General features: G+C 71.5%; 50 protein-coding genes (2 of these 50 only partly in view). 20 read left to right on the plus strand and 30 right to left on the minus strand.

Annotated features, from left to right (window positions below; genetic code table 11):
• Together ACZ7KF_RS33300 and ACZ7KF_RS33305 are read left to right on the plus strand one after the other, a co-directional pair.
• Positions 1–125, plus strand: partial view of a VldE C-terminal domain-containing protein gene (locus ACZ7KF_RS33300; protein WP_471083514.1) — the 3' portion only. It extends 865 nt beyond the left edge of the window; only the last 125 of its 990 coding nucleotides appear in the window; its start codon lies off the left edge, out of view; its stop codon occupies positions 123–125.
• A gap of 284 nt (positions 126–409) precedes the next feature.
• On the plus strand, positions 410–829 hold the full coding sequence (locus ACZ7KF_RS33305; RefSeq protein ID WP_471083517.1) for an ATP-binding protein: 420 nt from the start codon (positions 410–412) through the stop codon (positions 827–829).
• Between the two features lie 159 nt (positions 830–988).
• Here ACZ7KF_RS33305 and ACZ7KF_RS33310 read toward each other — a convergent pair whose 3' ends face one another.
• A complete protein-coding gene (locus tag ACZ7KF_RS33310) occupies positions 989–2,086 on the minus strand; it encodes a bifunctional succinyldiaminopimelate transaminase/glutamate-prephenate aminotransferase (RefSeq protein ID WP_471083520.1) in 1,098 nt (365 codons plus the stop codon).
• Between the two features lie 155 nt (positions 2,087–2,241).
• Complete coding sequence (gene fdxA, locus ACZ7KF_RS33315) at positions 2,242–2,562, minus strand: ferredoxin (RefSeq protein WP_014674796.1); 321 nt, start codon at positions 2,560–2,562, stop codon at positions 2,242–2,244.
• Positions 2,563–2,702: 140 nt separating this feature from the next.
• Between fdxA and ACZ7KF_RS33320 the strand changes: the two genes are divergently transcribed.
• Positions 2,703–3,842, plus strand: a complete 1,140-nt coding sequence (locus tag ACZ7KF_RS33320) for a GNAT family N-acetyltransferase (RefSeq protein WP_471083523.1) — start codon at positions 2,703–2,705, stop codon at positions 3,840–3,842.
• An 8-nt stretch (positions 3,843–3,850) separates the two neighbouring features.
• The gene (locus ACZ7KF_RS33325; RefSeq protein WP_471083526.1) at positions 3,851–4,738 is read left to right on the plus strand and encodes a transglutaminase family protein; all 888 of its coding nucleotides are present in this window, start codon (positions 3,851–3,853) and stop codon (positions 4,736–4,738) included.
• 7 nt (positions 4,739–4,745) lie between these two features.
• Here the strand turns inward: ACZ7KF_RS33325 and ACZ7KF_RS33330 are convergent, their stop codons facing one another.
• The 7 genes from ACZ7KF_RS33330 to mshB all read right to left on the minus strand — a co-directional run bounded on the left by ACZ7KF_RS33330 (position 4,746) and on the right by mshB (position 12,131).
• Entirely contained in the window at positions 4,746–5,360 is a 615-nt protein-coding gene (locus tag ACZ7KF_RS33330) for a response regulator (protein WP_471083529.1), read from the minus strand.
• Complete coding sequence (locus tag ACZ7KF_RS33335) at positions 5,357–6,550, minus strand: sensor histidine kinase (protein WP_471083532.1); 1,194 nt, start codon at positions 6,548–6,550, stop codon at positions 5,357–5,359. Before ACZ7KF_RS33335 ends, ACZ7KF_RS33330 begins: the two co-directional genes overlap by 4 nt.
• Positions 6,547–7,287 carry an ABC transporter permease gene (locus ACZ7KF_RS33340; protein WP_471083535.1) on the minus strand — a complete coding sequence of 247 codons (741 nt, stop codon included), beginning with the start codon at positions 7,285–7,287 and terminating at the stop codon, positions 6,547–6,549. The genes ACZ7KF_RS33335 and ACZ7KF_RS33340 overlap by 4 nt, the downstream gene beginning before the upstream one ends.
• Positions 7,284–8,210 (minus strand): ABC transporter ATP-binding protein, encoded by a 927-nt coding sequence (locus ACZ7KF_RS33345; RefSeq protein WP_471083538.1) that lies wholly within the window; start codon positions 8,208–8,210, stop codon positions 7,284–7,286. Before ACZ7KF_RS33345 ends, ACZ7KF_RS33340 begins: the two co-directional genes overlap by 4 nt.
• Before the next feature lie 145 nt (positions 8,211–8,355).
• A complete protein-coding gene (locus tag ACZ7KF_RS33350; protein WP_471083541.1) occupies positions 8,356–10,710 on the minus strand; it encodes a hypothetical protein in 2,355 nt (784 codons plus the stop codon).
• Positions 10,711–10,863: 153 nt separating this feature from the next.
• The gene (locus tag ACZ7KF_RS33355) at positions 10,864–11,280 is read right to left on the minus strand and encodes a DUF6113 family protein (protein ID WP_471083544.1); all 417 of its coding nucleotides are present in this window, start codon (positions 11,278–11,280) and stop codon (positions 10,864–10,866) included.
• Entirely contained in the window at positions 11,277–12,131 is an 855-nt protein-coding gene (gene mshB, locus ACZ7KF_RS33360) for an N-acetyl-1-D-myo-inositol-2-amino-2-deoxy-alpha-D-glucopyranoside deacetylase (RefSeq protein WP_471083547.1), read from the minus strand. The genes ACZ7KF_RS33355 and mshB overlap by 4 nt, the downstream gene beginning before the upstream one ends.
• Between mshB and ACZ7KF_RS33365 the strand changes: the two genes are divergently transcribed.
• Positions 12,130–12,288 (plus strand): hypothetical protein, encoded by a 159-nt coding sequence (locus tag ACZ7KF_RS33365; RefSeq protein ID WP_471083550.1) that lies wholly within the window; start codon positions 12,130–12,132, stop codon positions 12,286–12,288. The genes mshB and ACZ7KF_RS33365 overlap by 2 nt on opposite strands.
• 181 nt (positions 12,289–12,469) lie before the next feature.
• Here the strand turns inward: ACZ7KF_RS33365 and ACZ7KF_RS33370 are convergent, their stop codons facing one another.
• Positions 12,470–12,664, minus strand: a complete 195-nt coding sequence (locus ACZ7KF_RS33370; RefSeq protein ID WP_132853188.1) for a hypothetical protein — start codon at positions 12,662–12,664, stop codon at positions 12,470–12,472.
• Between the two features lie 171 nt (positions 12,665–12,835).
• Between ACZ7KF_RS33370 and ACZ7KF_RS33375 the strand changes: the two genes are divergently transcribed.
• Positions 12,836–14,968, plus strand: coding sequence for a S9 family peptidase (locus tag ACZ7KF_RS33375; RefSeq protein ID WP_471083553.1), 2,133 nt, complete (start codon positions 12,836–12,838; stop codon positions 14,966–14,968).
• A 110-nt stretch (positions 14,969–15,078) separates the two neighbouring features.
• Here the strand turns inward: ACZ7KF_RS33375 and ACZ7KF_RS33380 are convergent, their stop codons facing one another.
• From ACZ7KF_RS33380 to ACZ7KF_RS33400, 5 genes are read right to left on the minus strand one after another with little or no spacing between them, the layout of a single operon-like run.
• Positions 15,079–16,170, minus strand: a complete 1,092-nt coding sequence (locus tag ACZ7KF_RS33380; RefSeq protein ID WP_471083556.1) for an ABC transporter ATP-binding protein — start codon at positions 16,168–16,170, stop codon at positions 15,079–15,081.
• The gene (locus tag ACZ7KF_RS33385) at positions 16,154–17,137 is read right to left on the minus strand and encodes an ABC transporter ATP-binding protein (RefSeq protein ID WP_471083559.1); all 984 of its coding nucleotides are present in this window, start codon (positions 17,135–17,137) and stop codon (positions 16,154–16,156) included. Before ACZ7KF_RS33385 ends, ACZ7KF_RS33380 begins: the two co-directional genes overlap by 17 nt.
• 7 nt (positions 17,138–17,144) lie before the next feature.
• Positions 17,145–18,125, minus strand: a complete 981-nt coding sequence (locus ACZ7KF_RS33390; protein ID WP_471083562.1) for an ABC transporter permease — start codon at positions 18,123–18,125, stop codon at positions 17,145–17,147.
• Positions 18,118–19,038: an ABC transporter permease gene (locus tag ACZ7KF_RS33395; RefSeq protein ID WP_471083565.1), complete on the minus strand. Its 921-nt coding sequence runs from the start codon at positions 19,036–19,038 to the stop codon at positions 18,118–18,120. Before ACZ7KF_RS33395 ends, ACZ7KF_RS33390 begins: the two co-directional genes overlap by 8 nt.
• A 6-nt stretch (positions 19,039–19,044) precedes the next feature.
• A complete protein-coding gene (locus ACZ7KF_RS33400) occupies positions 19,045–20,679 on the minus strand; it encodes a peptide ABC transporter substrate-binding protein (RefSeq protein WP_471083568.1) in 1,635 nt (544 codons plus the stop codon).
• 511 nt (positions 20,680–21,190) lie between these two features.
• Between ACZ7KF_RS33400 and ACZ7KF_RS33405 the strand changes: the two genes are divergently transcribed.
• The 7 genes from ACZ7KF_RS33405 (at position 21,191) to ACZ7KF_RS33435 (ending at position 29,928) form a co-directional block, all read left to right on the plus strand.
• Positions 21,191–22,180, plus strand: a complete 990-nt coding sequence (locus ACZ7KF_RS33405; RefSeq protein WP_471083571.1) for an ABC transporter permease — start codon at positions 21,191–21,193, stop codon at positions 22,178–22,180.
• A 79-nt stretch (positions 22,181–22,259) separates the two neighbouring features.
• Entirely contained in the window at positions 22,260–24,023 is a 1,764-nt protein-coding gene (locus ACZ7KF_RS33410) for an ABC transporter substrate-binding protein (RefSeq protein WP_471083574.1), read from the plus strand.
• A 118-nt stretch (positions 24,024–24,141) separates the two neighbouring features.
• Positions 24,142–25,122, plus strand: coding sequence for an ABC transporter permease (locus ACZ7KF_RS33415; RefSeq protein ID WP_471083577.1), 981 nt, complete (start codon positions 24,142–24,144; stop codon positions 25,120–25,122).
• A 52-nt stretch (positions 25,123–25,174) separates the two neighbouring features.
• Complete coding sequence (locus ACZ7KF_RS33420) at positions 25,175–26,206, plus strand: ABC transporter ATP-binding protein (protein ID WP_471083580.1); 1,032 nt, start codon at positions 25,175–25,177, stop codon at positions 26,204–26,206.
• Between the two features lie 24 nt (positions 26,207–26,230).
• A complete protein-coding gene (locus ACZ7KF_RS33425; RefSeq protein WP_471083583.1) occupies positions 26,231–27,274 on the plus strand; it encodes an ABC transporter ATP-binding protein in 1,044 nt (347 codons plus the stop codon).
• A gap of 221 nt (positions 27,275–27,495) precedes the next feature.
• Positions 27,496–28,260 carry a class I SAM-dependent methyltransferase gene (locus tag ACZ7KF_RS33430; RefSeq protein WP_471083586.1) on the plus strand — a complete coding sequence of 255 codons (765 nt, stop codon included), beginning with the start codon at positions 27,496–27,498 and terminating at the stop codon, positions 28,258–28,260.
• A gap of 219 nt (positions 28,261–28,479) precedes the next feature.
• Entirely contained in the window at positions 28,480–29,928 is a 1,449-nt protein-coding gene (locus ACZ7KF_RS33435) for a glycosyltransferase family 39 protein (protein ID WP_471083589.1), read from the plus strand.
• Positions 29,929–30,046: 118 nt separating this feature from the next.
• Here ACZ7KF_RS33435 and ACZ7KF_RS33440 read toward each other — a convergent pair whose 3' ends face one another.
• The 7 genes from ACZ7KF_RS33440 to ACZ7KF_RS33470 form a co-directional block, all read right to left on the minus strand.
• On the minus strand, positions 30,047–31,198 hold the full coding sequence (locus tag ACZ7KF_RS33440; protein ID WP_471083592.1) for an ABC transporter ATP-binding protein: 1,152 nt from the start codon (positions 31,196–31,198) through the stop codon (positions 30,047–30,049).
• Positions 31,199–31,211: 13 nt separating this feature from the next.
• Positions 31,212–32,273, minus strand: coding sequence for an ABC transporter ATP-binding protein (locus tag ACZ7KF_RS33445; RefSeq protein WP_471083595.1), 1,062 nt, complete (start codon positions 32,271–32,273; stop codon positions 31,212–31,214).
• Between the two features lie 15 nt (positions 32,274–32,288).
• A complete protein-coding gene (locus ACZ7KF_RS33450; protein WP_471083598.1) occupies positions 32,289–33,266 on the minus strand; it encodes an ABC transporter permease in 978 nt (325 codons plus the stop codon).
• Positions 33,267–33,362: 96 nt separating this feature from the next.
• Positions 33,363–35,156 carry an ABC transporter substrate-binding protein gene (locus ACZ7KF_RS33455; RefSeq protein WP_471083601.1) on the minus strand — a complete coding sequence of 598 codons (1,794 nt, stop codon included), beginning with the start codon at positions 35,154–35,156 and terminating at the stop codon, positions 33,363–33,365.
• A 102-nt stretch (positions 35,157–35,258) separates the two neighbouring features.
• A complete protein-coding gene (locus ACZ7KF_RS33460; RefSeq protein WP_471083604.1) occupies positions 35,259–36,299 on the minus strand; it encodes an ABC transporter permease in 1,041 nt (346 codons plus the stop codon).
• A gap of 481 nt (positions 36,300–36,780) precedes the next feature.
• Positions 36,781–38,688, minus strand: a complete 1,908-nt coding sequence (typA, locus tag ACZ7KF_RS33465; RefSeq protein WP_471083607.1) for a translational GTPase TypA — start codon at positions 38,686–38,688, stop codon at positions 36,781–36,783.
• A 133-nt stretch (positions 38,689–38,821) separates the two neighbouring features.
• The gene (locus ACZ7KF_RS33470) at positions 38,822–41,083 is read right to left on the minus strand and encodes an ABC transporter family substrate-binding protein (RefSeq protein ID WP_471083610.1); all 2,262 of its coding nucleotides are present in this window, start codon (positions 41,081–41,083) and stop codon (positions 38,822–38,824) included.
• Positions 41,084–41,397: 314 nt separating this feature from the next.
• On the opposite strand from ACZ7KF_RS33470, the gene ACZ7KF_RS33475 reads away from it, so the two are divergent.
• Genes ACZ7KF_RS33475 through ACZ7KF_RS33490 form a run of 4 tightly spaced genes read left to right on the plus strand, consistent with a single transcriptional unit; the run spans position 41,398 to position 45,261 of the window.
• A complete protein-coding gene (locus ACZ7KF_RS33475; protein WP_471083613.1) occupies positions 41,398–41,688 on the plus strand; it encodes a hypothetical protein in 291 nt (96 codons plus the stop codon).
• A 25-nt stretch (positions 41,689–41,713) separates the two neighbouring features.
• On the plus strand, positions 41,714–42,535 hold the full coding sequence (locus tag ACZ7KF_RS33480) for a hypothetical protein (protein WP_471083616.1): 822 nt from the start codon (positions 41,714–41,716) through the stop codon (positions 42,533–42,535).
• Between the two features lie 24 nt (positions 42,536–42,559).
• Entirely contained in the window at positions 42,560–44,491 is a 1,932-nt protein-coding gene (locus tag ACZ7KF_RS33485) for a fumarate reductase/succinate dehydrogenase flavoprotein subunit (RefSeq protein WP_471083619.1), read from the plus strand.
• Complete coding sequence (locus ACZ7KF_RS33490) at positions 44,488–45,261, plus strand: succinate dehydrogenase/fumarate reductase iron-sulfur subunit (RefSeq protein WP_471083622.1); 774 nt, start codon at positions 44,488–44,490, stop codon at positions 45,259–45,261. The genes ACZ7KF_RS33485 and ACZ7KF_RS33490 overlap by 4 nt, the downstream gene beginning before the upstream one ends.
• On the opposite strand, the gene ACZ7KF_RS33495 is transcribed toward ACZ7KF_RS33490, so the two are convergent.
• Entirely contained in the window at positions 45,239–46,624 is a 1,386-nt protein-coding gene (locus tag ACZ7KF_RS33495; RefSeq protein WP_471083625.1) for a glycoside hydrolase family 18 protein, read from the minus strand. The two genes, ACZ7KF_RS33490 and ACZ7KF_RS33495, sit on opposite strands and share 23 nt — an antisense overlap.
• A gap of 80 nt (positions 46,625–46,704) precedes the next feature.
• Here ACZ7KF_RS33495 and ACZ7KF_RS33500 point away from each other — a divergent pair, with 80 nt between their 5' ends.
• Complete coding sequence (locus ACZ7KF_RS33500; protein WP_471083628.1) at positions 46,705–48,297, plus strand: hypothetical protein; 1,593 nt, start codon at positions 46,705–46,707, stop codon at positions 48,295–48,297.
• Between the two features lie 132 nt (positions 48,298–48,429).
• On the opposite strand, the gene ACZ7KF_RS33505 is transcribed toward ACZ7KF_RS33500, so the two are convergent.
• From ACZ7KF_RS33505 to ACZ7KF_RS33530, 6 genes are all read right to left on the minus strand, one after another.
• Entirely contained in the window at positions 48,430–51,018 is a 2,589-nt protein-coding gene (locus tag ACZ7KF_RS33505) for a SpoIIE family protein phosphatase (protein ID WP_471083631.1), read from the minus strand.
• Positions 51,019–51,291: 273 nt separating this feature from the next.
• Complete coding sequence (locus ACZ7KF_RS33510) at positions 51,292–51,720, minus strand: ATP-binding protein (protein ID WP_471083670.1); 429 nt, start codon at positions 51,718–51,720, stop codon at positions 51,292–51,294.
• 212 nt (positions 51,721–51,932) lie between these two features.
• Entirely contained in the window at positions 51,933–52,352 is a 420-nt protein-coding gene (locus ACZ7KF_RS33515) for a (deoxy)nucleoside triphosphate pyrophosphohydrolase (protein ID WP_471083634.1), read from the minus strand.
• A gap of 30 nt (positions 52,353–52,382) precedes the next feature.
• Positions 52,383–52,574 carry an SPOR domain-containing protein gene (locus ACZ7KF_RS33520; protein WP_471083637.1) on the minus strand — a complete coding sequence of 64 codons (192 nt, stop codon included), beginning with the start codon at positions 52,572–52,574 and terminating at the stop codon, positions 52,383–52,385.
• A 406-nt stretch (positions 52,575–52,980) separates the two neighbouring features.
• Complete coding sequence (locus tag ACZ7KF_RS33525; protein ID WP_471083640.1) at positions 52,981–53,733, minus strand: GntR family transcriptional regulator; 753 nt, start codon at positions 53,731–53,733, stop codon at positions 52,981–52,983.
• Positions 53,734–53,895: 162 nt separating this feature from the next.
• Positions 53,896–54,054, minus strand: coding sequence for a hypothetical protein (locus ACZ7KF_RS33530; protein WP_471083643.1), 159 nt, complete (start codon positions 54,052–54,054; stop codon positions 53,896–53,898).
• A 250-nt stretch (positions 54,055–54,304) separates the two neighbouring features.
• Between ACZ7KF_RS33530 and ACZ7KF_RS33535 the strand changes: the two genes are divergently transcribed.
• Complete coding sequence (locus ACZ7KF_RS33535) at positions 54,305–55,564, plus strand: serpin family protein (protein WP_471083646.1); 1,260 nt, start codon at positions 54,305–54,307, stop codon at positions 55,562–55,564.
• Positions 55,561–56,778: a serpin family protein gene (locus ACZ7KF_RS33540; RefSeq protein ID WP_471083649.1), complete on the plus strand. Its 1,218-nt coding sequence runs from the start codon at positions 55,561–55,563 to the stop codon at positions 56,776–56,778. The genes ACZ7KF_RS33535 and ACZ7KF_RS33540 overlap by 4 nt, the downstream gene beginning before the upstream one ends.
• Before the next feature lie 25 nt (positions 56,779–56,803).
• Here ACZ7KF_RS33540 and ACZ7KF_RS33545 read toward each other — a convergent pair whose 3' ends face one another.
• On the minus strand, positions 56,804–57,529 hold the 3' portion of the coding sequence (locus tag ACZ7KF_RS33545; protein WP_471083652.1) for a DUF1266 domain-containing protein. Its footprint extends 681 nt past the window's final position; 726 of the gene's 1,407 nt are visible here — the last part of the coding sequence; the start codon falls outside the window, past its right edge; it ends in the stop codon at positions 56,804–56,806.

A 57,529-nucleotide genomic window follows, 5' to 3' on the forward strand; every position in this document is an offset into this window, starting at 1 on the left:
TGTCGTACGCGGGGCGGGAGTGGACCGCGGGGAGCGGCGGCAGCGTGTGGAAGGCCGTTTCCTCGGCGGGGGCGGGCGGGGCGGAGAGGTCCGTGGGCACGGTCCGGATCGTGACCGGACAGTAGTACGGCGGATCACTCCCACGGGTTGTGCGGCCCCGGGTCGCGGGGCCGTCGGGGTGAGGTGTGGGCCGGACGCGGATTCTCTTGGAAATCAAGGGCTGGAAGGATTCTGCGCAGGTAGCGGCAGACGGTCTTTGCCCATTTTTATCCACACCTGATAATGCGATGCGTTATCCATTCTTTACCTGGGGCGTCCGCAACCTTCGCGGGCTTCGAGCGGTAGTCACGGCGTCCGGGCCGGACCCGAGCTTGGACGCACACCGTTCTCTCCCGTCGAATGGAGCATCATGTCCCTCCCTCTGACCCGCCGGATCGCCCGTGCCGCGCTGCTCGTCGCAGCGGGAGCGGCTGCCGGGGTCGGTGCGGCCGGCTCCGCCGGTGCGGCCACGACCCTGCCGGCGGCCACCCCGAACCTGAGCGGTATGGCCACGCCGGACGCGGCGCACGTCGCCACCACCGTCGACGGTGCCGCGCAGAACGTCACCGCGCTCGCGGGCCGCGCCGGCGGCAAGGCGGTGGAGCAGGCGCTGCCGGCCGCCGGCAAGGCCGGCGGCGGTGTCGTGAAGAAGGCGGCGCCCGCGGCGCAGCAGGCCGCGGGGGACGCGGCCGCGACCGCGGGCGGTGTCCTCGGGGACGCTGCCGTGGGCACGGCGAAGGGCGGCCTGCCGACGTCCAACCTGCCGGTCAAGGGCCTGCCGATCGGCTGATCACACGGCTGCCACCGCCGGCGGGGTCCCGGGTTCACCCGGGGCCCCGCCGGTCTCTTGTGCCCGCGTCGGCGGGAACGGGCGGGCGCGCCACACCGTCGGGCCCGCCACACCGCCGGACGGGCCGGGCTGCGGCCCGTGTCCGCGGGGACGGGCGGGTTACGCCGTCAGGCGGGCCACCGCCGCCTGTACGCGTTCGTCCGTCGCCGTGACGGCCACCCGGACGTGGTTCCTGCCCGCCTCGCCGTAGAAGTCGCCCGGGGCCACCAGGATGCCCAGGGCGGCCAGCTGGGCGACCGTCTCCCAGCAGGACTCGTCCCGGGTGGCCCAGAGGTAGAGGCTCGCCTCGCTGTGCTCGATGCGGAAGCCCTTGGCGAGGAGGGCCGCCCGGAGGGCCTCGCGGCGGGCCGCGTAGCGCTCGCGCTGCTCCTGGACGTGGGCGTCGTCGCCGAGGGCGGCCACGACCGCGGCCTGCGTGGGCGCGGCGGTCATCAGGCCGCCGTGCTTGCGGATCTCCAGCAGCGGGCCCAGGACGGCCGGGTCGCCGGCGATGAAGGCCGCGCGGTAGCCCGCCAGGTTGGAGCGCTTGGAGAGGGAGTGGACGGCGACGATGCCGTCGTAGGAGCCGCCGTTGACGTCCGGGTGCAGGACCGAGACCGGGTCGGCCTCCCAGCCCAGCTCCAGGTAGCACTCGTCGGAGAACACCAGGACACCGTGGGCGCGGGCCCAGGCGACGATGTCCGCCAGCTCCTGCCGGGACAGCACCCTGCCCGTCGGGTTGGACGGGGAGTTCAGCCAGAGGAGCTTCAGGTTCGCCGGGTCCAGCTCGCGCGGGTCGTCGTAGACCTCGTACTCGGCGCGGGCGAGGCGGGCACCGACCTCGTAGGTGGGGTAGGCCAGGCGGGGGTAGGCGACCTTGTCGCCGGGGCCGAGACCGAGCTGGGTGGGCAGCCAGGCCACCAGTTCCTTGGAGCCGACCACGGGCAGGACATGGCGGTGGGTGACACCGCGGGCGCCCAGACGGCGCTCCAGCCACCCGGTGATCGCGTCGCGCAGCGCGGGGGTGCCCCAGACGGTCGGGTAGCCCGGCGAGTCGGCCGCGTCGATCAGGGCCTTCTGGATCAGCTCGGGGACCGGGTCGACCGGGGTGCCGACGGAGAGGTCGACGATGCCGTCCGGGTGGGCCGAGGCCGTTTCCTTGTACGGGGCCAGCTTGTCCCAGGGGAAGTCGGGAAGGCGGGCGGTGACAGCGGACACGGGAATCAGGCTCTCTTTCGTACGGTGCGGCAAACGCCTCGGTCCCGTACGGCGGTGATCGGGACGATCGGGCCGTACGGGACCGAGGCGGCGCGGGTGCCCCGGTTCGGGGTCGAGCCGGGAACCGGGGAGCGGGCCGCTTGGCGCTTAGACGGTCACTCGCCCTGCGGCGGCAGCGCGGCGACGAAGGGGTGGTCGCGCTCGATCAGCCCCAGCTTGCTGGCACCGCCGGGCGAGCCCAGCTCGTCGAAGAACTCGACGTTCGCCTTGTAGTAGTCCTTCCACTCCTCCGGGACGTCGTCCTCGTAGAAGATCGCCTCGACCGGGCAGACCGGCTCACAGGCACCACAGTCGACGCATTCGTCCGGGTGGATGTACAAGGACCGCTGGCCCTCGTAGATGCAGTCGACCGGGCACTCCTCGATGCACGCCTTGTCCTTGACGTCGACACAAGGCTGCGCGATGACGTAGGTCACGCTGTCGTTCCTCCTCGATAGGGCGCTGGCGGGCCTCCTCAGGCTCCGCCGCCTGGCGCGCGGGAGCGCGGCGTCGTCGATGCCCGCCCCTAGTATCTCCGTTCCGGAGCATGATCCGAACAGGAGGGGTGAACTGACCAGTGGAAATCTCGGCGACAGGACGCCTGGAAGTCCGAATCACCCCTGCTGACGTGGGGAAACGAGTCTCTGTACGGCGCATGGGCGAACCAGGCTCGGGACCGGAGAAGTTCACTGACACGGTGGGTGTTCTCACATCATGGGACGGTGGCGTGCTCATGATCACACAGCGGGACGGCAAAAGTGTCCGAATCGCGCAATCCACGCTGGTCGCGGGGAAGGTCGTGCCGGCCGCCCCGGCGCGTCGCAGGGGGCCGGCCGCCACGTACCCGGAACTCGCGCGCATCGCCGCGCGGGCGTGGCGGCCGGTGGAGAGCGAGCGGCTCGGCGAGTGGGAACTGCGGGCGGCGGCCGGAACGCCGCCGCGCGACGGGGACCCCGCCGGGCCCTCGGCACCTGGGGAGCGTCCGGCCGGCCGCCGGGTGGGCTTCACCCGGCGGGCCAACAGCGTGCTGCCGCTCGGCGATCCCGGTCTTCCGCTCGACGCGGCCCTGGACGCCGTACGACGCTGGTACGGCGAGCGTGGCCTGCCCGCCTACGTGCAGACCGCGACCGGCGCCGAGGGCACGCAGGAACTGCTGTGCGCGGAGCTGGAGCGGCGCGGCTGGGTGCGGGAGGTGACCGCCGAGCTGTGGACCGGTGCCCTGGCGCCGGTCGCGGACCGGGCCGGGGGCGCGGGTGTGGTCCTGTCCCGGACGGCGGACGAGGCCTGGCTCGCCCGGTACCAGCGCAAGGGGGTGAGCGAGGTGGCCCTGCGGGTGCTCGGGTCGGCCTCCTCCCGCCCGGAGGCGGCCCGGAGCGGGGCGGACCCGTCCGTGTGGTTCGCGTCCGTGCCCGGTGCCGGGGCCGGTGAGCCGCCTGCGGCGATCGGGCGGTGTGTCGTGGACGGGCGATGGGCCGGGTTCGCCGCCGTCGAGGTGGACCCCGGCCGGCGGCGGCAGGGGCTGGCCACCGAGGTGATGGCCGCGCTGGCCCGGCGCGCGCTGGACGAGGGCGCCTCGGCGGCCTGGCTCCAGGTGGAGGCGGACAACGAGGGCGGCCGGGCGCTCTACCGCGCGCTCGGTTTCACCCCGCACCACGCCTACCACCACTACCGGGCACCGGAGGAGCCGGAGACGCCCGCCGGCCCCGGACGGTCGTAGGAACCGCCGTGGAAGGGCATGAGCCTGCCATGCATCATCCGTATCTGCCGCCCCCGTACCCGCCCCCGCCGGAGCGCTCCGCCGAGCTGCGGCGCCGGTTCGCCGAGGAGGCCCGCTCCGAACGTCCGGACCTGTCCGCGCTGTGCCTGCTGATCGGCGCCGAGGCGGACGGCTCGCTGGACGAGACCGGCATCGACACCGCGCAGGCGGAGCTGGACCGGCTGGCGGGCGAACTGCCGTACCGGCCGGGCGGGCCGCGCGCCTGGGCGGAGGCCGTGCACCGGCTGCTCGGCGCCCGCCACGAGTTCCACGGCACGCCGGGCGACTACCAGCGGCTGGAGTCGTCCCTGCTGCACGAGGTGCTGCGGCGGCGGCGCGGGCTGCCCATCCTGCTGTCGGTGGTGTGGCTGGAGGTCGCGCGCCGGGCGGGGGCTCCGGTGTACGGGGTGGCGCTGCCCGGGCACTTCGTGGTCGGGTTCGGAGCGGCGGCGGAGCAGGTGCTGGCCGATCCGTTCGACGGCGGCCGGGTGCTGACCGGGACGGACACCGAGCTGCTGGTGGCGGGGGCCACGGGGGCTCCGCTGGACCCCTCGATGCTGGAGCCGGCGGCGCCGCTGGAAGTCGTCCAGCGGATCCTCAACAACATCCGCGCGTGGGCGGCGGCCCGGCCGGAGCGCTCGGACGTGGCGCTGCGGGCCGTGGACCTCGCGCTGCTCATCCCCTCGCACCCGGCGCGGCTGCGCTACGAGCGCGGGCAACTGCTGGTGCAGCGCGGAGAGTTCGTCGCCGGCTCCGAGGAGCTGGCGGCCTACGCCGACCTGATCGAGGTGGTCGACGAGTCGGCGGCCCTGAAGGTACGGCAGGAGGCACGCATCGCACGGGCCAAACTCAACTGAGCACGCCTCAGAGCCACCCCTTGTCCCGGGCCGTGCGGACCGCTTCCGCCCTGTTGCGGACCGCCAGCTTCTGGATGGCCGTCGACAGGTAGTTGCGGACCGTGCCCTGGGACAGGTGGAGGGTCCGGGCCAGCTCGGCGTTGGTGGAGCCGTCGGCCGCCGCTCGGAGCACCTCGCGTTCGCGTTCGGTGAGGGGGTTGGCGCCCTCGGCGAGCGCGGCGGCGGCCAGGGTGGGGTCGATGACCCGCTCGCCGGCCAGCACCTTGCGGATCGCCTCGGCGAGCTGGGCGGCCGGCGCGTCCTTGACGAGGAAGGCGTCGGCGCCCGCCTCCATGGCGCTGCGCAGGTAGCCGGGCCGGCCGAAGGTGGTGAGGACGACCAGCTTGACCCGCGGGAACTCCCGGTGCACCCGGGCGGCCGCCTCGATGCCGGTGCAGCCGGGCATCTCGATGTCGAGCAGCGCCACGTCCACGCCGTGCGCGCCGACGGCCGCGAGCACCTCGTCGCCGCGCGCGACCTGGGCGACGACCTCGATGTCGTCCTCCAGGCCGAGCAGCGCGGCCAGCGCCTCGCGGACCATCGACTGGTCCTCGGCCAGCAGGACCTTGATCGTGCTCGTCATGCCCCGGATCCTACGTCGGCCGCGGGGGCCGTGGGCACGCGGGCGACGAGCCGGAACCCGTGCTTGACCCGGCCCGCCTCCAGGCCGCCGCCGGCCTTCTCCAGCCGCTCGGTCAGGCCGGTCAGGCCGTTGCCGGGCCCCTTGCCGGAGCCGCCGGATCCGTTGTTCTCGACGGTGAGTTCGAGCACCGGCCCGTCGAGGGTCTGGCGGTGCAGCAGCTGGACGACGCAGCGGTCGGCGCCGCTGTGCCGGACCACGTTGGTGACCGCCTCGCGCAGCGCCCAGGCGAGCGCGGACTCGGCCTCCTCGGGGACGCCGGTGAGATCGGGTTCGGCGGGCACCTCGGCGGTGACGCCGGCGGCGCTGAGCGCGACCTCGGTGCCGGCGAGTTCGGCGGCGAGCCGGGGGCGCCGGTAGCCGGTGACGGCCTCCCGGACGTCGACCAGGGCCTGCCGGCTGACCTGTTCGATGTCGGCGACCTGCTGGGCCGCCTTGCCGGGGTGGTCGGGCAGCATCCGGCCGGCCAGCTCGCTCTTCAGCGTGATCAGCGACAGCGAGTGGCCGAGCAGGTCGTGCAGGTCCCGGGCGAGACGCAGCCGCTCCTCGTTGGCGGCCAGCTGGGCGACGGTGGCCCGCGCCTTGCGCAACTCGATGGTGGTCCTGACCAGTTGGCCCACGCCCGTCATCGCGAACCCGATGAGGAGGACCAGCACGACCAGGCCGCGCGCCTCGTTCTCGTCGGAGTGCAGGCCGATCAGGTACATCGCCACGGCGGAGGCCGGGATGGCCCAGTAGGCCGCCCGCAGCGGCAGGGTCGCCCCCCAGGCGACCGACAGGTAGACGAAGAGGCCCAGCCAGGCGCCGCCGAGGGTCCAGGCCAGCACGGGGGCGAGGACGCCGAGGATCCCGCCCAGCGTGAGCACGACCCGCGGGGAGAACGGCCGGCCGATGTTGCGGAAGACCAGCGTCAGGTAGACGCCCACGAAGACGGTCAGGCCGAGCGCGCCGGCCACGGTGGCGCCGGTGCCGTGGCCGCCGCCCACCAGGTCCTCGACCGGCGAGCTGAGGAAGATCAGCCAGACGCCGATCCACAGGGTCTTGACCAGCAGCTCGCGCCGGTTGCGGGGCGGCCAGCCCAGGGGGGTGCGCTTCGGCATCCCGGTCCGCCGGTCTTCCGTCGTCGTGCTCACGCCTTCAGCGTGTCCTTCCGGTACAGCCAGGCCGCGCCGCCCGCGAAGAGGACGAACGAGACGGCGAGGACGGCGATGTCCTGGGCGTGCGGTGCCTGGCTCTGCTCGATGGCCCGCCCCAGGGAAGCGTACGCATGGGTGGGCAGCCACTTGGCGATGTCCTGCAACCACTGCGGGAACGTGGTCGTCGGCATCCACAGGCCGCCCAGCATGGACAGGCCGAAGTAGGTGATCATGGTGATCGGGCGGACCGCGTCCCCGCTGGCGAGGTAGCCGAGGGCGACGCCGAGCGCGGCGAAGACCAGGCTGCCCGCCCAGATCGCGCCGGTGAGACCCAGCCACTGCCAGGCGTCGAGGCGTACGTCCTTCACCACCGCGGCGACCAGGAACACGATCACGATGGACGGCAGGCTGACCACGGCCGCGCCGGCGGTCTTGGCCAGGACGTAGCCGCGCCCGGGCAGGGTGGTCAGCCGCAACTGCCGTACCCAGCCGCTCTCGCGCTCCTTGGCGATGCGCTCGCTGTTGCCCATGAGCACGGCGGTCAGGGCGCCGAAGGAGGCCATGGAGACCATCATGTACGTCGGCAGGGTCAGGCCCGTGCCGTCGATCTCGGTGTGGGTGTCGGCGTTGCCCGCGATCAGCAGGAACAGCGCCGAGGGGTAGATCACCGAGAAGAACAGGAACTTGCGGTTGCGCAGGGCGCGGGTGAGTTCCAGTCTGATCAGGCTGTTCACGACTGCTTGGCCTCCTCGGCCTCCGTGATGGCGACGAAGGCCTGCTCCAGGCCGAGGCCGGCGACTTCGAGATTGCGGGGGTAGACGCCGAGGCCGTACAGGGCGTGGACGGTCGCGTCGGCGTCGGACGACTGGATGCGGACCGTCTGGCCCGACACGTCGACCGAGGTGAGGAAGGGCAGTCCGCGCAGGGCGCTCTCGTCGATCTCGCCCTCCAGGTCGAAGGCGATCCGCCGGGCGCCCGCCTTGGCCTTGATCTCGGCGGCGGTGCCGTCGGCGAGGAGCCGGCCGCGGTGCAGCACCAGGACCCGGTCGGCGATGGCGTCGGCCTCTTCCAGGTAGTGGGTGGCGAAGAGGACCGTACGGCCCTGGTCGGCCTGCTCGCGCATGGTGGCCCAGAAGGCCTGGCGGGCGGAGACGTCCATGCCGGTGGTCGGCTCGTCCAGGATGATCAGGTCGCTGTCGCCGGCGGTGGCGATCGCGAACCGGACCCGCTGGGCCTGGCCGCCGGAGAGCTTGTCGACCTTGCGGTCGGCGATCTGGGCGATGCCCGCGCGGGCCAGCACGTCGGCCACCGGGTACGGCCGCGGGTGCAGCGAGCAGGCCAGCCTCACCAGCTCGGCGACGGTGACCCCGTCCATCAGGCCGCCGCTCTGGAGCATGGCCCCCACCCGGCCGGCGACGATCGCCTCGCGCGGGCTGGTGCCGAACAGGCTCACCGTGCCGCCGTCGGCGTGCTTGAGCCCGAGGAGCAGGTCCAGAGTGGTGGACTTGCCGGCCCCGTTCGGGCCGAGGAGGGCGACGGTCTCGCCCGGGTACAGCCGGAGCGAGAGGCCGTCCACGGCCCGCACGCTCCCGTACGTCTTGGTCACCTGGTCGAACCCGACCACCGGGGTGGTGGCCGGTGCCGCTGTCGTCGTCATGCGTCCATGCTGGCCGAGCGGGCCCCGGGCCCGGCAGTGTCGGCGGTCCCGACCGCCGGATGACAGATGTCATGCCGATCGGGTGACGGACACGCCGCGGGGGCGCCCCCTGGCGAGGGCGCCCCCGGCACGGCCACGGCTGCGGCTAGCTGGGGTTGATGTCGATGACGCCGACCCGGTTGGTCTTGCTCATCAGGGCCGGGCGCAGGGCCGCGTAGACGTCCTGCGGGGTCACCGGGGTCTTCTTGCCGTTGCCGCGGGTGATGAGCACCCCGTCGAAGGTCTGGCCGTACAGCTGCTCCAGGGCGTTCAGGTCGGGCTTGTCGACCAGCTTGCCGTCGACGGCCGTGACCTTGAGGAACTTCCTCAGCGAGTTCTGCGGGCTCAGCGGGATCGAGTGGGCCGGGTCCGTCTGCACGGTCACCCTGTCCGACATCGCGGGCTTCGCGAAGTCCTTCATCATCCGGTCGACCTCGGCGTTCGAGACCGTCGGCTGCTTGGTGGTGGTCGGCACGGTGACCGGGTTCGGGCTGCCCGTCTCCACCAGCGTGCGGTAGGCCTGTTCGACGGCGTGGGTGGACTGGGCGGCGTCGATGGCCTTGCCCGCCTTGCCGTAGACGGCCACCGCCTTGCCGGAACTGAAGTCGATGGTTCCGTCGGTGACCGAGCCGGAGCCGCCGCCGGCCTGCTGGAGGGCGGCCTGCAGCTTCTCCTCGTCCACCGGCATGACCGGCTCCACCACGCGCTTCTGCCCGAAGAGCGAGCCGACCACGTGGACCGGGTTGTAGTCGCTCTTCGCGGCCTCGCTCACCGTGGCCTGGTAGTCGAACTGGAGACCGGCGTTCTCCGGCGTGAGGGCGACCGTCTTGCCGCCCACCGCCAGCTTCAGGGGCTTGTTCACCCGGCTGCCGAAGGCGTCGTCCAGCTTCTTGACGGCGTCGTCGCGGGTGCCGCCGCCGATGTCGACGCCGAGCACGGTGGTGCCCTTGGGCACGTCGGTGTGGTTCATCAGCAGCCCGGCGCCGTAGGCACCGCCCGCGACGACGACCACGCCGACGGCGAGCAGCATCAGCTTGCTGCGGCCCTTCTTCTTCGGCTTGGCCGCCGCCTTGGGCGCGGGGGCCGGCTGGGGCTTGGGGGCCGCGGGCGCTGTCGCCGGGCCGTCGCCGTGGGCGCCGAACGGGGACTTGCCGGCGCCCGGGACGACCGGGATACCGCTGGTGACGGTGTGTCCGGAGACGTTGTCGGCGGCCGGGGAGCGGTAGCCGGGCGTGCCCGGTTCCGGGGCCGGCTTCTGCGGGGTGAGGATCGCGGTGTCGTCGCTGAGGCCGCCGCCGGGGCCCGCTCCGGGCCGGCCGGGGCCGCCGAGGCCGGTGGGCCCGTCGAGGTCGGCGAGGGCGCTGCGGGCCGGGGGCGTGCTCCGGCCGCCGAGGCCGGTGCCCGCGGGGCCGTCGAAGGGTTCGCCCGGCTCCAGGCCCCGGCCGCCGGCGGAGGCCGGCGGGACGAGGGTGCCGTCGCCGGTGACGGGGCCGACGGTGGGGCCGGCCGGGCCCTGCGGGCCGCCCGGGCCGCCGGGTCCGCCGGGTCCGTTGAAACCGCTGGCGCCGCCGGGGCCGCCGTGGGCACCGCCCGTGGCACCGCCGTAACCGTCGCGTCCGTCGATGCCCGCCGCACCGGCGCCGAAGCCGTCCCGGCCGCCGTTGCCGGGGACGTTCGGCGCGACGTTCTCCGAGGTGTTCTCCGAGAAGTACGGCAGGTCGTCCCGGCGGGGCTCACCGGGTGCGCCGGAGCCGGGGCGGGAGCCGCCGCCCAGGGGGCCCGCGGTCAGCGCCTCGGTCACGTCGAAGGAGCCGGTGCCGCCGCCGTGTCCCGGGGCGACGGGGCCGCCGGTGGCGCCGGGCAGGCCCTTGCCGGTCGTGCCGCCGGGGCGGGAGCCGCCCGGCACGCTCATGGAGCCGACGACACCGCCGGGACGGCCGCCGCCGGGGCGCGCACCGGGGGTACCGGTCGCGCCGGACGCACCCGGACCACCCGCACGGGGGGCGGCCGCGCCGGAACCCCCGGGGATCCCGGCCCCGTTCGTGCCGCCGCCGCCCGGACCGCCCTTGGGGGCGCCGGACTTGCGGGGCGCGAACCAGTCGCTGGGCTTCTCCTCCGTCTGGGCCGCGGGCTCGGCCGGGGCCTCCGCGGGTCCGGCGGGTGTCCGGTCGGCCGTGGGCCGCGGCTCGGCGGCGGGCGCCTCGTCCGCGGCGCCCTCGCCCTCGCCGACGGGCGTGCGCACGACGACCGGCGGGATCGGCCGGGATCCGGGGATGTTGATCCGGATCCGGGTCGTCAGCGTGGTCTCGGTCTTCTTCTCGTCCGGTCGCGTGCCCGGACGGCCCGCGTCGGCACTGTCGTCGGAAGCCATGGGGGTCCCGTACGGCGGTGTGCCGGAGGGGTACGCGGTTCCGCCGCGCCCGTTGGGCCCGGTGGACGGAGTGTCAGTTTCACGACTCAAGGCAGGTTCTCCCAGTTGGCTCCACCGCCCGTTACGACCTGGGGGCGACTCGGCGGCGCGCACCACCATACTGGCCACATCTGGCGCGTATCCCGTGACCGCTGAGGAAACCCACACCGGACTCGCACGTGCGCCGCACGGCGAAGTGGTACGTCACTTGCCAAGTCGGGCGGGGGCCCCGCCGGGTTGCCGTCCCGCGCCAACGGTGGCGCAGATCACAGCCAGGGCCATGCCGCCGAGCAGGAAGAGATAGGAAGCGCCGCCCGCGCCGAACAGGAAATCGCCTTCCGGCCGCGTGGTGGTGAGCAGGATGACGGCCACGATCCAGCCCGCGGCCGGCGCGACCGCGCCGCTGCGGCTCGCGGTGGCGTACGACCCGCCGCGGAAGAGCCCGGCGGCGCCCGCGAGGGCGAGCAGCAGCCCGCCCGGGAACCAGGCGGCCTGCACCAGGGTTCCGGCGAGGCCCACGACCGCACCGAGCAGGAACAGGCCGACATGGGCGGCGGCCCGTCCCGCGGAGGGCGGGCGCAGCGGCTGGGCGAGCAGCGAACCCGGTCCGCCGTTGCTCATGACGCCCCCTCGACGCCGGCGAACAGGTCGGTCTCCCCGCGCTGTCCCGTGCCGCGCACCAGTTCGTAGTACTCGGTGGTGAACAGCGGCTGGGCGAGTTCGTTGGAGAGCGCGAAGTACGGCTCGGCCACCTCGATCTGGGTGGCGTGGGCACGCATCGCGGCGGCCTTGGCGGCGGCGTACGCGGTGCCGTCGATCGTGGTGGTGATCCGCTCGTCGTCGACGACGCCCGGTACGTCGTCCACGGCGGCGCTCTTGCCGAACGGCAGTGCGGTCAGCTCGTCCTGGAGGCGGGCGAAGGCGGCTTCGGCGACGGAGCGCGGGACGCGGTTCCAGTACACCTTGGCGATCCGGTGACCCTGTTCGGCGGCGAGTTCGACCGCGCGCATGGCGACGCGGTGGGCCTGGACGTGGTCCGGATGGCCGTAGCCGCCGTTGTCGTCGTACGTCACGAGGACCTGCGGCCGGACCTCCAGGATCACCTCGGCGAGCAGGCCGGCGGCGGCGTCGACGTCGGCCTGCCAGAAGCAGCCGGGGTCGTCGTTGTCGGCCAGGCCCGTCATCCCGGAGTCGCCGTACCGCCCGGCGCCGCCGAGCAGCCGGCCGTCCGTGACCCCGAGCGCGGCCAGGGCCGCGCCCAGCTCGCCGCGCCGGTGCGCACCGAGCGCGGGGCCCGTCAGGTGCCTCAGCTCCGGCGGAATGACCTCGCCCCGCTCCCCCAGGGTGCAGGTGACCAGGGTCACGTGGGCACCCTCGGCCGCGTACCTGGCCATGGTGGCGCCGTTGTTGATCGACTCGTCGTCCGGGTGCGCGTGCACCAGGAGCAGACGCCGGGCAGGGAGTTCCGTCATGGGGTCAGCCTATGAGGCGGCCGGGCGGTTCGCCGAACCCCGGCCGGACGCCGGTCCCGGGGGCGCGAAGATCGCGAAGAAGGGGATGCCGGGCAGCGGGTGGTCGCGCATGCCCGCCCGCTCGGGTGAGGGGGGCCGCAGAGGGACGGCGCAGTGACGGCCCCCTGGGTCCCGGAGCCGTCCGGCCGCGCCCCGCTCGGCCACCCGCCGCCCTCCGGCCCTCTTGTTCCAGGACCGGTACCGCTCACGCACGCGGGCAGCCGGAAGCAGCGTTGCGCCTACCGGTCGACTCCGGGACCAGGACGCCGGCCGACCAGGGGCCGTCGCCCACGCGGCCGTCAGAACTTGATGCTGCCGATCATGCTGGCGACGTTGGTCGTCAGCTCGCTGATCGTGGGAGCGACGGTCGAGGAGGCGAGATAGAAGCCGAGGAGGATGCAGACGACCGCATGGCCGCCCTTCAACCCTGACTTCTTGACCAGCAGGAAGACGATGATCGCCAGCAGCACCACCGCCGAAATCGAGAGTGCCACGGCGGCTCACCTCCAAAGATCCCAGGGACGCGGGTTCTGATCAGTTGAGCAAATCCATGCAGGAGCCAGCAGGTTCATACCCACTCTGCGGTAGTGATCATAACTATCCGTACTCGCGCATCGGTCGGCGCACAGCCGCACAAGGGGGCGCATGGCCAATATGGTCGGGGTATGACGACCGAGGCTGACTCCTTCCCCCGTCGGCACGCCCGGACCCAGCGGTTCACGCTCGGCGCGCCGCGTGCGTTCACCGTGGCGCCCGACGGCTCGCGTGTCGCGTTCCTGCGTTCCGGCTCCGGCACCGACCGGGCCAACTCCCTGTGGGTACTCGATCTTCCGGACGGCACGGAACGGCTCGCGGCCGATCCGCGCGTGCTCCTGCAAGGCGCCTCCGAAGAGCTCTCGGCCGAGGAGCGGGCGCGCCGCGAGCGCAGCCGCGAGGGCGGTGCCGGCATCGTCGGCCATGCCACCGACAGCGCCGTGGAGTTGGCGGCTTTCGCCTTGTCAGGGCGGCTTTTCACGGCGGAGCTGCGGGCCGGTACGGCGCGCGAACTCCCCGTCCCCGGGCCGGTGGTCGACCCGCGTCCGTCCCCCGACGGACGGCACGTCGCGTACGTCGCCGGGCGCGCGCTGCGGGTGGTGGGTGCCGAGGGGGACGGCGACAGGGCGCTGGCCGAGCCGGAGTCGGCGGAGATCACCTACGGTCTCGCGGAGTTCATCGCGGCCGAGGAGATGGGGCGTTCGCGGGGCTTCTGGTGGGCTCCGCGGTCGGACCGGCTGCTCGTGGCGCGCGTGGACGACACGCCGGTGCAGCGGTGGTGGATCGCGGATCCGGCCCACCCGGAGCGTGAGCCAAGTAACGTCGGGTACCCCGCCGCGGGCACACCGAACGCGGACGTACGACTCTTCGTCATCGGCCTCGACGGGGAGCGCACGGAGGTCGCATGGGACCGTGCCCGCTACCCGTATCTGGCGCGTGTGCACTGGTCAGAGGCGGGTGCGCCGCTGATTCTGGTGCAGGCGCGGGATCAGCGCAGCCAGCTGTTCCTGGCGGTGGACCCGGACACGGGGGCCACGCGGATGGTCCACGCCGATGAAGATCCAAGTTGGCTGGAACTGTTCGCCGGTGTGCCCTGCTGGAGCCCCTCCGGGCAGCTTGTCCGGGTCGCGGACGAGGGGGGCGCACGGGTTCTGACGGTCGGCGAACGGGCCCTGACCAGCGGTCAGTTGCACATTCGTGCGGTCCTGGACGTGGGAGCGGACGACGTACTGGTTTCCGCCTCCGCGGGGCCGGAGGTCGAGGCGCCGGAAATTGGCGAAGTCCATGTGTACCGGGTGAACGAACTCGGCATGGAACGGCTGTCCCAGGACCCCGGCGTGCACACGGCGGTGCGCTCCGGGAACGTGACCGTGCTCGCCTCCGCGGCGCTGGACCGGCCGGGCGCCCGGGTCCAGGTGCTGTGTGACGGAAAACCGGCGGCCACTGTCCGCTCGTACGCCGAAGATCCTGGTTTGTCCCCACGCGTGACCCTCACTCAGGGGGGCGCACGCAAAATTCCGTGCGCCGTGCTTATGCCGCGGGACTACCCCGGTGACACTCCCCTGCCGGTTCTCCTGGACCCCTACGGCGGTCCGCACGGCCAGCGGGTGGTCGCCGCGCACAACGCCCACCTCACCTCCCAGTGGTTCGCCGACCAGGGCTTCGCCGTCGTCGTCGCCGACGGCCGGGGCACCCCGGGCCACTCGCCGGCCTGGGAGAAGGCGATCCGGGACGACGTGGCGGCCGTGGTGCTCCAGGACCAGGTCGACGCGCTGCACGCGCTCGCCGAGCGGTACCCGCTGGACCTGGACCGGGTGGCGATCCGGGGCTGGTCCTTCGGCGGCTATCTGGCGGCACTCGCGGTGCTGCGCCGCCCGGACGTCTTCCACGCGGCGGTGGTCGGCGCGCCCGTGACCGACCTGCGGCTGTACGACACCCACTACCAGGAGCGCTACCTCGGCGACCCGCGCGAGCAGCCGGAGAGCTACCGCCGCAACTCGGTGATCGACGACGCGGGTCTGGTCGACGCGGCCGAGCCGCACCGCCCGATGATGGTCATCCACGGGCTGGCGGACGACAACGTGGTCGTCGCCCACTCCCTGCGGCTGTCCTCCGCCCTGCTGGCCGCCGGCCGCCCGCACGAGGTCCTGCCCCTGTCCGGGGTGACCCACATGACCCCGCAGGAGACGGTCGCCGAGAACCTGCTCCGGTTGCAGCTGGACTTCCTCCGGCGCTCCCTCCCCCAGCCGGACGGGCGCCCGTGAACTGCGTTAACGCACAGGCAACTTCACGGAAGCGATACCGATATACGGACACGGGAGGCTGATCAGCGTACGGCCGTGCGGGTGCCGTGAACGGGCCGGGGTGCGCCATGTCACCCCGGCCCGTTGCCGTTCCCCCGGGTCGCCTCCGGCGGCACCGCCCCCGGCGCCGAACGCCCGGCCGGCAGCGCCTCCTCCGCGAAGTGGCACGCGGAGGCGTGAGCCGCGGGGCCGGAGGCGTCCCGGAAGACCGCGGGGACCGCCAGGACCGGGACCTCCTCGGCGCAGCGCCGCTGCGCCTTCCAGCAGCGGGTGCGGAAGCGGCAGCCCGAGGGGATGTTGGTCGGCGAGGGCACGTCACCGGTGAGGATGATCCGCTCGCGGCGCTCCCGGGCCGCGGGGTCGGGCACGGGCACGGCGGAGAGCAGGGCCTGGGTGTAGGGGTGGGTCGGGTGGTCGTAGATCTCGGCGTCCCGCCCGATCTCCACGATCCGCCCCAGGTACATGACCCCGACCCGGTCCGAGATGTGCCGCACGATCGACAGGTCGTGCGCGATGAACACGTACGACAGGTCGAACTCCGACTGGAGCCGGTCCAGCAGGTTGATGACCTGCGCCTGGACCGAGACGTCGAGCGCGGACACCGGTTCGTCGGCGACGATGACCTCGGGGCGCAGCGCGAGGCCCCGGGCGATGCCGATGCGCTGGCGCTGGCCGCCGGAGAACTGGTGGGGATAGCGGTTGACGTACTCCGGGTCGAGTCCGACCACGTCCAGCAGCTCCCGCACCCTGCGGCGCCGGTCGCCCTTCGGGGCCGCCTCGGGGTGGATCTCGTACGGCTCCCCCACGATGTCGCCGACCGTCATCCGGGGGTTGAGGGAGGTGTACGGATCCTGGAAGACCATCTGGATGTTGCGGCGCACGGCTTTCAGAGCGCGGCCCGACAGCCGGGTGATGTCCTCGCCCTTGAACCGGATGGACCCCGCCGTAGGCCGCTCCAGACTGCAGAGCAGCTTCGCCACCGTCGACTTGCCGCAGCCCGACTCCCCCACGATGCCGAGGGTCTCGCCGCGGCCGAGCGTGAAGTCGACGCCGTCGACCGCCTTCACCGCGCCGACCTGCTTCTTGAAGAGGACGCCCCGCGTCAGCGGATAGTGCTTGACGAGGCCGTCGGCCTCCAGGATCGGCTCACCGGTCGACGCCATGCAGGCACTCCCTCCAGAAGTGGCAGGCGCTGCCCCGGCCGTCGGACACCTCGTACAGCGGGGGTTCGTCGGTGCGGCACACGTCCTGGGCCAGCGGGCAGCGGGGGTGGAAGGAGCAGCCCGGCGGGATGTGCACGAGGTTCGGCGGGAGGCCCTTGATGGCGGACAGCTGCCGTCCCTTCAGGTCCAGGCGGGGCACGGAGTCCAGCAGCCCGCGGGTGTAGGGATGGGCCGGCGCCCGGTAGATGTCGTGCACCGGCGCGGACTCGACGATCCTGCCCGCGTACATCACCACGATCCGGTCGGCGACGTCCGCGACGACACCCAGGTCGTGGGTGATCAGGATCAGGCCCATGCGGTACTCGCGCTGCAAGTCCGCGAGCAGGTCCATGACCTGGGCCTGGACGGTGACGTCCAGGGCGGTGGTCGGCTCGTCGGCGATGACGAGCGCCGGCTCCAGGGCCAGCGCCATGGCGATCATGATGCGCTGGCGCATGCCGCCGGAGAACTGGTGGGGGTGGTCCCGCACGCGCTGGGCCGCCGCCGGGATGCGCACCCGGTCCATCAGCTCCACGGCCCTGGCCCGCGCGGCCTTCCTCGACATCCCCCGGTGGACGACGAACATCTCCCCCAGTTGGTCCCCCACGGTCATGACGGGGTTGAGGGCCGACAGCGCGTCCTGGAAGATCATCGCCATCCCGGTGCCCCGGATCCTGCGGCGCTCCTCCTCCTTCAGCTTCAGCAGGTCCTGCCCCCGGAACAGGATCCGCCCGCCGGTGATCCGGCCCGGCGGCGTGTCCAGGATGCCCATGACGGCCTGCGCGGTGACGGACTTCCCCGACCCGGACTCGCCGAGCACGGCCAGCGTCTCCCCCGCGTCGACGTGGTAGCTGACCCCGTTGACGGCGTTCGCGACCCCGTCCCGGGTCCGGAATTCCACCCGCAGATCCCGCACGTCGAGCAGCACCGCCGCGTCACCTCAGCTTCGGGTCGAGGGCGTCGCGGACCGCGTCGCCGAGCATGATGAAGGCCAGGACCGTGAGGGCGAGGGCGCCCGAGGGCCACAGCAGGGCGTGCGGGGCGTTGCGGACGTAGGGGGAGGCGGCGGAGATGTCGATGCCCCAGGAGACGCTGGGCGGTTTGAGGCCGACGCCGAGGTAGGACAGGGTCGCCTCCAGGGCGATGTAGGTGCCGAGCGCGATGGTCGCGACGACGATCACGGGCGCCACGGCGTTCGGGGCGATGTGCCGGAGCAGGATGCGGGCGTCCGAGGCGCCGAGGGCGCGGGCGGCCTGGACGTAGTCGTTCTGCTTGGCGGTGATGACGGAGCCGCGCGCGATCCGGGAGATCTGCGGCCAGCCGAGCAGCACCATGAACCCGATGACCGGCCAGACCGTATTGCTGGTCACGACGGAGAGGAGGACGAGACCGCCGAGGACGACCGGGATGGCGAAGAAGATGTCGGTGAGCCGGGACAGCACGGAGTCCCAGACGCCGCCGTAGTAGCCCGCGAGACCGCCGAGCACCGAACCCAGCAGAGCCACCCCGAGCGTGGCGCACAGGCCGACCGTGACGGACGCACGGGCACCGTAGACGGTGCGCGTGTACACGTTGCAGCCCTGGCCGTCGTACCCGAACGGGGCGCCCGGTGCCGGGCCGTCCTGGGCCTTGGCCAGATCGCAGGTCAGGGGGCTGCCGGAGGCGATCGCCGAGGGCCACAGCGAGATGAAGACCAGGAAGAGGATGACCAGGGCGGAGAGCAGGAAGACCGGGTTGCGGCGCAGGTCGTGCCAGGCGTCGGACCACAGCGAGCGGGGCTTGCCGGCCGGCTCGGTGATCCGCGGTCCCGCCGGCGCCGGCTCCAGCGTGGCCGCCTCGCTCGCGCCGAGGTCCATCGCGCCGCCCATGCCGGTGCCGGCGATCGCGCGCTCGGGCTCGTACGGCTGCTCAGGCATAGCGGATCCTCGGGTCGAGTACGGCGTACAGCAGGTCGACGAGGAGGTTGGCGACCAGGAAGACGAGGACGAGCACGGTCACGAAGCCCACGACGGTCTGGGTGTTCTGGCGCAGGATGCCCTGGTAGAGCTGGTAGCCGACGCCGTGGATGTTGAAGATCCGCTCGGTGACGATCGCGCCGCCCATCAGCGCGCCGATGTCGGTGCCGATGAAGGTGACCACGGGGATGAGCGAGTTGCGCAGCAGGTGCCGGGTGACGACCCGGTGCCGGGGCAGGCCCTTGGCGATGGCCGTGCGGACGTAGTCGGACCGCTTGTTCTCGGCGATGGAGGTGCGGGTCAGCCGGGTGACGTAGGCGAGCGAGACGGAGGCGAGGACCAGGCCGGGCACGATCAGTTCGTCGAAGGTGCCGTAGCGCACCGAGGGTCTGATCCAGTGCCATGTGATGCCGAGCAGCAGTTGCAGCAGCAGACCGGTGACGAAGGTCGGGACGGAGATCACGACCAGGGTGGCCAGCAGCACCCCGGAGTCGACGGGCCGGCCGCGCCGCAGTCCGGTGACGACTCCCAGCGTGATGCCGATGACGATCTCGAAGAAGACGGCCACGATGGTCAGCCGGATGGTGACGGGGAACGCCGTCGCCATCAGCTCGGTGACCGGCTGCCCGTTGAACGCCGTGCCGAAGTCGCCGGTGAAGACGTTCCCCATGTAGGTGAGGTATTGCTGCCACAGCGGCTTGTCGAGGCCGAACTCCCTCTTCAGCTGGGCGGCCGTCGCCGGGTCGCAGGACTGCTCCCCGCACAGACCGGCGACGGGATCACCCATGACGTTCACCATCAGGAAGATCAGCATCGTGGCCCCGACGAACACCGGGATCATCTGGAGCAGTCGCCGGACGACGTAGCGGCCCATGGCGGCTCAGCCGACCTTGATCTCGTTGTAGACGGGGACGCTGAACGGGTTGAGCGCCACGTCGGACAGCCGGTCGGAGTAGCCGGCGCTGCCGTTCTGGTACCAGAGCGGGATGGCCGCCATGTTGTCCCGGACGACCTTCTCGGCCTCCTGGAAGACGGCGACCGACCTGGCGGTGCGCGTCTCGGCGTTGGCCCGGTCCACGAGCCGGTCGAAGTCGGGGTTGGACCACTTGCCGTCGTTGGAGGAGGCGCCCGTGTAGTAGAGCGGCTGGAGGAAGTTCTGGATGAGCGGGTAGTCCATCTGCCAGCCCGCCCGGAACGGACCGGTCATCTTGCGCTGCCCGATCCGGTTGCGGAAGTCGGCGAAGGTGCCGACCGGGTTGCCGACGCAGGCCCTGTCGTCGCCGAGCGCGTTGTTGATGGAGTTGCACACCGCGTCGATCCACTCCCTGTGCGAGCCGCTGTCCGCGTTGTACGTGATCCTGAGCCGGCCGCCGGGGATCCCGCCGCCTTCCTGGATCAGCTCCTTCGCCCGGGCGGGGTCGTAGTCGCACGCCCTGCCGCACAGGCCGGCCTTGAAGCCGCCGTCCGCGCCGAGGACCGGGGAGGTCCAGTCGGTGGCCGGGGTCCGGGTCTTCCGGAAGATCGTGTCGGTGATCTGCCTGCGGTTGATCGCCATGGACAGACCGGTGCGGACCTTCTCCGCTCCGGGCCGGTTCCAGGCCTTGTCGTAGTACGGGAAGGCGAGGGTCTGGATGATGCCGGCGGGGGCGTTGATGTACCGGCCGCCGAGATCTCCCCTGACGTTCTTCAGCTGCGCGGCGGGGATGTCGTCGACGAGGTCGAGGTTGCCGGCCAGGAGGTCGGTGTAGGCGGTGTTGCTGTCGGTGTAGACCAGAAGGGTCACGCCGTCGTTGCGCGCTTTGTCCGGCCCCGGGTAGCCGTCCCACTTCCTGAGGTACATCTGCGCGCCCTTGGTGTAGGAGGCGATGGTGTACGGGCCGTTGCCGACGGGCTTCCGGACCCAGGCCGCGTGGTCGGTGAAGAACACGCGGGGCAGCGGGGCGAAGGCCGCGTAGCCGAGGGTGTCGGGGAAGCCGGAGAACTTCTGGTTCAGGGTGACGGTGAAGGTGCGGTCGTCGACGACCTTCAGTCCTGACAGCGTGTCGGCGCGCTGGGCGCCGCTGTCGGGATGGACCTCGTCGTAGCCGTCGATGTAGCCGAAGAAGTAGGCGTTCTTCTGGTTGTTGCGCAGGCTCGCCCCGTAGTTCCAGGCGTCGACGAAGGACCGGGCGGTGACCCTCTCTCCGTCGGAGAAGGTCCAGCCGTCCTTGATCCTGACGGTGAAGTGCCGCGAGTCCCGGGTGACGATGGACCGGGCCAGCCAGTCCTGGGCCCTGCCGGTCCTCGGGTCGTACTTCTTCAGCCCGCGGAAGATCATGTCGAGGACCTTGCCGCCCTGCACCTCGTTGGTGTTCGCCGGTTCGAGCGGGTTCTGCGGATCGCCCCAGGAGGAACTGAGCACGGCGCCCCCGTTGCCACCGCCGCCGCCCCAGCCCCATCCGCCCCCGCAGGACGTGACCGCGAGCGCCGTCGCGACCGCACCGGCGGCCCAGCGAGCGTGCGCGATGCGACGCATGGCGTGCCTCCTCCGTGAGCCTCGGGCGCTTGCCGGTCGATATCGACACATACCGCGCATAACGCTAGGGCACAGCCCGATTGAGCCGCCTTTAGAGGGACACGTCATCCGAATGCAGGCAGCACCCCACCGCCACTCGGATGATCTTGGGTGACAAGCGCAATAGATCTTCGCGTAACGATGCCGAAACGTTGGATTGGGCCGTTCCGATGTACGCATTTCGACACTCCACCGTCCGCATATCGAACTCCTTGCCCGATTCGCGCAATTAGTCCGATGTGAAGCACGGATTGATTACGGGGCGCTACCCGCGTAGCTACAGAATGGTCAACGCCGAGTAAAGAAGGTAAAGAGACAACCAAGGCGGTCGAGAATTTATTGACCTTGAATGAATTGCGTTGAAAAAGTCCGGCGTAGCCCGTAGGGGAGCGCCCTGCGGAGTCATCAGACCCTCCCTTGGGCCAGGAGCACCATGACCCCCCCAACTCCATCTGCGGCTGCCCCGCTTGAGGTGACCGACGAGACCGTCGAGAAGTCGACCACTTCGGACGGCTCGAAGGGCAGTGAGAGCAGGTCCCCCGGACAGCTGGCTTGGCTTCGTTTCAAGCGGGACCGTACGGGCGTCATCTCGGCGGTCATCGTGATCGCCTTCTTCGTGGTCGGCCTCGCCGCGCCGCTCATAGCGAAGCTGTACGGCAAGGACCCGTACACGACGTACGGGCTCAACACGCCCGGCCTGCTGGGCGACAACGGCCTTCCGGCGAAGCCGAACGGCGGCATCGACGGCGACTTCTGGTTCGGCATCGACCCGCAGCTCGGCCGTGACGTCTTCACCTTCCTGCTGTACGCGATCCGCAACTCGCTGCTGATCTCCACGGCCATCACGATCCTCGTCATGATCGTCGGTGTGGTGATCGGTGTCACCGCCGGTTACATCGGCGGCAAGACGGACTGGCTCCTCGGCCGGGTCATCGACATCCTGCTCGCCTTCCCGCAGCAGCTGTTCTTCGTGGCGTTCACGCCGGTGATCCTCAACCTCTTCGTGGCGAGCAACGAGGACACGCCCACCTCGATCGTCGTGATCTCCCTGATCACCCTGCTGGTGGCGTTCGGCTGGGCCTCCATCGCCCGACTGCTGCGCGGTCAGGTACTGGCCCTGCGCGAGCGTGAGTTCGTCGAGGCCGCGAAGGTGACGGGCGCCTCTCCGGCCCGGATCATCTTCAAGGAACTGCTGCCCAACCTGTGGACGCCGATCCTGATCCAGGGCACGCTGCTGCTGCCCGCGATGGTCACCACGGAGGCCGGCCTCGCGTTCCTCGGCGTCGGCATGCAGGACCCGACCCCCGACTGGGGCGTCATGATCGGGTACGCCGCCGGCTTCTACCAGGACGACTTCACCTTCCTGCTCTTCCCCGGCATCACGATGGTCGTCTTCGTCCTGGCGTTCAACCTCCTCGGTGACTCGCTGCGCGACGCGCTCGACCCGAAGACCAAGCGCTGACTCCGGCCCACTTCAGGACCACGGCGAAGGCGCCGGGGTGCCGGACTTCTCTCATCAACTCACTCCAAGGCAGGATGCGATGTCCTTCTCGCGCAGAAACTTCCTGATAGCCACCGGCGTTGCCGCCGCCTCCACCTCCGTGCTGTCCGCGTGCAGCAGCGGCAACTCCAGCAGCAACGGCACCGGCAAGCAGGAAGCGGCCAAGGCCCACACCACCACCGTCAAGATCGGCACGGCGGCGGACTCGCAGGGCCCGGCTCCGGAGGTCTCCGGCGCCAAGAAGGGCGGCAAGGTCTACCTGCTGAACGACGACGACTTCTCGCACCTCGACCCGCAGCGCGTCTACTACGCCTGGAACTCGCTGGCGGCGGTCGTCCTCTCCCGCACCCTGACCGGCTACAAGGTCGGTGACGACGGCTCCATGACGCTCGTCGGCGACCTCGCCACCGACACGGGCACCATGAAGGACGGCGGCAAGACCTGGTCCTTCACCCTGAAGGACGGCGTCAAGTGGGAGGACGGCTCCGACGTCACCGTCGACGACGTCCGCCACGGCTTCGAGCGCGCCTTCGCCAACTTCGTCACCGAGGGCGCCGTCTACGTCCAGACCTGGCTGACCGGCTCGCAGGAGTACCGCAAGTCGTACCCCGGTCCGTTCAAGGGCAACAAGCACCTCAAGTCGATCGTGACGAGCGGGAAGACCATCACCTTCCACCTCGCCGAGGCGCGCCCGGACTTCAACTACGTCCTCGCGATGCACTCGTACGCGCCGACCCCGGTGAAGCACGACACCAAGCAGGACTACGACAGGAAGCCGTTCTCGAACGGCCCCTACAAGATCAAGTCGCACCAGACCGACAAGTCGATGGTGCTGGTCCGCAACGAGCACTGGGACGCGAAGACGGACCCGATCCGCAACGCCTACCCGGACGAGTTCGACTTCAGCTTCGGCATCGAGGCGGAGACCGCCGCCGACCGGCTGATCGCCGACTCGGGCAACGACCAGTACGCCGTGTCCTGGCGGACCGTCCCGCAGTCGAAGGTCCAGCAGGCCACCGCCAAGGCGAAGGACCGCCTCTTCGAGGACCTGAGCAGCGGCACCAGCGTCTACTGGATCAACCAGACCCGCGTCACCGACATCAAGGTCCGCGAGGCCATCATCAAGGCCTGGCCGACCGCCGGCATCCGCTCCATCCAGGGCGGCCTGCACCGCGGTGACTACGCGACCGGCATCATGAGCCCGCTCGTCGCCGGCTACGAGTCGCAGGACGTCTGGGGCAAGCTGAAGAAGCCGGCGGGCGACCCGGCCGCCGCGAAGGCGGTCCTGAAGAAGGCCGGCAAGCTCGGCACCAAGGTCGTCTACGCCTACCAGCAGGACCCGATCAACGCCAAGGTCAAGGTCGTCGTCGAGAACGCCCTGAAGGCGGCCGGCTTCGACGTGGTCACCAAGGGCATCGACTCCACCACCTGGTACGACCAGATCGGCAAGATCGACAACGAGTACGACATCTACTGGGGCGGCTGGTCCGCGGACTGGCCGACCGGTTACTCGGTCTTCCAGCCGCTGTTCGACAGCCACAACGTGGTGGACCAGGGCACCAACTACTGCCACCTGAAGAACGCCGACGTCGACGCGGCCATCAAGGCCGCCACGGCGGAGACGGACCAGACCAAGGCCAACAAGATGTGGGCCGCCCTGGACAAGCAGGTCACGGAGCTGGGCGCCTTCATCCCCGACGTCTACATGAAGCGTCTGTACCTGCACGGCTCGAAGCTCGGCAACGTCAAGATGGACCCGAACTTCGACGGCTGCATGCTCTACAAGATGTACGTCAAGGCCTGATCCACACCTGAGAGGTGGGGCGGCTCCGGCCGCCCCGCCCTCGGCTCGTCCTCCGGGCCCCCGGTCACCCCGGCCCGGCCCGTTCCGCACGACGGCCCTCCCAGGAAAGCCAACCCCCATGCTTCGCTTCCTCGTCCGCCGGTTCATCGGCGCCGTGATCACGCTGGTCATCATCAGCGCGATCACGTTCATGCTCTTCTACGCGGTGCCGCGCGACCCGGCCCGTGTCGCCTGTGGCAAGGTCTGCACGCCGGAGACGCTCGACGTGATCCGGCACAACATGGGGATATCGGACTCGCTGCCGGTCCAGTACTGGCACTGGCTCGAGGCCATCTTCGTGGGACGGGACTACGAGGGCTTCGGGCACTGCGACGCCCCGTGCCTGGGCTACTCGTTCATCAACCGCCAGCCCGTGCTCGGCACGGTGTGGGATCGCTTCCCGACGACGGCCTCCCTCGCCATCGGTTCCTCGGTCGTCTTCCTGATCTTCGGTATCGGCACCGGCATGCTCGCCGCGGTGAAGCAGGGCAAGGCCCTCGACAAGATCGCCAGCTCCGCCTCGCTGATCGCCTCGTCGATGCAGATCTACTTCGTCGGCCCGGTCGCCCTGTACCTCCTCGTGTACCAGTCGCACCTGCTGCAGCAGCCCTCGTACACCCCCTTCAGCGAGAACCCGGGCGCCTGGTTCACCGGCCTGCTCGTCCCCTGGCTGGTCCTGGCCCTGATCTGGACCGCCAACTACACCCGTATGACCCGCTCGCAGCTGGTCGAAACGCTCAGCGAGGACTACGTCCGCACGGCCCGCGCCAAGGGCATGTCCCGGCGCAACGTCTTCTTCCGCTTCGCCTGGCGCGGCGCGATGGGCCCGATCGTCACCATCTTCGGCATCGACATGGGCGTCCTGCTCGGCGGCGCGATGATCACCGAGAAGACCTTCAGCCTCCAGGGCCTCGGCATGCTCGCGGTGAAGTCGGTGACCAACAACGACCTGCCGATGCTGCTCGGCGTCATGATCGTCACGGCCGCGTTCGTGGTGGTCGCCAACATCGTCGTCGACGCCTGCTACGCCCTGATCGACCCGCGGATCCGGCTCGCCTGACCCCGCCCTCCACCACCAGCTACCCCGCATCACCCCCCTCTGGAGCGTCCCCGTGACGAGCACCGATTCGCAGCCCTTCCTGTCCATCAAGGACCTGAAGGTGCACTTCTCGACCGAGGACGGCGTCGTCAAGGCCGTCGACGGCCTGTCCTTCGACCTCGTACGCGGCAAGACGCTGGGCATCGTGGGCGAGTCGGGGTCCGGCAAGTCGGTCACCAACCTGACCATCCTGGGCCTGCACAACCCGGACAGCACCAAGGTCGAGGGCTCCATCGAGCTGGACGGCGAGGAGCTGAACGGCGCCTCGGAGAAGACCCTCGAGAAGCTCCGCGGCAACAAGATGGCGATGATCTTCCAGGACGCCCTGGCCTCGCTGTCGCCGTACCACACCATCGGCACGCAGATCGGCGAGGTGTACCGCAAGCACACCGGCGCCTCCAAGCAGGAGGCCCGGGCGCGGGCGATCGAGATGCTGAGGCGCGTCGGCATCCCGCAGCCGGACAGCCGGGTCGACAACTACCCGCACGAGTTCTCCGGCGGTATGCGCCAGCGCGCGATGATCGCCATGGCGCTGGTCTGCGACCCGGAGCTGCTGATCGCCGACGAGCCGACCACCGCGCTCGACGTGACCGTGCAGGCCCAGATCATGGACCTGCTCAAGGACCTTCAGCAGGAGTTCGGCACCGCGATCATCTTCATCACCCACGACCTGGGGGTGATCGCGGACATCGCCGACGACGTGCTGGTGATGTACGGCGGCCGGTGCGTGGAGCGCGGCACGAAGGCGGAGGTGCTGCGCACCCCGCAGCACCCCTACACCTACGGTCTGCTCGGTTCCATGCCGAGCCTGGAGGGCCCGCTCGACGTGCCGCTGAACCCGATCCCGGGCTCGCCGCCGTCGCTGCTGAACCCGCCGTCCGGCTGCCGCTTCCACCCGCGCTGCGCCTTCGCCGACAAGGTCGAGGGCGGCAGGTGCGCGAAGGAGCGCCCGCTGCTGGAGATCGTGGACGGTCGCGGAAACGCCTGCCATCTGACCGACGAGCAGCGCCGCGAGTTTCTCGACACGGCCGCCACGGCCCACTGACGTAAGAGACGGGATTTCACCACCATGAGCAGCACCACTCCCCTCCTGGACGTCTCCGGGCTGACCAAGCACTTCCCGATCAAGGGCGGCTTCCCGATCCGCCGCACGGTCGGTGCGGTGCAGGCCGTCGACGGTCTCGACTTCCAGGTCGCCGAGGGCGAGAGCCTGGGCCTGGTCGGCGAGTCCGGCTGTGGCAAGTCGACCACCGGCCGGCTCATCACCCGCCTGCTGGAGCCCACGGCCGGCAAGATCAGCTACCGCGGCCAGGACATCACGCACGCGGGCCGCAAGGAACTGGCGCCGATCCGGTCCGAGATCCAGATGATCTTCCAGGACCCGTACGCGTCGCTGAACCCGCGGCACACGGTCGGCAAGATCATCTCCGGTCCGATGGAGATCAACGGCATCAACCCGGAGGGCGGCCGGGAGAAGCGGGTCCGCGAACTCCTGGAGATCGTCGGCCTCAACCCCGAGCACTACAACCGCTTCCCGCACGAGTTCTCCGGCGGCCAGCGCCAGCGCATCGGCGTCGCCCGCGCGCTCGCGCTGAACCCCAAGCTGATCGTCGCCGACGAGCCGGTCTCCGCCCTGGACGTCTCCATCCAGGCCCAGGTCGTCAACCTGCTCCAGAAGGTGCAGAAGGAACTCGGCATCGCGTTCGTGTTCATCGCCCACGACCTGGCCATCGTGCGGCACTTCTCCCAGCGCGTCGCGGTCATGTACCTGGGCAAGATCGTCGAGATCGCCGACCGCGAGGACCTGTACGACAACCCGCGCCACCCCTACACGCGGGCCCTGCTGTCCGCCGTGCCCGAGGCCACGGTGGACGAGGCGCCGCGGGAGCGCATCCGGCTGACCGGTGACGTGCCGTCGCCGATCAACCCGCCCTCCGGCTGCCGCTTCCGCACCCGGTGCTGGAAGGCGACCGAGAAGTGCGCGACGGAGGCCCCGCCGCTGGTGCAGGTGGAGGGCAACAAGCCGGGCCACCTGACGGCCTGCCACTACCCGGAGACCGAGGCCACGATTCCGGCCCCCCGTCTCTCCAAGGACCCCGAGGCGGCGGCCTGACACACCCCTTTCCGTCAGCCGCCCCCTTCCGGAACGGACTTTCACCGGCCCATTGACCCGAGCCCATGAACGTCCGCTCCAGGGGACGAGGGCCCGCGCCTTCCCAGGCGCGGGCCCTCTTCTGCGTTCCGGGGCCGCATCGACGCCCCTGTCGAGCGACGGACTTCGGGAAGTGCTCCGTTCCTGACACACCGTTCAGCATCGTGTGTCACACTGCCGCGGTGGTAGATCATGCCTTTGCCGATCTCACGCTCGCCGCGCTGTACGACCCTCTCCATCCCCGGGGGCCGGGCGACGACTTCTACCTCGGTCTGCTGCGGGAGGCCGGGTCCGTGCTGGACGTCGGCTGCGGCACCGGACAGTTACTGCGCCGGGCCCGGGCCGAAGGGCACCGGGGGCGGCTGCTGGGGCTCGATCCCGCCGCCGCCATGCTCGTCCAGGCCCGGCAGGCGCGGCCCGACGTCGAGTGGGTGCTCGGCGATGTACGGGTGCGGCCGTGGCGGCAGGAGTTCGACCTCGCCGTGATGACCGGGCACGCCTTCCAGGAACTGGTGACGGACGAGGAGATCCGGGTCTGTCTGCGCGCCGTCCGCGCGGCCCTGAAGGACGAGGGACGGTTCGTGTTCGAGACCCGGAACCCGGGCGCCCGCGCCTGGGAGCGGTGGACCCCGGACCGCGTCCACGAGATCACCGCCGCCGACGGCACCCCGGTGCGGGTCTGGCACGAGGTGCGGGACGACGGACTGCGCGGGGGCCGGGTGCGCTTCACGGAGACCTACGCCGGCGAGGGCTGGACGGCACCGAAGGTCTGCCACAGCGTCCTTCGCTTCCTCGACGAGGAGTCCCTGGCGGGCTTCCTGGCCGAGGCCGGCCTGACGGTCGTGGCACAGTACGGCGACTGGCAGCGGGGGCCGGTCACACCCACCTCCGCGGAGATCATCACCGTGGCCCGCCGGGCCCCCGACTCCGACGCCGACCGCTTGTGACTTATCGTCACCAGCCGTGCGAGTGACTCCATTTCGGTCACGGCGCGGGCCGATGGTTGCCTTTCCCTGTCGTGATTGTGTTCACCGGAGGATCACTGGTCCTTGATCCTTCCCGGCGGTTAGATTTTCGGCGTGCCCGGGCGTCCGTGATCACCGAGACGCCGTCCTCAGCCGTCTACGACGGTCCTCGTGCCGTGGCTCGGAGTCCCGGACCCTTTCATGGACCACCACATCACCGTTCTCCGGTCGCGCCTGCCCGTATGGCTGCTCCCGCTTCTGTGGACCCTCGCGCTGGGCCTGTGGGGACTGTCCCGGCAGGAGAGCGTGTGGCGGGACGAGGCCGCGACCTGGATGGCGGCCCGGCGGTCCGTCCCCGAGCTCTGGCACCTGCTGGGCCACGTCGATGTCGTGCACGGGCTCTACTACCTGCTGATGCACGCCCTGTTCGCGTGCTTCGGGGCGAGCACCACGACCCTGCGACTGCCCTCGGTCCTCGCCATGGCGGTGGCGGCGGCCTGTGTCGCGGCCATCGGCCACCGGCTGTCCGGCGCCCGGGCCGGTGTGGCCGCCGGACTGGCGTTCGGGCTTCTTCCCGCCGTGCAGTTCTCCCTCCAGGACGGCCGGCCCTACGCCCTCGTGTCCGCGGGCGCCGCACTCTCCACCCTGCTGCTCGTCACCGTGCTCCAGGGCGGCGGCCGCCCCGCGCACTGGGTGGCGTACGGCGGCACGGTGCTGGTGTGCGCGCTGCTGAACTGGCTGTCGCTGCTCGTCCTGCCCGCGCATCTGGCGACCCTGGTGTGGACGAGGGCGGGGCGGGCCGTACGGGTGCGCTGGGTGGTGGCCGCGACGGCCGCGGTCGCCGGCGCGCTGCCGCTGGTCCTGTTCAGCCGCACCCAGTCCCATCAGGTGGCCTGGATCCCGCCGCTCACCTGGCACAAGCTGATCGGCCCCGCGGTCCTGCTGGTGCTCGGCGGTGCCGGGGCCCTGCCGGACCGGCCGCGGGCGCGCCGGCTCTCGTCGGCTGCTGTCGGCCTGCCCCTGCTGGCGGTGCCGCAGCTCGCGCTCATCGGCGTCTCCCTGGTCCAGCCCCTGTACCAGGACCGCTACGTCCTGTTCAGCATGCTGGGCCTGGCCCTGCTGATCGGCGCGTCCCTGGACGCGGCGGCGCGAGCGGCACACCGGCGGTTCCCGCGCGCCTCGTCGTGGATCGTTCCGGTGGCGACCGCACTGGCACTGGTGGCGCTGCTGCCGCAGTCGCTGGCCGTGCGGTCCCCGGCGAGCCGCGTGGACGACGTGCTGGCGGTGGCCGGGCACGTCCGGAAGCTGAAGCGGACGGGGGACGCGGTGGTCTTCCTGCCGGCGGACCGACGTGACGCCGCCGAGGTCTCCCCCGACGACTTCGCCGGGCTGCGCGATGTCGCGCTGGTGCGGGATCCGGTGGAGTCCGGGACGCTGAGGGGCGAGGAGGCCGGTCCGGACCGGATACGGGTCGCGATGCTGGCGGAGCGGCGGATCCTGCTGGTCACCGATGCGCCGGCGGTGGCTCCGCCGGTGTCGGCGGAACGGGACAGGGCGAAGACCGCGGTGCTGAGCCGGTACTTCACCGCGGTGGCGGACCGGCAGGTCCGGGGCCGGCGGGTGACGGTGTACGAACGACGGCACGGATAGCCGGTCGGACGGGACGCGACGCCCACCGGGGCCGGTGCCCGGCCGGAAGGGACGCGACGCCCACCGGGGCCGGTGCCCGGTCGGTGCCCGGTCCCGGTGGGGCCTTCCGCGGCGCCCGTCATCCCTCCCGCTCGGCCTCCGCATCCGCCGTCGGCCCGTCCTCCAGTGCCGCCAGCGCCGGATCCAGCACGATGTCCGCGTCGCGGGGCTCGGTGGTCGGCTCCTCCGGGAAGTGGCAGGCCGTCAGGTGGCCGTCGCGGTTGCCGGAGAGCCGGAGCAGCGGGGGCTCCTCGGTCGCGCACGTGTCCTGCGCCTTCCAGCACCGGGTACGGAACCGGCAGCCGGAGGGCGGTGAGATGGGGGACGGTACGTCACCGGCGAGGCGGATGCGCTCGCGCCGGGGCTCTTCCCCCTCCCCCCGCATCAGGTTCACCTCGGGGACGGCGGACAGCAGGGCGTGGGTGTAGGGGTGGCGCGGGCGGGTGTAGATGGAGTCACGGTCACCCACCTCGATGATCTTGCCGAGGTACATCACCGCCACGCGCTGCGAGAAGTGCCGTACGACGGCCAGGTCGTGGGCGATGAACACGAACGCGATGCCCAGTTCCCGCTGCACCTGCTGGAGCAGGTTGACCACCTGCGCCTGGATGGAGACGTCCAGCGCGGAGACCGGCTCGTCGGCCACGATCAGCTTGGGCTCCAGGGCCAACGCCCGTGCCACGCCGATGCGCTGGCGCTGGCCGCCGGAGAACTCGTGCGGGAAGCGGTTGTAGTGCTCGGGGTTGAGACCGACGATCTCCAGGAGTTCGCGGACCCGCTTCTCCCGGCCGCCCTCCGGATCGATGCCGTTGATCTCCATCGGACCAGAGATGATCTTGCCGACCGTCTGCCGCGGGTTCAGCGACGAGTACGGGTCCTGGAAGATCATCTGGATCTCGGAGCGGATCGGCGCCAGCTGCCTGCGGGTGGCGTGGCTGATGTCCCGGCCGCGGTAGGTGATCGTGCCGTGGGTCGGCTCCAGCAGGCGGGTGATGAGCCGGCCCGTGGTCGACTTGCCGCAGCCCGACTCGCCGACCAGGCCGAAGCTCTCCCCCGCGTGCACGACGAGGTCGAGGCCGTCGACGGCCTGCACCGCGCCCACCGTGCGGCGGATCGGGAAGCCGCCCTTGACCGGGAAGTGCTTGACCAGCCCCGAGACCTGGAGCAGCGGCTCCGGCGCCACGGCGTCACCGGTCTCGCGGGGGGCGGGGAGGACCAGGTCCTCTTTCATGACGGTTGTCCTCCTAGCCCAGCCGGGGCCTGATCTCTTCGACGAAGATGGTGCGTTTCTGTTCCGTGCCGAGGTGGCACGCGGAGGAGCGGTCCGGTCCCAGCAGGGGGCGCTCGGTGGCGCAGCGGTCGCCGCCGACCCGGTCCCGGAAGGTGCACCGGGGGTGGAAGCGGCAGCCGGGCGGTGGGGTGAGCAGGCTCGGCGGGGTGCCGGGGATGGGCGAGAGCGGGGTGCCGAGGTCGGAGTCGAGCCGCGGCATGGAGTTCAGCAGACCCCAGGTGTACGGGTGCTGCGGCGATCTGAGGACCTCGTCGACGGTGCCGCGCTCCACCGCGCGCCCGGCGTACATGACCATGATGTCGTCGGCCATGTCGGCGATGACCCCGAGGTCGTGGGTGATGAAGACGATCCCCGTGCCGAACTCCCGCTGGAGGTCCTTGAGCAGGTCCAGGATCTGCGCCTGCACGGTCACGTCGAGGGCCGTGGTCGGCTCGTCGGCGATCAGCAGGTCGGGGTCGCAGACCAGCGCCATGGCGATCATCGCGCGCTGGCGCATACCGCCGGAGAACTGGTGCGGGTAGTCGTGGGCCCGCTCCTTGGGGTGGGGGATGCCGACCTTGGCGAGCATCTCCACGGCGCGCTCCCAGGCGGCCTTCTTCGAGGCGCCGTTGTGCTTCATGTACGGCTCGGCGATCTGCCGGCCGATGGTGTAGAAGGGCGACAGCGCGGTGAGGGGGTCCTGGAAGATCATCGCCACCCGGTTGCCGCGCAGCCGCTCCATCTCCTTCTCGGTGGCGGTGATGAGTTCCTTGCCGTCGAGGACGATCTCGCCGTCGACGGTCGTGAACAGCGGGTCGTGCAGTCCGAGGATCGTCAGGTTGGTGACCGACTTGCCCGAACCCGACTCGCCCACGATGCCGAGGGTCGTCCCGCGGTCCAGGTCGAAGGAGAGTCCGTCGACGGCCTTGACCGGGCCGTCCTCGGTGGAGAACGTCACCTGGAGATCGCGCACCGAGAGGAATCCGTCCGGCCCGGTCGGGGCCGGTGCGCCCTCGGCCTTGGTCACTGTGGTCACGATGGCTGTTTCCTTCTAGGAGAGCCGGATGCGGGGGTCGATCCACGCGTAGGTGATGTCGGTCAGGATGTTGATGAGCAGGATGAAGAAGGCGCCGAACAGCATCACGCCCATCGTCAGCGGCAGGTCCTTGTTGACCGCGCCGTCCACGGCGAGCCGGCCGATTCCCTGGAGGGAGAAGGTCAGTTCGGTGACGACGGCGCCGCCCAGCATGGAGCTGACGTCGATGCCGAGCACGGTGACGATCGGGATGAGCGAGCCGCGCCAGGCGTAGCGCAGGAAGACGTATCTGCGGGACATGCCCTTGGCGCGGGCGGTGCGCACATGGTCCTCGGCGAGCTGCTCGATCATCGACGAGCGCGCCATACGCGTGTACTGCGCGGTGAAGATCGTGGCCATCACGCAGACCGGGATCGACATCCCGACGAACCATCCGACGGGGTCCTGGGTGAGGGGCACGTACTTCGGGTCCTCCATCCAGCCGGTGCCGTAGACGAGGATCGTCAGCACGATGGGGCCGAGGAAGTAGATCTGGAAGGAGCTGAGCACCATGGAGGCGCCGGTGGCGACCTTGTCCACCAGCGTCCCGCGCCGGTAGGCGGCGATCATGCCCGCGCCGACGCCGATGAGCAGGAAGACGACCGCGCCGCCGGCGGTCAGCGTGAGGGTCAGCGGGAACCGGTCCATGATGGTGCCCCAGACCATGTCCCCCGAGTAGAACGAGATGCCCAGGCAGGGGGCCGAGCAGTGGCCGGTCGGGTAGTCGCGGCCCGTCACGATGCCGGACATGAAGTCCCAGAACTGCTGGGCCAGGGGCAGATTGAGGCCGAGGGCGTCCCGGATGTCCGCCAGCCGCTGGGGCGAACAGTCCTTGCCGCAGGCCAGTGAGGCGTAGTCGGAGGGTGCGGCCACGAACAGGAAGAAGGTCGCCGCCCCGATGAGGAAGAGCGTGACGAAGGCGCCGAGCGTGCGCCGGATGATGAACTGAAGCATGGCGGGCTGGCTGCTCTCTGCGGAGACGGTGGGTGGGGTGCGCTCGGAGGCGGGGGCTCGCCCCCAGCGGAGCGCACCCCCGTCATCGGCCGCGGGTCACGACTTCAGGTACAGCCGGGTGATGTCGATGAGGCTGGACACGGAGCCGTAGCGGGCACCGCCCACGTGGGAGCCGGAGATCTGGAACTGCTTCGTGTACCACAGCGGGGCCGCCGGGATGACGTTCTCCAGCAGGTAGTGCTGCGCTTCCTTCCAGGTCTTGGCGGCCTCGGTCGGCTCCTGGGTCAGCGCCTTCTTGATCAGGCCGTCGACCTTCGGGTCCTTGACGTGCGAGTAGTTCGCGGAGCCGTCGAAGACCTGCGAGCCGTCGTAGATCGGGGTGACGACCGTGCCCGGGGACGGCCAGTCCTGGCCCCAGCCGGTGATGTACATGTCGTACGGGTTCTTGAGCTTGCCGATCTGCTCGTAGTAGCTCGCCGCGTCGACCTCCTTGGCGACGACGTCGAAGCCGACCTTGGTGAGCGCGTCCTCGATGGCGACCTTGCGCTTCTGGCCGGCCTCGCTGTTGGCGTAGGCGAAGACGACCTTCTTCTCGGCGGCCGGGACGGTCTTGAGGATCTCCTTGGCCTTGGCGATGTTGCCCTGCGGGGTCTTCAGCCGGCCGTAGGGGTCGTAGGCCGCCTCGTAGCCGGGCAGCGTCGGCGCGAAGTAGTTCGGCGCCACGTCACCGCCGTAGGCACCGCCCTCGCCGGCGATGAGGGACTTGGAGTTGACCGCGTAGGTGGCGGCCTCGCGCACCTTCTTGTCCTTGACCCGGTCGAGGTTGAAGGTCAGCGTCATGACGTAGGGCTGGTAGCCCTTGACGGTGCGCTTGCTGGCCTCCGGGTTGTTGATGACGTCCTGGATCTGGGTGGCCTCGACGCCGTTGGTGAGCTGGATGGCGTTCTTGTTGTCGCCCTCGTCGGCGATCAGACGCTTGGTCTGGGTCGACTCGGTGACGCCGAACTGGATGGTGAAGCCGTCCACGTACTGGTGGCGCACGGAGTCGGTCTTCGGGTCCCAGTTGGTGTTCTTCACCAGTTTCAGGGTCTTGCCGGCCTTGTTCTCGGCGATCTTGTACGGGCCGGTGGCGACCGGCTTCTTCTCGTACCTCTCCTTGGTGTCGGCCTTCGCCGGGACGACGGCGTAGCCGGCCATGGCGAGCGTCTGCGGCAGGTCCGGGCGCGGCTGGTCGAAGTGGAGGACCACCGTCTTGTCGTCGGGGGTGTCCAGCACCGAGGCCGGCAGGTGCTTGCCGTCGAAGCCGCCGCCGGGCAGGGCCTTGCGGTAGTCGGAGCCGCTCAGCCAGGTCTGCAGATAGGTCGGGCCGTCGAAGATGAACTTCGCGTACAGCCGCTCGATGCTGTGCCGGACGTCGGCCGAGGTGATGGCGTCGCCGTTCTCGTCCTTGATCCCGTCCTTCAGCGTGAAGGTCCAGGTCTTGCCGCCGTCGGAGGACTTGCCGGAGTCGGTGGCGAGGTCGCCGACGACCGACACGTTGCCCTTGTCGTCCTCCTGGAACTGGGTCAGCCGGCGGAAGAGCAGGTTGGCGACCTGGCCGGCGTCGGAGACGTAGATCTGGCCGGGGTCCAGGTGGGACAGGCCCGCCTCCTGGTACACGGTGATCGTGCCGCCGGGCTTGGCACCGGGCACGTCCTTGGCGGGGCCGGTCGATCCCACGGCGTCGACGTAGGTGACCGCTTTCGACTGGACCGCCGCCTCCTTCTGGTCCTTCTCGGAGTCCTTGCCGGACTTGCCGCCCTCGTTCTTCGAGCAGGCCGTGAGAGCCAGGGAGCCGGCCGCGATGGCGATCACTACGGCACGGGCTCCGCGGGCGCGATGAGACATCATGTGGCGAATCCACCTACCTGTCGGTTGTTATCCGTGAGATCTGCCGGGCGCCGGCCGGACGGGCCGGCGGGGGCGGCAGCCACCCCCCACCCAACGGACGTCCTATCGCCCGGACTTGGGGTCGAACGCGTCCCGTACGGAGTCCCCGAGGAGGTTGAAGCACAGGACGAAGATCACCAGTGCCATGCCGGGGAAGAACATGAAGGCCGGGTCCTGCTCGGCGTACCGGGCGCCGGCGGCGAAGAGGCGTCCCCAGTCGGGCGTGGGCTCGACGAAGCCGACGCCCGCGAAGGACAGGAAGGCGATGCTGAGGATGGTGCTGGGCAGCTGGTACGTGAACTGCACCAGGATCGGGGTGACGACGTTGGGCAGGATCTCCTTGCGCACGATGCGCCACGGCGAGGCGCCCGAGACCTTCGCGGCCTCCACGAACTCCCGCTCGCGCAGGGACAGTACGGTGGACCGGACCAGTCGGGCCATGCCCATCCAGCCCAGCAGCCACAGCACGATCAGCATGGCCAGGGCGCGGAAGTAGGTCGGCGTCTCCTCGCGGGGGTCCACGAAGAACGAGGTCACGACGGGCATGAAGGCGATGAAGAAGAGCTGCTGGGGGAAGGAGAGGAAGAAGTCGGTGCCACGGCCGAGCCAGTAGTCCGTACGGCCGCCGAAGTACCCGCCGATCAGGCCGATCACGACACCGGTGAGCATGACGAGGACGGTGATGCCGAGCGCCATGTACAGCGAGGTGCGCATGCCGTACAGCAGCATGGCGTAGAGGTCGCGGCCGTACTGCGGTTCGACGCCGAACCAGTGGTCGCCGGAGACGCCGCCCAAGTAGCCGAGCGGCAGACCGAATTCATCGAGTATCGGCTGGTCGGCGTAGGTGGGATCCTGGCCGTACAGGGTGTACGGATCGGTGCCCGGCAGCTTCGCGAGCAGGGGCGCGAGCAGGGCGACGAGGAAGTAGCCCAGCACCACCACCGCGCAGATGACGCCCGTGCGGTCGCGCCGGAAGCGCAGCCACATCAATCGGCCGGGGGACCGGCCCACGAGCGTGACGGCCGCACTCCTCGTCTCCGGCTCTGGTTCGCCGCCGACGACAACCGGTGCCCCGCCGCCCTCTGTATCGATAGGACTTGTCACGGTTTGTCCGTTTCACAGGTATAAGTGTGAGAGGTACCCGCGTACTCCGATGACGCGCGTGACCGCAGTCGGACGCGCGTAGTTACTGGGGTTCCCTCCTCATGACCTCACGTGTTCACCAACAGGAGGGGGGTTTCCGTCTGCCCTCCGACACCCCTGACGGAGGGTCAGACACCCCCTGGTGCTCGTGAGTCGGCGCTGTCCCCACAGCGCGAGACCCATTGACCCGAGCGCTACGCGGCTAACTATCTGTCATGGGTCGACCACCGACCACTGCCCGTAGATCTCAATTCAGTCACAGCTCGCGCCTACACCTTCCAAAATCTGGACAAACTGTTCGCCGGAAGAAGGCGCGAAACGGACTTGTTACATGGGTATCGGGCACCGATCTCCGCATGCCGGACAAACGGCTCCCGAAAACGGGTTGCAAAAAGCCCGGGTACCCCCATCGAGGGGGTACCCGGGCTCAACTACGCCTGGGTCAGCCGTGCTTGGCGCGGCTCGCGGCGCGCGCCCGCTCCCGCTGGTCGAGGTTGACCTTGCGGATGCGAATCGCCTCCGGGGTCACCTCGACGCACTCGTCGTCGCGGCAGAACTCCAGCGACTGCTCCAGGGAGAGCTTGCGCGGCGGGACGATGGCCTCGAACGAGTCGGCCGACGAGGACCGCATGTTCGTGAGCTTCTTCTCCTTGGTGATGTTCACGTCCATGTCGTCGGAGCGCGAGTTCTCACCGACGATCATGCCCTCGTACACCTCGGTGCCCGGCTCGGTGAACAGCACGCCGCGCTCCTGGAGGTTCGTCATCGCGAACGCGGTGACCGCGCCGGCGCGGTCGGCGACCAGGGAGCCGTTGTTACGGGTCTGCAGGGTGCCGAACCACGGCTCGAAGCCCTCGTGGATGGAGTGGCCGATGCCGGTGCCGCGGGTCTGGGTCAGGAACTCGGTGCGGAAGCCGATCAGACCGCGGGAGGGCACCACGAACTCCATGCGCACCCAGCCCGAGCCGTGGTTGGACATGTTGTCCATCCGGCCCTTGCGGACACCCATGAGCTGGGTGACGGCACCCATGTGCTCCTCGGGGACGTCGATCGTCATGCGCTCGACCGGCTCGTAGGTCTTGCCGTCGACCTGCTTGGTGACGACCTGCGGCTTGCCGATGGTCAGCTCGAAGCCCTCGCGGCGCATCTGCTCGACCAGGATGGCGAGCGCCAGCTCACCACGGCCCTGGACCTCCCAGGCGTCCGGACGCTCGGTGTCCAGCACGCGCAGCGAGACGTTGCCGATCAGCTCGCGGTCCAGGCGGTCCTTGACCTGGCGGGCGGTGACCTTGCGGTCCTTGACCGCCGCCTTGGCGTCGGCACCCTTGCCGGTGCCGCCGCGGCCGACCAGCGGGGAGGTGTTGGTGCCGATGACCATGGAGATGGCCGGCTCGTCCACCGTGATCAGCGGGAGCGGGATCGGGTTCTCGGTGTCGGCGAGGGTCTCGCCGATCATGATCTCCGGGATGCCGGCGACCGCGCAGATGTCACCCGGGCCGGCCTTCTCGGCGGGCTTGCGGGTGAGCGCCTCGGTCATCATCAGCTCGGTGATGCGGACGTTGCTGATGGAGCCGTCACGCTTGATCCAGGCGACCGTCTGGCCCTTGCGCAGCTCGCCCTGCTCGACGCGGAGCAGCGCGATACGGCCGAGGAAGTTGTCGGCGTCGAGGTTGGTGACGTGGGCCTGGAGCGGCGCGTCCTCCTCGTACGTCGGGGCCGGGATGTGCTCCAGGATCGTGGAGAAGAACGGCTCCAGGCTGTCGCTGTCGGCCGGGACCGTGCCGTCGGCCGGCTTGGTCAGCGAGGCCACGCCGTCACGGCCGCAGGCGTAGACGATCGGGAACTCGATCTGGTCCTCGTCCGCGTCCAGGTCGAGGAAGAGGTCGTAGGTCTCGTTGACGACCTCGTCGATCCGGGAGTCCGGACGGTCCGTCTTGTTGATGCAGAGGATGACGGGCAGGCGCTGCTGGAGGGCCTTGCGCAGCACGAAGCGGGTCTGCGGCAGCGGGCCCTCGGAGGCGTCGACCAGCAGCACGACACCGTCGACCATCGACAGGCCGCGCTCGACCTCGCCGCCGAAGTCGGCGTGGCCGGGGGTGTCGATGATGTTGATGGTGATCGGCTCGCCGCCGTCCTTGGGGTGGTACTTCACCGCCGTGTTCTTGGCGAGGATCGTGATGCCCTTCTCACGCTCCAGGTCGTTCGAGTCCATGACCCGATCGTCGACCTGGTCGAGCTGGTGGGCGGCGAACGCGCCGGCCTGCTTCAGCATGCCGTCGACGATGGTGGTCTTGCCGTGGTCGACGTGAGCGACGATGGCGACATTGCGGATGTCGTGGCGCGTGGCCATGGTGTGGCGTACTCCCGGAGTGTGAGGACTGCCCTGCGCGTACGTCCGTGTCGCGCGGGCACCGCCGGGCTGGACACGCCACGGCCTCACCCCATGGTACGTGGCCTTCGCAGTCGGGGCTCGCCGGGCCGCCCTACCCCTTGCTCGGGCTCGCCGACACCTTCGCTCCCTTCTTCAGGAATCCCATGTCCTCGTAGACCGGCGTCTGGAAGCCGAAGGCCCCCGCGTTGACCAGATTCTTCCGTGCTCCCACCAGCTGAGGGCGCTGGTAGAGCGGGATCGAGCCGGCGGCGGCCCAGATCCGGGAGTCGGCCTTTCTGATCAGGTCCCGCGCCTCGTCCTCGTCCAGCGCGCTCGCGGCCTCGTCGAAGAGCTGGTCGACCTGGTCCGTACCGACCCGGGTGTAGTTCTGTTCGACGTTCACCGAGCCGTCCGCCGCCGGGACCGGCTTGGCGTAGACGGGCCGGGCGTCCGTCGCCGGGAAGGCGGAGGACGGCCACGAGTACAGGGCCAGGTCGTAGTCGCCGGCCGCGATGTGGTCCTTGAAGTAGCTCTCGTCCGAGACCTTGGTGATCGTCGCGCGGATGCCGACCTGCTCCAGCATCGCCGAGATCCGCCCGGCGACCGAGTTCAGGGTGTCCGAGCCGGGCCCGGAGGGCAGGACGAAGCGCAGCGCGAGCGGCTTGCCGTCCTTGGCGAGCGGGCCGGCCGGCGCGGCGGCCGGGGCGGCCGTGCCCTTGGGGGCGTAGGCGCCGGGCGCGCCGCCGTGCCTGCCCTCCTGCGCGAGGTGCTGGTCGGCGCGCTCGCGCTGGTCACCGGGGGACTCGTGGTGCTTGCCCTTGCCGTCGCGGGCCTTCTCGTCCTCGCCGACGACGTACTCGCCGTCCTCGCCGCCGCTCGACTCGTCCTCGGTGTGGCTCTCGGGGCCGGCCGCCTTCTCGCTCTTCTTCTCCTGCGCGAGCGGGCCGCCGCGCACCCAGCCGGCGTCGGCGAGCAGCGCCTGCGCCTCCTTCGCGTCCTGGTTGCCGAGCGCGCCGCTGTTGTCGGCGTAGGCGGCCTGCCCGGACAGGGCGAGGTGGCTGCCGACCGGGACGGCGGGCAGCCCCAGCGGGGTCAGCACCAGCCGCGCCAGCTCCGTGCGGTCCAGGGCGCGGGCGACGGCCCGGCGGACCCGTTCGTCGGCGAGGGGGCCCGTGGAGCCGTTCAGCGCGAGCTGGGTGTAGGCGGGCTCCAGGGACTTGCGGACCTCGACGTCCCGCAGCGCCTGCTGCTGCTCCAGGTACCGGGTGACGGCCTTGCGGAGCTTCTGCTTGCCGGCGTGCACCTCGTCGGAGTGGAGGCCGTGCGCGAGGGCCCAGTCGCGCAGCTTCGTCACGGAGGTCCGGCCGGAGCCCTGGAGCGGGGTGCCGGTGCCCTTCGTCCGGGCCGCCAGCCCGATCCGCTGCGCGTCGGAGGAGTCGATCTCGGCCAGGTCCGCGCTGCCGTCGGCGAGCGCGATGTCCCGGTTCTCGCGCTTCACCGTGTGCAGCACGATCTCGTTGAGCTTGGCGGGCCTGCCCCACCAGCGCGGGTTGCGGGTGAGGACGACGTCCTTCTTGGCGGTGTCGATCTTCTCCACCCGGAAGGGGCCGGCGGTGACCGTCAGCTTGCGGCGGGCGCCGTCGTTGAAGGCGTCCGGGGTGCCCATGACGTCCTTCGGGTACAGCGGGGAGAACAGCGACCTCCAGTCGGCGTAGGGGCGGGAGAAGGTGACCCTGACCTGGAGGTCGTTGGCGCCGCGCTCGATCTTGGCGATGCGGTCGTAGCCGGCGTTGCGGGCGGTCCAGTACGCGCTGTTCGTGCCGGACAGGGCGCGCCACTGGGCGACGAAGTCGGCGGCGCCGATCTCCCGGCCGTCGCTCCAGACGGCCTGCTGGTTCAGCTTGTACAGCACGACCTGGCGCGGCTCGGTCTCGATGACCTTGGCGGACTCCAGATAGGCGGGGTTGGCCTCCGGGCGTCCCTTGGCGTCCAGCCGGAACATCGACGGCAGCACGGCCTGGGCGACGCGGGCGGTGGCCGCGTCGGCGTCGGCCTGGAAGGTGTTCAGGGTCTCCGGGACCGCGTCGACGGCCCACTTCAGGGTGCCGCCGTCGGCGACCAGGTCCCGGGCGACCGGGGCGATGTCCTGTCCGGCGAGGGGGCTGCCGGCCTCGTCGACGTCGGAGCCGCAGCCGGCGAGCAGCGGCACGGCGAGGGTGCCGGCGGTGAGGAAGGCGAGGGCGCTGCGCCGGGCGAGCCACGACGTCCGGGAGTGCCGCGTTGTGCCGTCGGTCGTCCGCAGGCGCGTCGTGGCTGGTCGCGCAGTTTCCCGCGCCCCTACGGGCCGCGGGCACTGCCGAACGTCGTAGGACATCTCTGCTACCTCCGAGGAGCCACGGGCCTTATGCTCACATTTGTCGGTATATGGAGCTGATCACTATTGGCGGTATATGGAGCTGATCAGATCTACGCGGCCACTGAAGAGGAAAGGATCCGGCAACAGCGGGCGACACGGCGGCAACGGCCGGTAAGCCCACCCGTGCGGCGCAACACACCCGGCGATGCACCCGTACGCCTCGGCCAATCGCTGCACATCCCTTCACACAGGCAGGCGTGAGGCGCAACACTCCAAGGCGCGTGAACGTTGCCGCCCATGACCCGCCGGACCCGCGGAAGCGAGGGCACGTCATGTCCGTGCACGACGACATCCACTCCGTCCAGCGCTGCCTCGACGACCTCCACCGGTCGCTGGGCCGCCTGGAACTCCAGCTCGGCAGCGGTGGCCTGGAGATACGCCGCGTCCGACTGGACGCCGACCACCTGCGCGAGAGCGTGGCGCTGCTGCGGGAGGCCGCCGCCGCCCCGGACGCGCCGCACCGCCCCGACCTCGTCACCATCTCCGACGCGCCCTACGACATCACCCTGTGGACGGACTCGGACGACGAAGGTCTGGGCGCCCGCGACCGCCGCGCCCCCTGAACCCGCTACCGACCGGAGTCCTGACTTGGCCACTGGTACGGAACCCCGACAGAACAGCGGCGGCGTACGCTCCGGTACGCGCGCCGCGATCGCCGCCCGGCACCTCAGGACCGACCGCTGGTGGCTGGCGCCCGCCGTCACCGCGGCCGGTCTGTTCGCCTTCGTCGTCTACTCGACCTGGCGGGCCTTCGCCGACGCCGACTACTACGCGGCGCCCTACGTCTCGCCGTTCTACTCGCCCTGCCTGGCGGAGAACTGCCGGACCATGCACGCGGGCCCGAACGCGGACCTGTTCGGGAGCTGGTGGGGCATCTCCCCCGCCGTCATCATCCTGATCTTCCCGCTCGGCTTCCGGCTGACCTGCTACTACTACCGCAAGGCGTACTACCGCGCCTTCTGGGCCTCCCCGCCCGCCTGCGCGGTGGCCGAGCCGCACCGCTCGTACAGCGGCGAGACCCGTTTCCCGCTGATCCTGCAGAACATCCACCGGTACTTCTTCTACGCCGCGCTCCTGGTCGCCGGAGTGCTGACCTACGACACGGTCCTCGCCTTCCGCGACACCCACTACCGGTGGGGCCACATGGGCCTCGGCACCCTGGTCTTCCTGGCCAACATCGTGCTGATCTGGGCGTACACCCTGTCCTGCCACTCCTGCCGGCACATCGTCGGCGGCAAGCTCAAGCACTTCTCCAAGCACCCCGTGCGCTACCGGGCCTGGCAGTTCGTCGGGCGGCTCAACGCCCGCCACATGCAGCTGGCCTGGGCCTCGCTGCTGAGCGTGGCGCTCGCCGACTTCTACGTCTATCTCGTCGCGTCCGGGGTCTTCGACGATCCGCGCTTCTTCTAGTGACTCCAGTGAGGGACTGAACTGATGTCCGTGGTCGACCGGCAGGAGTGGGACGTCGTCGTGGTCGGTGCCGGCGGCGCCGGGCTGCGGGCCGCGATCGAGGCGCGCGAGCGGGGTGCCCGTACGGCGGTGATCTGCAAGTCCTTGTTCGGCAAGGCGCACACGGTGATGGCCGAGGGCGGCATCGCGGCGGCGATGGCCAACGCCAACCCGCACGACAACTGGCAGGTCCACTTCCGCGACACCCTGCGCGGCGGGAAGTTCCTCAACCAGTGGCGGATGGCCGAGCTGCACGCGCAGGAGGCCCCGGACCGGGTGTGGGAGCTGGAGACCTGGGGCGCGCTGTTCGACCGTACGAAGGACGGCCGGATCTCGCAGCGGAACTTCGGCGGCCACGAGTACCCGCGCCTCGCGCACGTCGGCGACCGCACGGGCCTGGAGCTGATCCGCACGCTCCAGCAGAAGATCGTCGCGCTGCAGCAGGAGGACTTCGAGGAGACCGGCGCGTACGAGTCCCGGCTGAAGGTCTTCCAGGAGTGCACGGTCACCCGGGTCCTGAAGGAGGGGGACCGGGTCTCGGGGGTCTTCGCCTACGACCGGGAGACCGGCCGCTTCTTCGTCCTGGAGGCACCCGCGGTCGTGGTCGCCACCGGCGGCATCGGCAAGTCCTTCAAGGTCACGTCCAACTCGTGGGAGTACACGGGCGACGGCCACGCGCTGGCGCTGCTGGCGGGCGCACCGCTGCTGAACATGGAGTTCGTGCAGTTCCACCCGACCGGCATGGTCTGGCCGCCCTCGGTGAAGGGCATCCTCGTCACCGAGTCGGTGCGCGGCGACGGCGGGGTGCTGCGCAACTCCGACGGCAAGCGGTTCATGTTCGACTACGTCCCGGACGTCTTCAAGGAGAAGTACGCCGAGTCGGAGGAGGAGGCCGACCGGTGGTACGAGGACCCGGAAGGCAACCGCCGGCCGCCCGAGCTGCTCCCCCGCGACGAGGTGGCCCGCGCGATCAACGCCGAGGTGAAGGCGGGCCGGGGCTCGCCGCACGGCGGTGTCTTCCTGGACGTGTCCACCCGGATGCCCGCCGAGGTGATCCGGCGTCGGCTGCCGTCCATGTACCACCAGTTCAAGGAGCTGGCGGACGTCGACATCACGGCCGAGGCGATGGAGGTCGGGCCGACCTGCCACTACGTGATGGGCGGCATCGCGGTCGACTCCGACACGGCGGCGGCCCGCGGGGTGGCCGGCCTGTACGCCGCCGGTGAGGTGGCCGGCGGCATGCACGGCTCCAACCGGCTCGGCGGCAACTCCCTGTCCGACCTGCTGGTGTTCGGCCGCCGGGCCGGCCGGCACGCGGCCGAGTACACGCAGCGGCTGGCCGGCCGCCGCCCACGGGTGGACGACGCCCAGGTCGACACGGCCGCGGCGGAGGCCCTGCGGCCCTTCTCCGCGGAGACCGAGGGCGAGGCGGGCCCGCCGGAGAACCCGTACACCCTGCACCAGGAACTCCAGCAGACGATGAACGACCTGGTCGGCATCATCCGCCGGGAGGGCGAGATGGAGCAGGCCCTGCACCGGCTCGCCGAGCTGCGGGTACGTGCCCGGCGGGCCGGCGTCGAGGGCCACCGCCAGTTCAACCCCGGCTGGCACCTCGCCCTGGACCTCAGGAACATGCTGCTGGTCAGCGAGTGCGTGGCCCGGGCCGCGCTGGAGCGCACCGAGTCGCGCGGCGGGCACACCCGCGAGGACCATCCCACGATGGACCGCGCCTGGCGCAATGTGAACCTGCTCTGCGCCCTCGCCGACCCCAGCGGCGCCCTCGCCGCGACCGACCCCGCCCGGGGCCAGATCCGTCTCACCCGGGAGACCACCGACCCCATCCGCCCGGACCTGCTCGCCCTCTTCGAGAAGGAGGAGCTGGTCAAGTACCTCGCCGAAGAGGAGCTGTACGAGTGAGCAGCTACGAAGCCCGCTTCAAGGTGTGGCGGGGCGACGAACAGGGCGGTGACCTGCGGGACTTCACGGTCGAGGTGAACGACGGCGAGGTGGTCCTGGACATCGTCCACCGCCTCCAGGCCACCCAGGCGCCCGATCTGGCCGTGCGCTGGAACTGCAAGGCGGGCAAGTGCGGTTCGTGTTCCGCGGAGATCAACGGCCGCCCGCGGCTGATGTGCATGACCCGCATGTCGGTCTTCGACCGCGCGGAGACCATCACGATCACCCCGCTCCGCGCCTTCCCGGTGGTCCGGGACCTGGTGACGGACGTCGGCTTCAACTACCAGAAGGCGCGCGAGGTCCCGGCCTTCGTGCCGCCCGCCGGTGTCGGCCCGGGCGAGTACCGCATGTTCCAGGAGGACGTGGACCGCTCGCAGGAGTTCCGCAAGTGCATCGAGTGCTTCCTGTGCCAGGACACCTGCCATGTGGTGCGCGACCACGAGGAGAACAAGCAGGCGTTCGCCGGGCCGCGCTTCCTGATGCGGGTGGCGGAGCTGGACATGCACCCGCTGGACGCGGCGGCCGAGACCGGCCTGGACCGCAAGCGGACGGCCCAGGACGAACACGGTCTCGGCTACTGCAACATCACCAAGTGCTGCACGGAGGTCTGCCCCGAGGGCATCAAGATCACCGACAACGCCCTGATCCCGCTGAAGGAACGGGCCGTCGACCGCAAGTACGACCCGCTGGTGTGGCTGGGCTCGAAGATCAGGAGGCGCTCGGGGAGCTGACCGCCCAGCCCTCCCGGTACGCCCGCCAGTCCGCCTCGGTGGCCGCGAAGTCCACGTAGAGGGCGACGCCGAAGCGGGCGCGGTCGGCGTCCGTGCGGCTCAGGCCGAGGCGGGCCCCGCGCACGGCGGCCGGGACGGTCTCGGCGTGCGCCCAGTGCCCGAACCGGTTCTCGTGGTAGAAGGGCAAGCCCATCAGGAGGTCGGTGGAGTCGGGGGTGACCTCCAGGGCCAGGCTCGTCTGCTGCGCCACATAGCCGCCGTACAGGCTCTGCGACGGCTGCATGGTGTCGTACGACATGACGGCGATCTGGTCCACGCGGCGGGCCACCTGCCCGAAGTACGCCTGCGACCACCACTTGGGGTGGTTGGTGGTCGCGCCCCAGAAGGAGTGGAAGCCGGGCAGCGGGTCGATCTGATGGGCGGCGACGGACAGCACCGCGCCCCGGGCGTGGGTGAGGTCGCGCAGGTCGTCGAGGAGACCGAGGTAGTCGCGGTCGCCGGAGTGCAGGGGTTCGAGGTCGAAGTGCGCGCCCTGGAAGCCGGCGGCGAGGACGGCGCGGGTGGAGTCGAGGATCGCCGCGCGGGTGGCCGGCCGCTCCAGCCGCAGCCCCTCGGGTCCCTCGCTGGCCAGCTTGTCACCGAGCCAGGCCTGGACGCGGACGCCCGGGAGTCTCCGGTGGACGGCGGTGATCAGCCGGCGGGCCTTCGGGTACGCCGACGCGGGGAGGGTGCCGTCGTGTTCCAGCGGGCCCGAGTGGACGTACAGGTCACGGATGCCGGTGCCCTTCAGGCGGCGGGCGAGGGCCTCGACGTCCCGGTCGGTCTTCCGTCCGTCCACCCAGGCGTGGCCCAGCCAGATGGCGTCCCGGTGCCGGGTGCGGGTGCCGGGGGCCGGATCGCCGGTGTAGTTGAGGCGGAGGGCCGTCTCGGCGGTGAGGAGCGGGAGCAGGAGCAGAGCGAGGAGGGTGGCACCGAGACGGACGATCCGCCGCCTGCGGGAGCGGGGCCGGGGCTGGGGCCGGGGCTGGGCCACCGTCTCGCCTTCCGCGCGGGCCTCCTCCTCCACACCCCCTTCGGCCGTCCCCGCGTCCACTCCCTCGGCACCACTCCGGCCGCCGTCGTCCCCGCCCTCGGCCGTGCGGCCGTCGTCCGCCCGGTCCCCGGCGCTCCGGTCCCCGTCGGTCCGGTCCCCGGCGGTCCGGTCCCCGTCGGTCCGGTCCCCGGCGGTGCGGTGTTCGGCCGCCCGGTTCCCGTCGTTCCGGTCCTCGGTCGTCCGGGCTCCGTCCGTCCGGTTCCCCGCTGTGCGGTCGTCGTCCCTCCGGTTCTCGTCCCTCCGGTTCTCGTCCGTCCGGTTCTCGTCCATCCCGTCCCCCTGTGAGCCTGGTCCCCCACCCGTATCCGTCCCGCTCGCGAAGCCGTCTACCTGCCCATACGCTCCGAAATGTGACGTCCTCCCTGATCCGGGGCCGGCCCCGGCGAGCCACGGCGCACATACGGGTGCGGGTGGCGCATGCCGTGCTGGGCGCCCTGGTGGGAGTCGGGTGGCTGGTGTTGCCGGTGATGACGGTCGCTGCCCATGATCCGGTTCCCGCGGCCCATGTCGGCGGGACGGCGAGCGCCGCCGCGCCGGAGGAGGACGGGACGTCGGCCGCCGATCTGGTGCTGCCGCTCGTCGTCGGGGTCGCGGCCGTGCTCCTGGCCGGATACGGCTACCTGCGGCGCACCCGGCGGTCCCGGACCCGGACGACTCCGGGCGCCGTCTCGGCGCAGCCGCCCACGCCCGCCCCGGCCGACTCCGAACGCCAGGCCAGGGCGGCGCTGCGGCTCGCCGACGACTGTGTACGCACCAGCCGGGAGGAACTGTCCTTCGTCCGTGACCGGTTCGGGGAGAAGCAGTCCGAGCCGTTCACACAGGCGCTGCGGGCCGCCGAGACCGAGCTCGCGGCGGCGTTCGCGATCTGGCGACGGTACGAGGGGGGTGCGCCGGAGGAGCCGAGCGCCCGGCGTCAGGCGCTGGTCGGGGTGATCGGCCGGTGCGCGGAGGCCGGACGCCGGCTGGACACGGAGGCGGAGGCGCTGGACCGGCTGCGGGGGTTCGCTGTGGCGGCCGAGGGCCGGCCCGAAGCGGCCGAGGGGGAGGTCGGCGCGGCGGTGGAGGTGGCCGAGGGGCGGTTCCGGGAGTTGACGGGGCGCGTGGTGGCCGCGCAGAACACCCTGGCGGCCCTCCTGGAGTCGTACGCGCCCTCGGCCACCGGAGCCGTCACCGGGTACCTCGAACAGGCCGAGGACCGGCTGATGTTCGCCACCGTCCGGCTCAACGAGGCCCGTCAGGCCGTCGACGCGCACGACCCACGGCGGGCCGCCCGGCAGCTGCGCGCCGCCGAGGGCGCGGTGGCCCAGGCCGGGGTGCTGGTGGGCGGGGTGGAGCGGCTCGCGGCACGGCTGCGGGAGGCGGCCGGGCTGGTGCCGGGTGCGCTGACCGGCGCGGAGGCGGAGCTGGCGGCGTGCCGGCAGCGGACGGGGAGGACCTCGCCGAGCGGGGGTGGGCCGCATGCCCGTCCGGCCCACGCCGACGCGGTGCTGGCGGCGGTCCGTGCGGAGCTGACCGGTGGACCGTACGACCCGCTGGACGGGCTGCGCCGGATCACCCGGGCGGTGGAACGGGTGACGGAGGTGCGGTCCGGGGTGCTGGACACCGCGGCACTGCTGGTGGCGCGGAGTTCCGTCGCCGGGGCGGAGGAGTTCGTGGCGGTGCACCGGGGAGCGGTGGGCGCTCAGGCCCGGGCCCGGCTGGCGGAGGCGGTACGGGAGCTGGGCGCGGAGAACTCCGGCCGGGCCGATGCCGTGGCCGGGGAGGCGCGGGAGCTGGCCGAGCGGGACGTACGGGCGCAGGGCGTCCCGGACCTCGGCGCCGAGGGGGACTCGGCCGGCCTGGCCGGTGCCGTGCGCGGCGGCATCCTCCTCGCCGAGGACCCGGACGCGGGCCCCCCCGCGGCCTACGGCGGCCCCCGGACCCGCTCCCGCCACCACGCGTAGCCGGGTCTCTCCGCGCTGCCGGTTCCGGGCCGCCGGTTTCGGCTCGCCGGCCACCTGTGCGGCCGGTCCGGACGCCCTCTCAGGGACGCCTGGCGACCGCCCCGGTCGGGTGGGGCGGGGCAAAAGGGGGCGTCAGAAGAGGCTGAGCAGCGCTTCGGCCGGGTCGGTGAGGCCGCCCTCGCCGCCCGGCAGGGGCAGTTCGAACCACACCGTCTTGCCGCGAGGCGTACGCCGGGAACCCCAGGCCGCGCTGAGGAGGCCGACGAGTTGCAGACCACGGCCGCCCTCGTCGGTGTCGCGGGCGCGCCGGCGCCGCGGCTGGACCAGGCCGGAGTCCCAGACCTCGCAGACCAGCGTGCGGTCCAGCAGCAGCCGGAGCCGTATGTCCCCCTCGCCGTACCGCAGGGCGTTCGTCACCAGCTCGCTGACCAGCAGCTCCGTCGTGTCGACCAGGGGCTCCAGACCCCAGGACAGCAGCTGCGCGCGGGCGTACTCACGGGCCCGGCCCACGCTGCGCGGCTCGCGGGGCAGGGTCCAGTCGCCCACCGAATCGGCGGGCAGCCCCTGCACGCGGGCCATCAACAGCGCGATGTCGTCCTCGCCGTGGTGGGTGTCGAGCGTGTTGAGGACGTGGTCGCAGACGTCCTCCAGCGGCCGGGAGGGGTCCGTCAGCGCGCCCACGAAGGCCTGGAGGCCCTCGTCCAGGGGGTGGTCGCGGGATTCGACCAGGCCGTCCGTGTAGAGGGCCAGCAGGGCGCCCTCCGGCAGGTCGACCTCGACCTCCTCGAACGGCTCCCCGCCCACGCCGAGCGGCATGCCGGGCGGCACGTCGAGCATCAGGGCCGGCTCGCCGGGCTCGACCAGGACCGGCGGCAGATGGCCGGCGTTGGCGAACGTACAGCGCCTGGTGACGGAGTCGTACACGGCGTACACGCAGGTCGCCAGGTACACCTCGGAGAGATCGGCGTCCCGGGGCTGGCGGGCGGTGCGGGTGGCCTGCTGCACGCCTCCCGGGGTGCCGAGCCCGCGCGCGATCTCGTCCAGCGCCGACAGCACCTCGGCCGGTTCCAGGTCGAGCAGGGCCAAGGTGCGGACCGCCGTGCGGAGTTCGCCCATCGCCACGGCCGCGCGCAGGCCCCGGCCCATCACGTCGCCGACGACCAGCGCCGTGCGGTGTCCAGGGAGTTCGATGACGTCGAACCAGTCGCCGCCCACCTCCGTCGCCGCGTTGCCGGGCAGGTAGCGGCAGGCGATGTCCAGGCCGGACGCCTCGGGGTCGCCGGGCGGGAGCAGCGATCGCTGGAGTATCAGCGCCCGTTCGTGCTCACGGCGGTAGAGGCGCGCGTTGTCGATGCAGACCGCGGCCCGCGCGGCCAGCTCCACCGCGAGGTCCCGGTCGCGGTCGCCGAACGGCTCGCTGCCCTTCGTACGGGCGAACTGGGCGAGTCCCACCACGGTGTCGTGGGCGACCATCGGCACCGCCAGCGTGGACTGCACGAGGCCGCCCTCCTCGGGGGGCACGCGCTGCGGGCGGGCGGTGCGCAGCGCGTCCGCGCACGGCGAGGTGAACGGGAAGTGGTGGACCGCGCCGACCTCGACGGGCTCCCCGGATCCGCTGAAGGGGGCACCGGAGACGGCGCTGGCGAAGGCGACGCGGCGCAGTTCGGCGCTGCCGTCGGCGAGGCCCGGCGGGGTCTCGTCGCCGGCCAGCAGCCCCTGGTAGAGGTCGACGGTGGCGAGGTCGCAGAAGCCGGGGACGACGACGTCGAGGAGTTCGCGGGCCGTGGTCTCCAGGTCGAGCGAGTTCCCTATGCGGGCGCCCGCCTCGTTGAGCAGCGCGAGGTTGCGCCGGGCGGCGGCGGCCTCGCGGGCGGCGGCCCGGCGGGCGGTGATGTCGGTGCCGAGCCAGGCGATGCCGATGGGCCGGCCGCTGCCGCTGTGCACGCGGTAGAGGTTGACGGACCAGTGCCGGCGTTCCTCGGAGCCGGGCACGAAACCGGTGACGTGCATGTCGGTGATGGACTCGCCGGACTCCAGCACCCGCCGCAGGGTGGCCGAAACCCGCTCGGCCTCACCGCGCGGCAGATAGTCGTGAACTTCCTTGCCCCGGTGGTCGTCCGGGGTTCCGCCGAAGATGGAGGCGAACCGCATGTTGGCGCGGCGGACGCGCAGATCGGGGTCGATCAGCAGGAAACCGAAGGGGGATTGGCCGAAAATCGCCTGCGAGGCGGCGAGATCGGTCTCGATGCGCCGCAGCGTGCGGACGTCCACGACGATGCAGACGGCGGCCTTGTCCCCCTCGGCGGTGCGCGTCGGCATGACGTAGACCTCGGCCAGGCCTTCCTCGCCGCGCGTGCCGTCCGGCCGGTCCGGCATCCGGAACGGCACCACTCCGGTCCACTCGCGTCCGTCGAGGATTTCGGCCATCTTCCGCTGGCCGCGCTCCCGCAGATCGGGGTCGACGAAGGCTTCGATGGGGTCCATGCCGACAGCGCGTTCGGCCCGGATGCCGAAGAGCTGCTCGGCGCGCAGGCTCCACTGGTCGACCAGTCCGCCGGAGCTGATGGAGAAGGACGCGACCTTTATGTAGTCGTACATCGAACCGGGCGGACTGCTCTGCCACATGGCGTCCTGGGGCATCGCGGCAGCATCCGCGGCATGGCCCCTCGCGCCGTCCGACGGGTCCTCGGACTCCGTGGCCTTCGCTGGTATCTCGCTCACGCGAACCGTCCCCTCCAGCTCACCGCGTCCGGCACCGGTCACCGGGGGCGGCTGCCCGCAGTATCCAGCACTACGGCGCCGCACGACACGGTGTTCACGATCACAGCTCGGTCCAGGTGCTTTTCGGACCGGTCCGTGACAACACTTCCACTCTTCTAACCAGGGAACACACCACCGAATCCCGTGACGCCGGACCGCGTGCGCCCCCGGCGCGCACAATGGGCGGCACGCTCACCGCTGTACACCCCCGTGCCCCTCGCGGATGCTCCGGGTTCACCCGGGCACCGCGAGTTCGAACCAGACGGTCTTGCCGCTCGTGCCGGGCCGGGTGCCCCAGCGGCGTGAGGAACCGGCGACCAGCTGGAGGCCGCGCCCGCTCTCGTCCTCGGGGTGCGCGACGCGTTCGCGCGGCGGGTCCGGGAGGGGGTCGGACACCTCCACACGCAGCGTGTCGTCGTGGCCGCCCGGGCGCACCAGACGTACACCGATGGGTCCGGTGGCGTGCCGCAGCGAGTTGGTGACCAGCTCGCTGACCAGCAGCGCGGCGAGGTCCGCGACACAGTCCAGGTTCCAGCCGTGCAACTGTCCCCGGACCGCCGCGCGGGCGGTGCGCACGGCACCGGGTTCCGCGGGAAAAGTCCACTCGGCGCAGTCGCCATCGGTGTCGATCACGCCGATCACTTCCCAGGACAACGAGCCCACCATGTCCGGTTTCATGGGGTTAATGGGCACATACCCGATATCCGGGGAGCAGTACCGCATGAGAGGGCGCACTGTGGCACGAACGGCGTACGAGGCACGGGAAAGGGGTCACCGAGAGCGCCCGCCCGAGCCGGGCCGGACCACCGGCGGGCGCCACGCCCACCCCGTGCCCGCCCCCTCGGATCGCGGCCCGCTTCCGACCCGCGCGGCCTTCAGAACGCGGGCAGCTTCCCGACCTCCCGCACAGCGGGCACGTCCTGGTCCAGCCACGGCACGTCCCACAGCTCGGCCGGGGTCAGCCAGCGCAGCGCGTCGTGGTCCTGGAGGGCCCGGGGCGCGGGCGAGCCGCGACGCAGGCGGGCGGTCCACACCTGGAGGACGTACGGCGTGCGCAGCGGCCACTCCCCCGGCACGCGCCCCACCGGTTCGGCGTCGATGCCCAGTTCCTCGCGGAGTTCGCGTACCAGGGCGTCCTCGGGCCGTTCACCCGCCTCGACCTTGCCGCCGGGCAGCTCCCAGCGCCCGGCCAGGTCGGCGGGCGCGCTGCGGCGCGCGGCGAGCAGCCGGCCGCCGTCGAGCAGGGCGGCTCCCACCACCACGATCCGTTCCGCCTCGGAAGTCATGCGCGTCATGGAGCGGAGCCTACGGGAGCCCGCGGCCGGTCAGTTCTGGGTGCCGTCCCCGTTCTGACCGATGCGCTCGACCCAGTAGATCTGCTTGTGCCCCCGGTCGTCGAGGCTGTCGGCGATCTTCTGCGCCTCCGCGCGGGTCGCGTACCGGCCGACGCGGTAGCGATTGCCGTTGTCGTCCTGCCGTATCACGATCCAGGGCAGCGCGACCGTGCCCTCACTCATGGCCCCCACCGCCCGCACCCCTTCTCGCACCGCCCCACCTGCTTCCCGTCCCGGGGCCCCGCCGCGCCCTGTCTAAGGAAACCGCAATCCGCATATGCCCGAGCGTACGCCCAACCTTTACGCAGCGAATACGGCTTTTCACAAAGAGGTACGCAACCCGCCAGAACGCCGGGGGCGCACGGGGCCGAATGCGCCGTCCCGGACTCCTCCGCCTCGGGTGGGGGGTGCACCGGGATCACCTGGGATCACCTGGGAGAACGGTCGGATCGCCGCGGCCCGGGAGGCGGCGGCGACGGCCGGCGGGCTGCTCCTGCGTCCCGGCCGGCGCACCGGGGTGTGCGCTAGCTCACGCGAAGAGGAGCACTGGGCTCCGGCTCGGCCCGTCCGACGACCGGCCGGACCGGGGTCATTTGACGGGCAGGTGGTAGGAGACCCGGTAGCGGTCGGCCGGGATGACCACGTCGGCGGTCTCCACCGGGCGGCCGGAGGCGAAGTACGTGCGCTGGACGACCAGGACCACGTGCCCGGGCACCCCCCCGAGCAGGTTCAACTCCTCCGCCAGGCCGGGGCGGGCGCCGACCTCCTCGGTGACGTTGTCCACGATGACGTCGATGGCCCGCATCCGCTCCACCACGCCCATCCCGCCGAGCGGGCCCTCCTCGGGCAGCATCACGGGGGTGCGGCCGGTGACGGCGAGCGGCTCCCAGGAGGTCGAGAGCATCATGGGCTCGCCGCCGTCCCGGAACAGGTACTTGGTGCGCATGACCCGGTCGCCGGTCTGGATCGCGAGCCGCTCGGCGATGACCGCGCCGGCCTCGGCCTGCTCGCTGCTGGACTCCCAGGTGCCGCGCACCGAGGCATCGGCCTGCTCCTGCCGGAAGGGGGTGGCGCCGCCGGCCGGGCGGTATCCGGAGCGGGCCACCCGGCGGGGCACGGGCCGCTCGCGCACATACGTCCCCGACCCCGAGCGGCCCTCGACCAGCCCCTCGGCCATCAGCACCTTGCGGGCCTCCAGCGCGACCGTGTCCGAGACGCCGTACTCCTCGCGGATGCGGGCCTGGGAGGGGAGCCGGGTGTGGGGCGGGAGTGAACCGTCGACGATCTTCTTGCGGAGATCACCCGCGACGCGCAGGTACGCCGGCTGCTCACCGAAAGTCACTGGCCGCTCCCATCAGGTTGTACAGACAGCAACAGCCTGGCAACCGTGGGTTGTGCCGTGCAAGCAAAGGCCAGAGAATCACTCGATGTGATGACAAAAGGCCGGGGAAGGCTTTACCCAGGCACTTTCTCTGTCGTATAGGTGCCCGTCGGCCGTACGGGCTCACACCTGCCCACCGGCGCCGCTTCCCTCGTCGCCCGGCCGCGCGGGCGAGGTGGGGGCGAGTCCGAGGGACTTCCGCCACGCCTCCGAGGCGCCGCCCGTGGCGAACAGCGGCGCCCACAGCACGAGCCCGATCCCCGAGAGCACCGCACCGCCCACGGCCGGTACCCCGGCAACCCCGCCGAGCCGCCCGGCTGTTGGCCGTACGGCGACGGTCCGTACGGTCCCCGCGGGAACGGCGGGGGCGGCTGGAACGGCCCTCGTGGCTGGTGGGGGCCCGGAGGCGGGGGCAGGGACACCGGTACCGTGCTCCTGGGGCGGGTGGCGGCAGCACAGGACCGGCGGCCGGCCGGCGACTGGACCGACGCACGACTGGCCGCACGGTAAGCGGGGCACGAACGGGGGCGGAATGCGGGTGGAGACCCAGGCACGGGACAGAGCGGGCGGCCGGGTGGGCGGCGCGGTGGTCCGGGCGGTGAACGGACTCACCGCCCGCTGGGCACAGGCCCTGCCCGAGGGCACGGTGTTCTCGGCGCCGGGCGTCTGGCCCCTGCTGGCCTTCCTCGCCGACGGCGCGGCCGGGCCGGCCAGGGCGGAGCTGACCGACGCCCTGGGCCTGCCGGCCGCTCAGGCCGCGGCGGCGGCCCGGGAGTTGCTGGACGGACTGGCCGCGCTGCCCGCCGTGGACACCGCGCTCGGCCTGTGGACCGGGCGGACACTGGAACTCCGGCCGGAGTGGGAGGCCGGGCTGCCGGCCGCGGCGCACGGCGTGCTCACCGGCGACGCCGCCGCCGACCGGGGGGCGCTGGACGCCTGGGCTGCGGAACGGACCGGCGGGCTCATAGCGCGCATGCCGATCGCGCTGACCGACCGTACCGAGCTGGTGCTGGCCGGCGCGCTGACGATGCGGACACGCTGGCTGCGCCCCTTCGACGAGGTGCCGCTGGAGACGCCGTACGCGCCCTGGGCCGCCACCGAGCGGCTGGGCCTGCGCCGGACCAGCGAGGTGCTGGACCGGGTGGGTGTCGCCGACACCCCGCACGGCTGGGTCACCCGGCTGGAGGTGCTGGGCACCGACGCCCTGGACGTCCATCTGCTGCTCGGCGAGGAACGGATGACACCGGGCGGGGTGCTGAGCGCGGGCCTGGACCTGCTCGCCCGCCCCCGCACCGTCGTACCGGGCTCCCTGCTGCCGTACGGCGAGGTGGGTCCGGGGCTACGGGTGGACCGCAAGCGGTGCGCCACCCCGGAGCGGCCGACGCTGGAGGTGGTCACGGCCGCGTACGACGTGACGGCGAGTCACGACCTGCTGGAGCGGCCCGAGCTGTTCGGGCTGACCACCGCCCGGGACTCCCGGCAGGGCCACTTCCCCGGGATCAGCGGCTTCCCGCTCGCCATCGGCTCGGCCGGCCAGTCGGCGCTCGCCCGGTTCGGCGCGCGGGGCTTCCGCGCGGCCGCGGTCACGGCGTTCGCGGGCCTCGCGGGCGGCGCGCCGCCTCGGCTGCGGTACGTGTCACGGGCGGTGAACGCCGCCTTCGACCGCCCCTTCGGCTTTCTCGCCGTGCACCGGCACACCCGGCTGGTACTGGCGGCGGGCTGGGTGACGGACCCGCTGCCGTACCCGGGGGAACGGGAGGAACCGGAGGAAGCGTGGGAGGGGGACCGATGAGCAAGGTGACCGAGCAGACGGTCCGGCAGGTGAACGGGCTGACGGCCCGCTGGGCACAGGCCCTGCCCGAGGGCACGGTGTTCTCGGCGCCGGGCGTCTGGCCCCTGCTGGCCTTCCTCGCCGACGGTGCGGCGGGCCCGGCGCGCGCGGAGCTGGCCGGTGCCCTGGGCGTGCCGGCCGAGCACGCGGCCGGTGCCGCACGGGAGCTGCTGGCGGGGCTGGCGTCGGTGTCCGGACTGGACGCGGCGCTCGGCCTGTGGACGCACCAGGGGCTGGCCCTGCGGGAGGAGTGGCGGGCCGGGCTGCCCGCCGGGACCTTCGGCGTCTTCGGCGACGACCTCGTCACCGCGCAGGAACGGCTGGACGCCTGGGCGGCGGAACGGACCGGCGGGCTGGTCGAACGCATGCCGGTGACACTGACCCGGGAGGCGCGGATGGTGCTGGCCGGCGCCCTCGCGCTGCGCACCGACTGGCGGCAGCCCTTCACCGAGCTGCCGCTGCGCCCCGGTTCCGGCCCCTGGCAGGGCCGCACCCTGCGCGGTCTGCACCGGCGCAGCGTGCGGCCGGACCGGGTCGGGGTGACCGGCACCCCGGACGGCTTCGTCACCGCGCTGACGGTGCCCGGGGACAACGGCGTCGACGTCCATCTGCTGCTCGGCGAGGAACGGATGACGCCGGGCCAGGTGCTCGCGGCCGGCGTGGGGATCGTGGAGCGCGGCCTGCCGCTGACCGCGGGCGGGGCGCTGCCGCACGGGCACGTCGGTCCCGGCCTGCACGTGGAACAGCAGCCGGCCGTCACGCCGGAGCCGCGCACGCTGGACGTGCAGACGGTGGCGTACGAGGTGCGGGCCGACCACGATCTGCTCGCCCTGCCGGGCCTGTTCGGCCTCACCGCGGCGATGGACACCCGGGTCGGTCACTTCCCGGGGGTGAGCGCCTACCCGCTGGCCGTCGGGGAGGCGCGCCAGTCGGCGGTGGCCCAGTTCGGCGCGCTCGGCTTCCGGGCGGCGGCGGTGACGGCGCTCGCGCCGACGTACGGCGGAGGGGTGCCGCAGTACCGCTACGAGACCACGGTCGTCCGCGTCGCCTTCGACCGTCCCTTCGGTTTCCTCGCCACGGACCGCGACTCCCGCCTGGTGCTGGCGGCGGGCTGGGTGACGGATCCGGCGCCGTATCCGGTCACGGGGGTGCCGGGCGGCCCGCGGGTGATGTGACCGGCGGCGACCGGGCAGGCGCGGGCTACCCGCCCGGCGTCGCCTGGGCGGGCAGCTGGAAGGGGACGGTGGTCCAGGGGCTGTCCGGTTCGGTGGTGAGGGCTCGGTGGGCCGCCAGCATCTCCAGGTACCAGTCGCCGAACTCCTCGTCGTCGAAGTGCAGGCAGCGGCCCAACGCGTAGCCGGCGGAGAAGTCCTGCCAGGAGGTGTGGGCGGAGCGTGCGGCTTCGCTCGCCTCGACGACGGCCTCGCGCATCTCGGCGCGGGTGGCGAACCGGGCGCCGTAGCCCCAGCGGGCCATCATCGAGGCGCGGCCGATGTCCCAGGCGGCGACCGAGCGCACCGCGGCGTCCGGTGCGAGCAGTCCGTCGGCGCGGAACCTGCCCTCGTAGCGCAGCACCTTGCCGACCAGTCCGACGACGTGCCCGACGAACTCCTCCCAGTCCGGGCCGATCTGGTCCGGCACCTGTGCGGCACGCTCCCGCAGGGTCGTCTCGACGTGTGCGCGCCATGCGGTGGCGTCGACGGCCTGCAGCCGCCCGTCCGTGGACCGGAGGGCGAGTGCGGCGCGCGCGTGGAGGACGAACTCCCAGTACCAGGGGGTGACATCGCGGTCGAGGAGCCGCCGCTGGGTCTGCTGCCACTCGGCCCGGTCGGTGACGCCCCACCACTTGGCGAGCCGTTCGTGCTCGATGGACAGGCCCAGACCGTGGTAGTGCGGGTTGTTCCAGGCCTCGCCGTTGACGAAGCA

Source organism: Streptomyces sp. NPDC038200 (assembly GCF_055600785.1).

Bases quoted from the DNA above. Each gene is read 5' to 3' on its own strand.
- ACZ7KF_RS33305 (WP_471083517.1), top strand. From the start codon at position 410: ATGTCCCTCCCTCTGACCCGCCGGATCGCCCGTGCCGCGCTGCTCGTC.
- ACZ7KF_RS33330 (WP_471083529.1), bottom strand. From the start codon at position 5,360: ATGACGAGCACGATCAAGGTCCTGCTGGCCGAGGACCAGTCGATGGTC.
- ACZ7KF_RS33345 (WP_471083538.1), bottom strand. From the start codon at position 8,210: ATGACGACGACAGCGGCACCGGCCACCACCCCGGTGGTCGGGTTCGAC.
- ACZ7KF_RS33355 (WP_471083544.1), bottom strand. From the start codon at position 11,280: ATGAGCAACGGCGGACCGGGTTCGCTGCTCGCCCAGCCGCTGCGCCCG.
- ACZ7KF_RS33365 (WP_471083550.1), top strand. From the start codon at position 12,130: ATGGGGTCAGCCTATGAGGCGGCCGGGCGGTTCGCCGAACCCCGGCCG.
- mshB (WP_471083547.1), bottom strand. From the start codon at position 12,131: ATGACGGAACTCCCTGCCCGGCGTCTGCTCCTGGTGCACGCGCACCCG.
- ACZ7KF_RS33375 (WP_471083553.1), top strand. From the start codon at position 12,836: ATGACGACCGAGGCTGACTCCTTCCCCCGTCGGCACGCCCGGACCCAG.
- ACZ7KF_RS33380 (WP_471083556.1), bottom strand. From the start codon at position 16,170: ATGGCGTCGACCGGTGAGCCGATCCTGGAGGCCGACGGCCTCGTCAAG.
- ACZ7KF_RS33390 (WP_471083562.1), bottom strand. From the start codon at position 18,125: ATGCCTGAGCAGCCGTACGAGCCCGAGCGCGCGATCGCCGGCACCGGC.
- ACZ7KF_RS33395 (WP_471083565.1), bottom strand. From the start codon at position 19,038: ATGGGCCGCTACGTCGTCCGGCGACTGCTCCAGATGATCCCGGTGTTC.
- ACZ7KF_RS33400 (WP_471083568.1), bottom strand. From the start codon at position 20,679: ATGCGTCGCATCGCGCACGCTCGCTGGGCCGCCGGTGCGGTCGCGACG.
- ACZ7KF_RS33410 (WP_471083574.1), top strand. From the start codon at position 22,260: ATGTCCTTCTCGCGCAGAAACTTCCTGATAGCCACCGGCGTTGCCGCC.
- ACZ7KF_RS33415 (WP_471083577.1), top strand. From the start codon at position 24,142: ATGCTTCGCTTCCTCGTCCGCCGGTTCATCGGCGCCGTGATCACGCTG.
- ACZ7KF_RS33425 (WP_471083583.1), top strand. From the start codon at position 26,231: ATGAGCAGCACCACTCCCCTCCTGGACGTCTCCGGGCTGACCAAGCAC.
- ACZ7KF_RS33435 (WP_471083589.1), top strand. From the start codon at position 28,480: ATGGACCACCACATCACCGTTCTCCGGTCGCGCCTGCCCGTATGGCTG.
- ACZ7KF_RS33440 (WP_471083592.1), bottom strand. From the start codon at position 31,198: ATGAAAGAGGACCTGGTCCTCCCCGCCCCCCGCGAGACCGGTGACGCC.
- ACZ7KF_RS33450 (WP_471083598.1), bottom strand. From the start codon at position 33,266: ATGCTTCAGTTCATCATCCGGCGCACGCTCGGCGCCTTCGTCACGCTC.
- ACZ7KF_RS33455 (WP_471083601.1), bottom strand. From the start codon at position 35,156: ATGATGTCTCATCGCGCCCGCGGAGCCCGTGCCGTAGTGATCGCCATC.
- typA (WP_471083607.1), bottom strand. From the start codon at position 38,688: ATGGCCACGCGCCACGACATCCGCAATGTCGCCATCGTCGCTCACGTC.
- ACZ7KF_RS33470 (WP_471083610.1), bottom strand. From the start codon at position 41,083: ATGTCCTACGACGTTCGGCAGTGCCCGCGGCCCGTAGGGGCGCGGGAA.
- ACZ7KF_RS33475 (WP_471083613.1), top strand. From the start codon at position 41,398: ATGTCCGTGCACGACGACATCCACTCCGTCCAGCGCTGCCTCGACGAC.
- ACZ7KF_RS33485 (WP_471083619.1), top strand. From the start codon at position 42,560: ATGTCCGTGGTCGACCGGCAGGAGTGGGACGTCGTCGTGGTCGGTGCC.
- ACZ7KF_RS33495 (WP_471083625.1), bottom strand. From the start codon at position 46,624: ATGGACGAGAACCGGACGGACGAGAACCGGAGGGACGAGAACCGGAGG.
- ACZ7KF_RS33515 (WP_471083634.1), bottom strand. From the start codon at position 52,352: ATGACGCGCATGACTTCCGAGGCGGAACGGATCGTGGTGGTGGGAGCC.
- ACZ7KF_RS33520 (WP_471083637.1), bottom strand. From the start codon at position 52,574: ATGAGTGAGGGCACGGTCGCGCTGCCCTGGATCGTGATACGGCAGGAC.
- ACZ7KF_RS33535 (WP_471083646.1), top strand. From the start codon at position 54,305: ATGCGGGTGGAGACCCAGGCACGGGACAGAGCGGGCGGCCGGGTGGGC.
- ACZ7KF_RS33540 (WP_471083649.1), top strand. From the start codon at position 55,561: ATGAGCAAGGTGACCGAGCAGACGGTCCGGCAGGTGAACGGGCTGACG.